The sequence below is a fragment of the Vibrio sp. YYF0003 genome (assembly GCF_036350715.1).
In the GTDB taxonomy this organism is placed as follows: Bacteria; Pseudomonadota; Gammaproteobacteria; order Enterobacterales; family Vibrionaceae; genus Vibrio; species Vibrio natriegens.
Genome location: NZ_JAZDWA010000001.1, coordinates 1,301,293 through 1,358,963, shown reverse-complemented (window position 1 = coordinate 1,358,963; position 57,671 = coordinate 1,301,293). Strand labels below are relative to the sequence as shown.

Here is a 57,671-nt window from a genome sequence, read left to right as displayed (position 1 = left end):
CACTTGATAGAGGTTCGAAGCCAGCAATGATATTGAGTAGGGTACTTTTACCGCTACCACTTGCCCCTGTTAGTGCCACGCTTGCGCCGTTTGCCAGAGCGAAGTCGACATCTTCCAGCACACGGTGGTTCTCGTTGCCATCAACAAAGCTTTTGCTGGCACTTTTAAGTGTGACAAGCGGATTTCCCATTTTCTCTCCCTGTAATCCAACAACTTGAGCCGTTTCTTTCGGCGGTTGTATATCTATAAGATTAGGGTCTGTTTATCTTTCGTGGTTAATTTTTGTTCGAGATAAAAGCGTTTTAATCGAGGCGAGAGGCGGACGGCTAGTTGTTTGTAGCTTAGTCATTCTAAGCAAAACACCTCTCAACAAAGAGTAAAACGCTTTTAGCGGGGGCGCCCAGCTCGAACCCTTCGGGCAGCGTTTGTGGGCCCTTTCTACTGTGTTATCGGCTTATCAGGTAGGGTAACTACATTTCAAAGCCTCTGCCTTGTATAAAGAACCCACACACTGCTGCAAAAATCAGCTCGAAAGGTCAACAGACCCTGTACAACAAACTGAAAACGATAGCGATTAACGTCGACTTCCAGACAACTTGTACTCAAAAAAGAAGGGAATGGATGAGTGGTTCGGGGAGATGGTAGTTTGGGTTTACGATCTCAACCACCTACTTGAGTAGGCGGTCGTTATTCAGAGCGTTTCGTTTTTCCTCATTCTTCAGCAGGCTTTAATAGTAGGTGCCTTCACAATTTTGAAGTTGTCCCAAGCTTGGCTAGTTGGCATCACTTCTAAGCTGTTAATGTTGATATGGCTTGGCTGCTCTGCTATCCACAGCATGATGTCTGCGATGTCCTCTGGCTGCAGTGGGTTAGTGCCATCGTATATTTGATTGTACTTGTCCTGATCCCCATTAAAGCGCACTAAACTGAACTCACTTTCAGACAAGCCCGGCTCTAAACTGGTGATACGGAGCCCCGTGCCTGCGAAATCCGAACGTAAATTACGTGAAAATTGAGCCACAAATGCTTTACTGGCACCGTAGACGTGTGCGCCCGGATAACACCAGTTGGAGGCAATACTGGCTAAATTGATAATGGTCGCTTTTGGTTGATCTAGCAGGATTGGCAACAGTGCGTGCGTGACGTTAACCAGGCCAGTGACATTGGTATCGATCATGGTGTGCCAATCATCGAGTGACGCTTCATTTGCTGGGCTTGCTCCTAATGCCAGGCCAGCGTTGTTAATCAAAATTTCGATGTTCTTGAATTGTTCTGGTAATTGTTCAATCACCGCTTTCACATCTTCAGCGTCTCGTACATCTATTGTCGCAATATGGATGTCACAGTCTTGAGATAATTCATCCGCGAGCGCGTTCAAACGTTCTTTACGCCTGCCTGTTAACACCAATTGGTAGCCTTCATGACCAAAACATCTTGCTGCCGCTTGGCCAAAGCCCGATGTTGCGCCAGTGATAAACACAGTTGGTAGATTCATAGCCAATGTCCTTTTTCCGTTAGAGCATCCAAATTGCTCGGAGCAGCGCCAGAGCTGATAGTATTAACATCAGATAGAATGCCGCTTGATGAATGATATTTAAGTTCTTGTATTTAAAAGCCTGTTTTCCTGCCATTAATGCCGTCATTGCAATTAGTGCATAACCTAATGGGTGATCGGGCATGAAGTACCACTGTTTGGTCATCACATAGCTACTGCCGACAACAAAACAGGTAGTAAGAAAGAAGTAGCTGATTAAGCTATTGCGCTGCACGTCAATGGGCATCTTGCTATAGCGCATGTAAATCACAACGGGTGCGCCCCCTGCGGACACAGCACTGGTTGTCCAGCCTGACATAAACCCACATAACAGTGGTGACCGTGATAGCTGTAATGTCAGGGCATGCTTGCTGTGACTGAGTGCAGCAAGGGCAAGTATCGCGCCCGGAACGATCACTTTAAGCAGACTATCTGGCAGGTAGAGCAAGAGTAGGTAACCAAAAGGTACACCAAGACCCGTTGCCCACAGCAGTGGGGTCAGTGTTTTGAAATCGGTTTTGTTCCACGCGGAAGCGACCAAAGGCAAGCAAACTAGCAAGTCTAATAGCAGTACCGCAGGCACCATTTCGGCAACAGGGTACATAGAAGAAAGGACTAGGATAACCAAGGCTGAGAAACCGAAGCCGGTATAGCCTCTGATGAAACCTGCAACAATCAATGTAGAAATAATGATAAATTCTGACACGGCGACCTTCCTTTCTAATCAACCAACCGTAATGCTTAATGTTAATTTACTTGGATTAGGAAGGATTCCTTAGTACCAGTTGAGGTTATTTATGGGTACAGGTAAGGATATGAAAAATAATAAAAAAACCATCACGAGTTAAGTTCGTAATGTATGGTTATTGGTTCGGTAAATCTCTTGCTTTCGGGCGGATTTACAATAGTGAGGCGAGTTTTTGGATCCCGGCGTCTATCTTGCCTTTGTCTATCGCGGAGAAGCCGAGTCTTATGTATCGACGGCTATCTAGATGGAAGCGGGCGAAGTGAATGGTTCCAGGTTCTACCAATACTCCTGCATCTTGAGCTTTTTTGGCGAAAGCTTCACAGTCGATAGGTCGAGGCAATTTCAGCCAGAATGAGCTGCCCCCCATCGTTTCTGTGGTCACACATTGCGGCAGGTGCTTTTCTATTGAAGTTCGCATTTCAGTCCAGCGTTCTTGGTAGCAATTTTTCAGCTTACGCAAGTAGGCGTCGTAATGACCAAGCGAAATAAACAGTGCACAGGTGCGTTGGTTGTTCGCTGGTGGATGGCGGAACATCAAGCGTCGAAGTGAACGTGTTGCTTGAATCAAAGGCCTTTCAGTGACCATATAGCCTAATCTCAGTCCTGGGGATAGTGATTTGGATAAGCTACCGATGTAAATGACTCGGCCATGTGTATCCAAACTTTTGAGTGATGGGCTCGCCTGACTTAGCACATTGACTTCACTCTCATAGTCATCTTCTATGATCACAAAGTCATATTTTTCAGCGGCATCCAGCAGTGCTTGTCGCCTTTGCATCGACATGGTGACATTGGTGGGCACTTGATGGCTCGGAGTGACGTAGACATAGTCACACTGCTTTAACTCGTCGCTGATTTCAATCCCTTGGCAATCTATGCCAATAGGTACGATATGCGCGCCACGAGAAGCAAAAATATTACGCACGTCTGGGTAGCCCGGCTCTTCAATACCAATGGCCGTTCCTTGATTTGCCAACAGCTCTGCCAATAGATACAACGAATTTTGTGTACCTATCGTGATAAGAATTTCTTCCTGATGGGCTTTTATACCGCGCTTGGTGAGCACGTTATTTTGTAGCTGTTTGATAAGTGCCGGGTCATCACTGTCGATTGAGTCTGATATCCAGTCTTTTACTACACCGGAACGCTGTGATAAGCGGCAGCATTCGCGCCAATGGTTTAGAGGGAATATCGAGTGGTCAGGTTGTCCGAACAAAAACGGATAAGGGTAATCTTGCCAGTTTTTGGCCTTGGATATATTGCGTTGATTACGCAGATCTTTCTTAATTCGATTGGTCCAAAAATGGGCAGGTTTTGCACCAAGAATGACTTCATCACGCGATGTTGATGTGTCGTCGATATTTAAATCTTCGTGTAATGCTTCTGTATTTGGGTAGTAGCCACTGCGCTCCTGCGACTTCAAATACCCTTCATCAACCAGTTTGTCATAGACGAGAACAACGGTATTTCGAGAAACTCTGAGCATTGATGCCAGCTTGCGGCACGAAGGTAACGCTTTATCTTCGAAGACGCCATTACGCATTGCGTCGAGTAAGTGTTCCCTAATTTGTTCTTGCAAGCTTCTCTCTGGAGAGAATTGTATGTGCATCAAATATTCACTTTTCATAACTCGCCTATAACGGTGCTGTTTTATTCTACTAACAATCGCTAAGCATCAACCGTACCAACTTCCCTTTTACTTAATAGTTACTGCAATCTGTGTTGACCCCATAAAAAGCTACAACTGGATCTATATGCCAGACAGGGAGCTTGTCTAAGGTGAAAGAAAACCGAAGGAGAGCGTTTATGGATTACGGACAAACACATTTGGCACAGCAGCCAGCCCAGCGCGATGTTGAACAGGTCGAAGCGTGGGATAAAGCGCATGTTTGGCATCACTTAACACAACATGCCGCATTTGAAAGCCAGTCACCGCTTATCATGTCCCATGGTAAAGACGAGTATGTTTGGGATATTAAAGGCAATCGCTATTTGGACGCGAGCTCAGGTGGTGTGTGGTGTGTCAATGTCGGCTATGGACGCGAGCGAATTGCCGAGGTGATAAAAAACCAAGCGTTGCAATTGAACTACTTTGCAGGTTCCGCTGGATCTCCAGTGATGGCGGAGTTTGCCAGTAAACTCATCGAAAAAATGCCGGGGATGAGCCGTGTTTATTTTTCTAACTCGGGTTCTGAAGCGAATGAAAAAGCGTACAAAATCGTACGCCAGATTGCGCACAAAAAGTATGGTGGTAAAAAGCATAAGATCCTTTACCGAGAGCGAGACTATCACGGTACAACCATCACATGCTTGAGTTCCACCGGGCAAGAAGAACGCAGAGCACAGTACGGCCCGTTTACCCCAGGCTTTGTTGAATTTCCACATTGCTGTGAGTATCGCTCTCAGTTTGGCAGTGTCGATGACTACGGCATCAAAGCAGCACAACAATTAGAAGAGGTGATTTTACGTGAAGGGCCAGAAACCGTAGGTGCGATTGTCGTTGAGCCGATCACGGCGGGTGGTGGCGTGATCACCCCGCCGAAAGGCTACTACGAAGAGATCCAACGTATCTGTAAAAAGTACGATATTTTAATTCACGTTGACGAAGTGGTGTGTGGTGTTGGTCGCACTGGCAAATGGTTCGGCTACCAACATTATGGTATCAAGCCAGACATCGTGACGATGGCGAAAGGGGTTGCATCGGCTTACGCTGCTATCTCTTGTACCGTGACAACAGAGGAAGTTTTCCAACAGTTCAAAGACGATCCTTCGGATAAATACAGCTACTTCCGAGACATCAGTACTTTCGGCGGCTGCACTATTGGCCCTGCCGCCGCATTAGAGAACTTAAAAATCATTGAAGAAGAAAACCTGATCAATAACGCCGCTCACGTTGGTGACTATTTGATGGCGCAGCTTCAGCGCTTGAAATCGAAATATGAAATGGTCGGTGATGTGCGAGGCAAAGGGTTATTTCTTGGTATTGAATTGGTAGAAGACAAAACAAGCAAAGAACCTGTCAAGGAAGCCGTTGCTGCCGATATTGTGGCTAAGTGTATGAAGCGAGGTGTGCTTATCGGGCGTACCAATCGATCATTTGAACGACTCAACAACACTTTGTGTCTAAGTCCACCATTGACTCTCACCCTAGAGCAAGCCGATGAAATCGTGAATGTTATTGACGTGGCCATTGCCGAAAAAGTCGCAGAACCTGTGGTTTAACGTCTATTTAAAACCAATAAAAATCAACAGCGCCTTGGTGATCCTTCGTGGATTGCCAAGGCGCTTTTTCTCGTTATTAAACCCGATAATAAATGCACTAAGATGGCGCACTGAATTGGTGCGTAACTGGACCAATAAAGAAATGCTCTGGTACTACCTAACCACAACAGCAACTCGTAATGTGAAGATGTCATACAGCACATAAGGACGTGGATATGAAGACACTGATGAATAAATCACTGAAAAACAAGTTGGCGAGCAAAACGGTATTACTGGGGACTTTGCTTTGTTCAATGAATACCTGGGCAGCGAAAGAAGTGACGATCGGCTACCAGGGAATGTTCAATCCGATGAAGTATGCCATTGATCAGAATCTGGTTGAAAAAGAAACTGGTTACGACATCAAGTGGCGTAAGTTTGATTCTGGCGCAAAAGCAATTACGGCTATGGCGGCTGGTGCTGTCGATATGACCGTTGCTGGATCCAGCCCAATTGCGAGCGCGGCAAGTAATGGCGTTGAGATGGAACTGGTATGGGTGATGGAAAACATCGCAGACGCAGAAGCCTTGGTAGTCAAAAACGGCAGTGGTATTAACTCGCCAGCCGATCTCAAAGGTAAACGTATTGCGGTTCCATTTGTTTCTACTACCCACTTTCACATGCTATTTGCTCTAGAACAATTTGGATTGAGCGAGAAAGACGTCAAGCTCATCAACATGCAGCCGAATGCGATCATGGCGGCTTGGCAGCGTGGTGATATTGACGGCGCGTTTATCTGGGATCCTGCTTTGGGCAAGATCAAGCAAGACGGCAGCGTACTTATTAGCTCAAAACAACTTAGCGCGTGGGGCAAGCCGACATTCGATGGAATGATTGCGAACAAGCAGTTTGCGGCTGAAAACGGTGACTTCGTTTCGAAATTTATCACTGTAGTTGCGAGTGTTGATCAGCAATACCGCGCTGGAAAAGAAACCTTCAGCGCTAAAGACCCAATGGCGGTTTCAGTCGCGAAACTGGCTGGTGGTGAACCAGAAGGCGCAGTTGACGCGATGAGCCTGTATGAATTTCTGGATGTGGATACTCAGTTGTCATGTCAATGGCTGGGTTGTGGTAAAGAGGGAGGCGCGAGCAAGGCGCTCGAAGCAACGTCTGCTTTTCTGTTGAAAGAGAAGAAGATATCGGCACTGATGCCAGATTACAGCGTATTTGTTAACCCAAGTTACGCCGAAGCAGCGAAAGCTCAGTAATCACATCTACAAATACAAGGAAGTATCGTATGTCTACAGAGAAAACACTGAAAATAGAAGACGTGTCGGTCGTGTATGAAGATCGTCAGGGAGGAGAACCCGTCCTTGCTCTATCGGGGGTTAATTTGGAGATAGAACAAGGGGATCTGGTCGTTGCACTCGGAGCTTCGGGTTGTGGCAAAACGACGCTATTGAATTTGATGGCTGGCTTTATCACTCCAACAGAAGGGTATTTAACCTTGGGCAACTCATCGGTGGAAGGATTACCTCGTGTGGCTTTAGGGCGTGATATTGGCGACCAAATTGTGGGCCCGAGCGCTGACCGAGGCGTGGTGTTTCAAAAACATGCGTTATTTCCTTGGCTTAACGTCATCGAAAACACAGCATTTGGTTTAAAGCTTAGAGGTGTGAGCAAAGAAGAACGCCTGGAACGCGCAGCCAAATACCTGAAATTAGTTGGTTTGGAAGATTTTCATCAGCACAAGGTGTATCAACTTTCTGGCGGTATGCAGCAGCGTGTTGGGATAGCCCGAGCTCTGACGAACGACCCGAGCATTCTGTTACTGGATGAGCCGTTAGGTGCACTTGATGCGCTTACCCGCGAGACCTTACAAGAGCTGCTTCTCGATGCGTGGCAGACCACCAACAAAATGATGTTCTTTATCACTCATAGTGTCGAAGAAGCTCTGTTTATGGCATCTCGCCTCATCGTGATGTCGCCAAGACCGGGGCGTATTACCCATAGCTTTGACCTGGACTTCAACAAACGCTTTTTGGAATGTCGGGATGCACGAGCCGTTAAGTCGATGCCTGATTTTATCGAGATGCGAGAAAAGATCCTTTCCATCATTCACCAAGATGAAGTACCGGAGGTGGCGTAATGACTCAAGCAGCTATGGTTACAGGAACAGGTGCGGTTACAGAAACATCCGCAGAAACGGAAATGAAACAAGATCGCGTACAGGACCAAACCAAACAAGTGACGGTTGAAGAACGCAAGCAAGATAGTGTGATTCACAAGACGCCCCCTTTTTATGCGCTTATCAAAGCAATAAAGAAGAAGACTTTAGTACCGGGCAACTATTATGGCGAGCCGGGGCAGGGCGACTCTCGATTAGTGTCGGTTATTGCGAGTATTTTCTTTATCGCACTATGGGCACTGGTCACCGAAATGGGCTGGGTAAAACCGCTATTTTTGCCCGCTCCGAGTGCAGTGATAGAGCGTTTTGGTGACTTGGTGGTCAATGGTTTTTCTGGCGTGTCACTCACGGAGCATCTGGCCGCAAGTTTAGGGCGCGTATTTGGTGCGTTTATCCTCGCCGTTGTTACCGCTGTGCCAATTGGTATTCTTATCGGCTCTAATGTGTGGATTCGCGGCATCTTCGATCCCTTGATTGAGTTTTACCGCCCTTTACCTCCACTTGCTTACCTGCCTTTGGTGATCATCTGGCTTGGTATCGATGAAACCAGTAAAGTGACGTTGATTTATCTGGCGATGTTCGCGCCAATCGCATTGAGTGCCCGAGCGGGTGTGAATTCAGCGCGTAGTGAACAGATTCAGGCGGCGTATTCCATGGGGGCTTCCAAAGCTCAGGTGCTTTATCACGTCATCATCAAAAGTGCGATGCCTGAAATTCTGACGGGTCTGCGTATCGGTATTGGCTTTGGCTGGACCACGCTGGTGGCGAGTGAAATGGTGGCAGCAGAAGCGGGGATTGGCTTTATGGTGCTCAATGCCGCAGAATTCCTTGTCACAGACGTTGTGATCGCAGGCATTATTATTATCGGTGTGATTGCTTACGCGTTTGATTTGTTTATGCGTTATCTGGAGAAAAAGCTGGTGCCTTGGAAGGGTTATTAAGCGCCGCTTAGTGGATGAGTTTTATCGAAGAGGTCAGCTATCAAAGCTGGCCTTTTTTATGTCCTAAACTTTTCTATTTGCCAAATAACATAGAAACACAGATGCGTGGTTCTAGAAACAATAAAGCCTGGATAAACCAGGCTTTATGAGCAGAAAGGAAGGCTTACACGTAGTACGCTTCAACTTCGCCTTTCAGTTTGATCAGCATTGGGTTACCGAAACGGTCTTTTGCTTTTGGAGACGCGATTTTTACCCAGCCTTCGCTCACGCAGTATTCTTCAACGTCAGTACGTTCTTTGCCGTTGAAACGAATACCGATTTGGTGGTCGAAGCACTCTTTCACGAAGAATGGGCTACGAGGGTTACCTGCAAGGCGATCTGGTAGAGCTGGTTTAGTAGTGTCGTTCATTTTATGACCTGGATTCCGTAAAGAAAGTGCGTCATTGTAGTCAGTGTCTGCGTCGTGTTCAAGATAACCTTACTCCAACCTGTGACTGATTGTCTTATATAAGGTTGTGCTGCCGTAGTTATCGTAATTTATTCGTCCTGACATCTTGATTCGCATCCTGTCACATAAACAGATTGGCTGAAGGCATGCACAAAACCGCTATCACCATGTATCTATGAGATTCCTAACAGCCAGACCTCTGATTCCTAAGTAGTATCCCTGTCATCGTGAAAACAATGGATTCGTCCCTATGTATAAATATAAATTACCTGTCCTTGAAAAAATCGGTTTCGGAGCCGGTGACATGGCGGTCAACGTGGTGATTTCATCAATGATGTTAATCATTACCTTCTTCTATACGGATATTTTTGGTATTAAACCCGAAGACTTAGCGATGCTATTTATCGTGGTTCGATTAATCGACGCAGTGACCGACCCGGTGATGGGTATGATTACTGATAAGTTTACCTCTCGTTGGGGACGTTACCGCCAGTATCTGCTGTTTCTAGCCATTCCTTTCGGAATCTCGGTGTACCTCGCTTTCAGCACGCCAGATGGCGATTACAACACCAAGCTGGTTTACGCTTACGCGACGTACATCTTTGTCACAGTCATGTTTACCGCGGTGACCATTCCTTACATTTCCCTCATCAGTGTGATGACCGATGACCCGAAAGAGCGATTGTCTGCGAACGGCTATCGCTTATTCTTCGCTAAAATCGCGGCGTTTCTGGTCACCATTATCGTACCGCAGCTATCAGCGGCTTGGGGTCAAGACAACATTCAATTGGGTTACCAATACTCGATGGGGCTTATGGGACTGATGGGCACACTGCTGTTCTTGTTCTGTTTCGCGACCACCAAAGAACGTATTGAACACGTGGTCGACAAAAAATCATTTAAAGACCAAGTTAAGTTGTTGATGCAAAACGACCAATGGCTGGTGCTTTGCGCGGTATGTGTCACGGGCACTATCGGCTACGTAATTCGTGGTTCAGTGGCTGCGTATTACGCTAAGTACTACCTCGGTGGTGACGCAGGCACAATTTCAGCCTTCCTTGCGACGGGTGTCGGCGCGGCGATTCTGGCGATGGTGGCATCAACTTGGATTACTAAAAAGTACTGTAAAATTAAACTGTTCCGTTACAGCCAGGTCGCGGTACTGTTACTGAGTGCGATGCTTTACGTGTTCGTTGGTCGTGACGATTTGGCGTTGGCTTTCGTGTTGTATTTCTTAGTTTCGTTCGTGGTGGATTTACACGCGCCAGTGTTCTGGTCAGCCATTGCGGAAGCGGTCGACTACGGCGCTTACAAAACTGGTCAACGTGTGTCTGGTCTTGCGTTTGGCGGCATCTCATTTAGCCAAAAACTAGGTATGGGTATCGGCGGCGCAGTGGTAGGTTGGCTACTGACATTCTTCAACTACGTACCAAATGAAGCGCAATCGGATTACGCACTGACTGGTATCGCACTGATGCTGACGGTGATCCCTGGTTTCTTCCACTTCTTAATGGGTTCGCTGATGTTCAAATACAAAGTGACCGATAAGTACTACCAGTCGATGACGGCAACGAACATCCTGGAAGAAGAGAAAAACCTAAGCGACGTTCAATCTTCAAAACCACAATCAAATTACGCAAATTAAGGTAAGCAGTATGACTGATTTCGTAAACCCTATTATCGAGCAGCGTGCCGATCCGCACATCTACAAACACACGGATGGCTACTACTATTTCACCGCTTCGGTACCGGAATACGATCGCATTGAGATTCGTCGAGCAAAGACCATCGCGGAGCTCGACACGACCAGCGAACTGATCAACGCATGGTACAAGCCTGATACAGGCCCATACAGTGATTTAATCTGGGCGCCAGAGCTGCACTTTATCGATAACGCTTGGTATGTCTACTTTGCTGCCGCACCGTCTAGAGAAATCATCGATGGCTTGTTCCAGCACCGTATGTACGCGATATCGAATTCGAACCCGAATCCGATCACACCGGAATGGACGTTCGAAGGGCAAATCGACACTGGTATGGATACCTTCTGCTTAGACGCGACCTCGTTCAGTCACAATGGCGTTAACTACTACGTGTGGGCGCAAAAGGACAACAACATCGGCGGCAACTCAAACTTGTACATTGCTGAGTTGGAAACGCCAACTAAGCTGCGTACCGCGCCACAGTGCCTGACAATTCCAGAGTTTGAGTGGGAGCAAATCGGCTTTTGGGTTAATGAAGGGCCATCGGTAATTCACCGCCATGGTAAATTCTGGATGACGTATTCCGCCAGTGCGACCGACGAAAACTATTGCATGGGGTTGCTCTATGCAGATGAAAGTAGTGACCTGCTAGACCCGAAAAGCTGGGTGAAATCCAAACAACCCGTGTTTAAAACCAACTGGGAGAAAAAGATTTACGGGCCAGGTCACAACAGCTTTACCGTTGATGAAGAAGGCCACGACCTATTGGTTTATCATGCGCGTGATTACACCGAAATTGAAGGCGACCCACTCTGGGACCCTAACCGCCATACGCGTATCAAACGCCTCATTTGGAAAGATGGTTTCCCACTCTTCGGCGAAGCGATTTAATCCTGTTATATCAGTACCTGCGATTTGCAGGTACTGTGTTTTTGAAAGGAGCCTCTATGCCCAACAGCATTATCCCACCCGACTCGATCAAGGCTGCGATTGAGCACGATCTTTTCACCGATGGTAAGCCTGCGACGGTTCATATACTACGTAATCATCACGGCATGACAGCCACCTTTATGGACATTGGTGCCACATGGCTAAGTTGTCAGCTTCCGACTTCCTCTGGGCCAAGAGAAGTTCTGCTCGGCATGACCTCGCTGCACGATTATCAGTCTCATTCTGCTTTTTTAGGTGCGACTATTGGCCGGTTCGCCAACCGCATTGCTAAGGGGCAGTTCAACTTAAACGGACAAACCTATTCAATTACTCGCAACAATAATGGCAATAGCCTACATGGCGGTATTGAAGGTTTTGATAAACGCCGCTGGCTAGTGAAAGACAAAAGCGATTCACACATTACTTACTGTTTGATGTCTCCCGACGGTGACCAGGGTTTCCCGGGGAATCTTACTGCTGAAGTGGCTTATACGCTGACGGAAAACAATCAGCTGTGCATCGAATACTCGGCGATTTGTGACCAGGACTGTCCAATAAACCTGACCAACCACGCCTACTTTAATTTAGACGGCGCGGAATCTGGCAAAACCATTCTCGATCATGAGCTGCAATTGCTGGCCAACGAATACCTGCCGACTGATGAAGATCTCATACCAACTGGCGAGCTGAAAGCAGTACAAGGGAGCAGTTTTGACTTTGGTCGCTCTCAGGTAATCAGAGATCGATTGTTAGAGGATGAAGACCAGAAGCTAGCCAAAGGCTATGACCACGCTTTTACCTTACCCGAAGAGTTAACGGATGGCGTCAGCACTATCGCTCGCCTGACTAGCTCAGATAAGCTGGTGGAGATGTCAGTGTTTACCGATAAACCTGCGATTCAGTTTTACAGCGGTAACTTCTTGGCAGGTACGCCTTCTCGCAATGGGGAGTATCGCGATTATCAAGGCCTAGCGCTTGAAACTCAGTTCTTACCGGATTGCCCAAACCACCCAGAATGGCCAGAGGCGAACAAACGCTTTATTACTCAAAAGTCGTTCTATCAGCATCAAACCAGTTACCAGTTCAACTTTCAATAATCATAAATAATTCGGGCAGGAGAGATTCCTGCCCGACATGTATACTCAGCGTCTTAAGGTTACTTACATCACTTTCTCACGATAGAGTTTCGGGCTTAGCCCGGCTTTGTTCTTAAACACGCGCGAAAAATAGAGTGGGTCCGAATAGCCAATCAAGCGAGAAATTTGGTTGATGGAATAGTTCGATGTCACCAGTAACTGTTTCGCACGGCTGATTCGTTGGTCATCACGCCACTGGATAATCGTCATCCCAACCTCGTCGCGGAATAAATGCCCCAATCTGGAGGGCGACAAACACACAAGATCGGCTAATTTTTCGTTGCTGAAATCTTCATTGAGGTGTTTGGCCATGTAATTCAACACGTTGGTGATTCTTGGATCAACGAGTTTCTTGATCAGGTTCGGCTGGTTCATTTTACAGCGTATCAATAGCTGCTCTAGCAAGTTGAGCGTCAACTCATCGCTGTAGGGCTCGTCCTTTTTACTCAGGTCTTCAATCTGCTTAAACAGCTGCTCGAGCTTTTCCTGAGCGTCAATGTGCACACCTTTAGTGATAAACACACCGTTGATGCAGCTTTCCCACTTGAGACGGTTTATCCAGTAGGCGCGCGGGCGAAAATAGATCCAGCGATGATGCCAGTCTTCAGCCTCTTCTGAGCGGTGGTAGTAGTGCGGTACACCCGTTGGAAAGAGTAGTAAATCGCCTTCATTAACCGTAAAGGATTCGTCACCGTGAAATACGGTGCCCTGACCTTTTACCGTCAAATTGATGATAAAGCCCTTCATCCCATGAGGACGGTCAATAACAAAGTCTAGATCGTTGCCTTTTGAGATTGGCGTTAAACCCGCAACTAAATGAGCATTGAAGTCATATCCAGGTTTCAAGGGATCGTTTTGCATTCTATTTTCCGTATAACAGCATTAAAACTTGCCGCAAAATCGCGCGGCAAAAAAGTAAACCAGAGTGGGAGGCGTTGTTTAAGTCGTTGTTTTAACGCTTCACCATAATTATCGGTTGCAGCCATTATGTTGTTGCGATGGCAGGCACCTAGTTCGCATATCACATCGCTACGCCACAACCTGTCATGCTAAGCATGGATTTATCAGTATAGTTGTCACAGACCGCACTGCTATCCTTGTTCCTTTGGCATACGCATAACCCACAAATTCTACTCGATTACTTTGCGCAGTAAAAAAATAGGTAACGAAAACGAGAGGTAGGGAATTGTTCAAGCTAATAGGGAGGGTGGCATGATGTGCGGGAAGTTGGATGTTCAAAATATAGCGAAACACCTACTCGACTGACCCCCTCAGCCGAATAGGTGCATGCGTGTTTTTAGATACCGCTGCTAAAACGGTAGAACAGACTGTTGTGTTTCAGCTCTGTTTTGAAGTCACGGATGGTGGTGTTCTTGTCAATCACAACCAGCTCGATACCCGCAAACTCAGCGAAGTCTTCTAGCATATCTAAAGTGACGTTTTGCGTGTATACGCTGTGGTGCGCGCCACCCGCATGAATCCATGAAGCCGCAGATACTTCCAGGTTAGGCTGAGGTTCCCAAAGCGCGTGTGCCACAGGCAAGTTCGGTAGATCTGATGGTGGTGTTACGGTATCAATTTCATTCACCAACAAGCGGAAGCGGTTACCCAAATCAATCAGGGTTGCCACTAATGCAGGGCCAGATTTCGCGCTGAAGATCGCACGTGCGACATCGTCAGTTTTACCGATAGTATGGCGATGAATCTCAATTGATGGCTTGTCAGCGGCGATCGTCGGGCACACTTCCAACATGTGAGCGCCCAGAACCTGGCCTTCACCAGTTAGGTTGTAGGTGTAGTCTTCCATGAACGACGTACCGCCTGGTAGACCTTGACCCATGGTTTTGATGATGCGTGTCAGCGCGGCCGTTTTCCAGTCGCCTTCGCCGCCGTAACCATAGCCTTTTTCCATTAGGCGTTGTGTTGCCAAACCAGGTAGGTTAGTCAAACCAGTCAGGTTTTCAAACGTGTTCACAAACGCCATACAGCCGCGCTCTTGCAGGAAGGTTTCCATGCCTAGTTCAAGGCGCGCTTCATTCTTAAGAATTTCCAACTGTTCTGGCGTTTCAAAAATCTCCGGAGCGATTCGGTACGTTGAGCGGTACTCTTCCAGCAGGGCATTGATTGCGCTGTCTTCGACTTTGTTCACGACTTCAGTCAGTTCACCCAAACCGTAGGCGTGTACTTCAAAGCCAAATTCGATTTGTGCGCTAACCTTGTTACCTTCAGTTACCGCTACCTGGCGCATGTTATCGCCAAAACGAGCGACACGCAGAGTATGGCTTTCGTGCCAACCAATTGCCGCGCGACACCAGTGGTCGAGCTGCTTACGTACAGAAGGTTTCTGCCAGTGACCAACGATAACGCGGCGGTCCAAGCCAAGACGCGTACCGATAAAGCCAAATTCACGGTCACCGTGCGCACTTTGGTTCAGGTTCATGTAGTTCATGTCGATGCTTTCCCAAGGCAGCGCTTCGCTGAACTGGGTGTGGAGATGAACAAACGGTTTATTCAGTTGCTTAAGACCTGAAATCCACATTTTTGCTGGAGAGAAAGTGTGCATCCATAGCACTACACCCAGACAGTTTTCATCGTTGTTTGCTTGCTGGCATACGTTAAGGATTTCTTCTGGCGACTTCACTGTTTCTTTACATACAACAGGCACGCACACATCGTTGCTCTGGTTGAAACCAGCCACGATCTCTTCGCTGTTCTTTGCCACTTGCTCCAATACTTTAGGACCGTATAGGTGCTGTGAACCGGTGATAAACCATACAGATTTGTTTGTTAAATCTTTCATAAGTGCCTCTGTTATTCTGTGTCACATTAGTCGCCTCGCTACTTGCCAGGCGACAATTGTTGATTATTTTTGTCCGTAGTACGCGTCTTTACCGTGCTTGCGTAAGTAGTGCTTATCCAGCAAGGTCTGTGGAATCGGTAACGTGCTCGGGTTGATAGAGAGTGTTCGGAACGCCATTTTTGCCACTTCTTCCACCACCACGGCGTTATGTACTGCGTTATGTGGGTCGGTTCCCCAGGTAAATGGCGCGTGCTCGCGAACCAAAATTCCGGGAATCGCCATTGGATCAGTTGCGCCAATCGTTTCAACGATGACTTTGCCGGTGTTCAGCTCGTAGTCGCTTTCAATCTCTTGTTGAGTCAAAGCGCGGGCACAAGGAATATGACCGTAGAAGTAGTCCGCGTGCGTGGTGCCAAAGGCTGGAATCGCTGCGCCCGCTTGCGCCCATGACGTCGCATAAGACGAGTGGGTATGCACGATGCCGCCGATTGACGGGAACTGGCGGTATAGCTCTAGATGCGTCGCGGTATCAGAAGAAGGCTTAAGATTGCCTTCAATGATTTCGCCTTGCAGATCCACAACCACCATGTTTTCCGCACTGAGTTCGCTGTATTCGACGCCACTTGGCTTAATCACCACTAAACCTGATTCGCGATCGATGCCTGAAACATTGCCCCAGGTGAAGGTCACGAGGTTATGTCGCTGAAGATCCATGTTCGCCTGCCACACCTGATGACGAAGCGTTTTCATGCGTTCAGCGAAGGAGTCCACGTCATTCCATGTTGTTTGTTCAGACATCTTCACGCTCCTGAGATTGATGGAACTCTGCCATTTGTTCCATGTGTTGACCGAGTTGACGATACGTCGCGTAACGCTCTGCTCGCAAAACTTGTACTTGCGGGTTTGGTGAGTATGTTTGACGAACAGGGCTTGCCATTACGTCTTGCGCTGCTTTGGTGTCTGGGTAAACACCTGCTGCGACTGCCGCAAATATTGCTGCCCCTAATGCACAGCATTGATCCGACTCAACCACGATGATTTCTCGACCAATCACATCCGCACACATCTGCATCACGAACGGGGATTTCTGCGCAATACCACCGATGGCAATCACGCGTTCAACCTTGACGTCTTGCTCGATGAAGCAATCCACAATCGCTTTGGCACCGTGAGCCGTTGATTCAACCAACGCTGAGAAGATAGCTGGTGAAGCACTGCCTAGGTTCAAATCACTGATAGCACCTTTTAGTCGTTGGTTGGCGTATGGTGTGCGTCGGCCATTGAGCCAGTCCATCGCGACAGGTGTGTATTTGTCGATACCCTGTTGCTCCGCGGCTTGCGAAAGCATTGGCAATAAGTCAGACGCAATTTCGTCAGCGGTTTTTGCAAAGTCTGGATTGCGCTCAGCGTAAGCCTGCAGTGGCCACATCAGAACGTTCTTAAACCAAGCGTACATATCACCAAATGCAGATTGTCCTGCTTCTAGCGCCAGTAGCTCTGGCATCGCACTACCTTCAACCTGGCCACAAATGCCGTGAATGGTGCGATCGCCAACCTGATCGGCTTCAACCATCAAGATGTCACACGTAGAGGTACCAATCACTTTAACCAAATCATTGGCACCGGCACCTGCACCCACCGCGCCCATGTGACAGTCAAACTCGCCAATTGCAATCGCAATGCCTTCTGGCAAGCCCAGTTTTTCTGCCCATGCTTTTGACAGGAAACCAGCGGCTTGGTCCGAAGTGAATACTTCTGTGAACATACGATCGCGTATGCCATCCAGTGTTGGAGAAATCGCGCTCAAAAACGCTTGGTCAGGCAGGCCACCCCAGCTGTCGTGCCACATGGCTTTATGTCCGGCAGCACAAATACCGCGACGCAGTTTTTGCGGATGCTGAGCGTCAGCGAGAATCGCTGGAATCCAGTCACAAAGTTCTACCCAGCTGTACGCGCTTTTAGCGACTTGTTCGTCTTGTTCGCTGACCCAAGCGGCTTTAGCCCAGAACCATTCCGATGAATAAATACCACCGATGTAACGGGTGTAATCGGTGAAATCACCTGAGTGGGCAAGCTCGTTAATCAGATCCGCCTTAGTTACCGACGTGTGATCTTTCCAAAGGACAAACATCGCATTTGGGTTGTTCTCGAACTCTGGTAGTAATGCCAGGATGTTGCCGTTTTCATCAATTGGGGCTGGTGTTGATCCTGTGGTATCGACACCGATACCAACGATGGAAGAGGCCAGCTCAGGTGATACCGTGGTCAATACTTCTTGGATCGCACTGGTCATTGCATCCAGATAGTCTTGAGGGTGATGTCTGAATTGAGATTGAGCAGGCTGACAATATAGCCCTTTCATCCATCGCGGGTAATAGACGACAGACGAAGATACTTCACTGCCTGTTTGTGCATTTACGATAAGGGCACGTACGGAGTCTGAACCGAAGTCCAAACCAATGACATGCTGTTGTTGTGTGTTTAATGTGTCCATGACTGCTCCAGCTTTTGGTCAGCAAACTAAATCTACTTGTTGTTATAGCTAGAGGAGGGACGTTATCCCATAAAGAGGTCTGCTAACTTTATGGACAAAAACGTCATGGACGATTTTTTGTGTTCTTTTTAACACCTTCTTCTGTCAGGTCGGAAAAGCAAGAAACCAGCGAATTCAACGTTTGCATTAGGCTGGTATCGGGTTGCTTACTGAGAATTTGGATCATTGGTCGCATAATTGAGATCTGTGTCATAGCCACACTGGCTAAATGAATGGACAAATTCGCTACATTTTTCCGCTGTGATTTTTGTCACTAACAAATGTCCCTAAATCCACAAATATGTATAGCGAACACTCACCTCTACCAGTGGATGGATAACAATGAAACTAAAAAAACTACTCACAATCGCTGCCCTATCTGGCGTAACTATGCTTAGTGCTTCGGCCAACGCATTTTTCGGTTCAAATGATGACACCCGACTAGGCTACCTAGTTAAGCAACCTGAAGAGCCATGGTTCCAAACGGAATGGTCATTTGCTGAAAAAGCCGGTAAAGATTTAGGCTTTGAAGTAGTAAAAATGGCGGTGCCAGATGGCGAAAAAACCCTGAATGCTATCGACACTCTAGCGGCGCAAGGCGCGAAAGGCTTCGTTATCTGTACTCCTGACCCTAAATTAGGTCCTGCAATCATGGCGAAAGCGAAAAGCTATGATCTAAAAGTGGTCACTGTTGATGACCAGTTCCTAAACGCGAAAGGCGAGCCAATGACAGACGTACCATTGGTTATGATGGCAGCGACTGCTATCGGTGAACGTCAAGGTACAGAGCTGTACAAAGAAATGCAGAAGCGTAGCTGGGATGCTTCGACAACTGGCGTTATGGCAATCACTGCGGACGAACTTGATACGGCACGTCGCCGCGTAGACGGTGCTATCTCGGCTCTGGAGCAATCTGGATTCCCAGCTGATCAAATTTACCGCGTACCAACCAAAACCAATGATATTCCAGGAGCACTGGACGCTGCGAACTCTCTACTAGTTCAATACCCAACTGTTAAGCAATGGCTAATTGTTGGTATGAACGACAACACAGTATTAGGCGGCGTACGAGCAACGGAAGGTCAGGGCTTCGGTTCAGACAACGTAATTGGCATTGGTATCAACGGTGTGGATGCGGTTAACGAACTTGCGAAATCTCAACCGACCGGTTTTTACGGTTCACTACTACCTAGCCCGGACGTACACGGCTACAAGAGTATCGAGTCTCTATACAAGTGGGTAAAAGAAGACGTTCAACCTGAGAAGTTTGTTGAAGTTACGGACGTTGTTCTTATCACTCGTGACAACTTCAAAGACGAACTGGCGAAAAAAGGGCTGTAAGCTCACTTTCGGTGACGGCCGGATTGGTCGTCACCAACTGATTTAACGGAGAGAATGTCATGGCGAAGTCCCCCTCTTACATAGAGTTTCGAAACATCTCGAAGCACTTCCCAGGTGTTAAGGCATTGAACAACGTGAGCTTCCGCGCCGATGCGGGCAGTGTTCATGCTTTGATGGGTGAAAATGGTGCTGGTAAATCAACTTTACTCAAAACCTTAAGTGGTTTTCATAAGCCTACGGAAGGTCACATCGCTATTGATGGTAAAGAAGTAGCGCTGAATTCAACCAATGATGCGCTTGAGCACGGTATTGCCATTATTTATCAAGAGCTCAACTTGGTTCCTGAGTTGACGGTTGCAGAAAATATTTATCTTGGTCAACTGCCGACCAAGGCTGGCCGAGTGGATACAGAAACCCTCAACAAGAACGCACGAGTTCAGTTGGAGCGTTTAGGTGAAACATTCGACCCATCTTGCCAGCTAAAAGAGTTGTCTATTGGCCAATGGCAGATGGTTGAAATCGCCAAAGCACTGAGCCGAAACGCACAAATTATCGCATTTGATGAGCCAACCAGTAGTTTGTCACAGCGCGAAATTCAAAACTTATTCAAGGTTATCCGTGAACTGCGTGATGCGGGCAAAATCATTATGTACGTATCGCACCGTATGGAAGAGATTTTCGATCTTTGTGATGCATTAACTATCTTCAAAGATGGCCAGCACGTGCAGTCATTTACTGACCTTTCTCAGCTGACTAACGATCGTCTAGTTGAACTGATGGTTGGCCGTGAAATTAGTGACATCTTCAACTACCGCCCGCGTGAACATGGTAAGAGTGGTTTACGCATTGAAAACTTCGAAGGCCCAGGGTTGACCGCACCGGTGTCACTGGATGTCAAACAAGGTGAAGTTCTTGGTTTGTTTGGATTGGTTGGCGCAGGTCGTACTGAGCTTACTCGTCTTATTTTCGGTGCAGATAAAAAAACAGGCGGCGATCTTTACTTACACGATGTCAAAATTGGCGTCAAAAACCCGCAAGATGCGATTCGTTACGGCATTACGCTTTGTTCGGAAGACCGCAAAGCAGACGGCATCGTTCCTATCATGTCGGTACAAGAGAACACCAACATCAGTGCTCGCCCTTGGCATTTAAAATTCAAGAGCTTGATTGATTTCGACTGGGAAAAGAAGAATGCCTCGAAGCAAAAAGAAGCGCTGAATGTCAAAGCTTCTTCTCTGGAGCAGCCAATTGGCAAGCTTTCAGGCGGTAACCAGCAGAAAGTGATTCTTGGTCGTTGGTTGTCAACGGCAATGAGCGTCATCTTACTGGATGAACCTACTCGTGGTATCGATGTGGGCGCCAAATCTGAAATTTACGAACTCATTTTTAAGCTGGCAGAAAACGGAGTAACGGTACTCGTTGTTTCCAGCGATTTACCAGAAGTGTTGGGTATCTCTGACCGTGTACTTGTTATGAAAGACGGCGCGGTAACCGGTGAACTACAACGCGACGAATTTAATGAACAAACCGCGCTTCGTCTGGCCATGCTAGATAAAGAAGAGTCGGCAGCCGCTTAAAATTAAGGAATATCATTATGTCTACTTCTAACCCTACAAAAGCGATAGAGTCAGCTCCAAAAACTGGCAGCTTTAGCTTCGGTAAAATCTGGGATAAATTCGGAATGCTAATGGTGTTTGCAGGCCTGTTTATACTCTGCTGCCTTTTCGTTCCCTACTTTGCAACCTTCATCAACATGAAAGGCTTAGGCCTGGCAATCTCGATGAGTGGTATGGTGGCATGTGCCATGCTGTTCTGTCTTGCTTGTGGTGACCTTGACCTTTCTGTTGCCTCAGTAATCGCATGTTCAGGTGTTGTCACCGCTGTGGCTATCAACGCGACCAGCAGCGTCGTTCTGGGTGTGGGTGCTGGCCTACTTTCTGGTGTGGCATTTGGTCTGTTAAACGGCTTTGTTATCGCCAAACTGCAAATCAACGCACTGATCACGACGCTCGCAACCATGCAGATCGCTCGTGGTCTAGGCTACATCATATCTGACGGTAAAGCGGTAGGTATCACAGAAGAGAGCTTCTTCGCGTTAGGTAATTCTTCTTTCATCGGTATTCCAACACCAATTTGGCTAACACTGATTACATTCGCTGTCTTCACATTCTTACTGAACCGTACCGTTTATGGCCGTAATACACTGGCGATTGGTGGCAACGAAGAAGCTGCACGTCTGGCAGGTGTAAACGTGGTTAAGACCAAGATGATGATTTACACCATCTCTGGTTTCATGGCTGCACTAGCGGGTGTTATTCTGGCTGCTCGTATGACTTCTGGTCAGCCAATGACTTCGGTTGGTTTTGAACTGGTGGTTATCTCTGCTTGTGTTCTGGGTGGTGTTTCGCTTAAAGGTGGTATCGGTAAAGTCTCTTACGTTATCGCTGGTGTATTAATTCTGGGTACTGTAGAAAACGCGATGAACCTCCTGAACATGTCTCCGTTTTCTCAATACGTTGTTCGTGGTTTAATTCTACTAGCAGCGGTTATCTTTGACCGCTACAAACAGACAGCAAAAGCCTAAATGAATTGCTGACCTAAGAACGCTACAAATCACTAGAAAGAGTCCCTTCAGAAATGAGGGGACTTTTTATTTTGTCTATCTTAAAACCCATTGATCTACTGAGTCTTGCTGGTTGGTTGAATCTGCAAAGCTTACGAACTCATCATAACATCCCACCCCTCAGAAACCTGGAACACAGCATTTATACGCGCAAGCACTCGAGCATCATGCTGGATTTAGGGCTCTTGTCTGCTGTTTAGCCAGCGTCTCATTCATGTGAAAATCATAATCCTCAAAGATGCGAAATCAATTATCTTCAATGTTCAGAGATATATTTATATATCCAATCCCGCCCTTAGCATTTTTAAAATAATAAAGAATATATCTATAAATAGAATTGCGATTCATATCTAATTTTTATTTTTATTATTTCACAATTTTATCATCACTGTATTGTTTGTTTTTAAAACATATTTATATATCAAACCCCGCCACCTCAATAATGATTGATCTTGTGTTTGATCTTAATCAATAAAATACGCCGTAAACTAGCAATTTAAATGCATGAAACTGCATATCGTTACTTTGCAAATATGGGTTTAATTATGATCTTGATCTTGTTTATTAAAATTAAAATAATATTTCAATATTAAATTTAATTTATTTCGATAATATTATCCCAGAAGCACATTCAGCATAAGAATGTAATCTCTTAGCCTATAAATACTTTTAATACAATTAGTTGCGATGAAAATTATGCAACACATGGAGTACGATATGAACATCAAACCTTTAGCTATTGCAATTTCTGTTCTATTTACTGGTGCAGCAGCAGCTGGCGAAATTTACAAATCAGACGAAAATACAGTTGAAATGTCAGGTTGGGCAAAAGGTATCGCAATCTACGTTAATGCTGATGATAAAAAGAAAGAACCACACGTATTTACCGATGCACACCTAAAAGTTAAAGGTACGCATCAATTGAATGAAGATGCGAAACTAATCGGTTCTTTCGCAATTAATGCTGGCGACAGTGTGACAAAAGAAAACCGTAATGCAGAATTCGCTGATATTAAATTAGAATTTGACCACACTACTTACGGTAACTTCTCTTTCGGTGATACAGGTAACTCATTCGGTGCAGTTGAAAAAGCGAAACAAGGAGAAGGTTCTAACCTATACATCATCGGTCAAGGTGGTGTAGATGGCCAAGGTATCCGTTACAAGAAAACAATCAACGATCTTGAGTTTTCAGCAAACTACGAAACGGACAGTGACTCAGACAACGAAGCAAACTTTGCTACATCTCTAAACTACAAAGTAGACGATTTTTCTGCAGCGGTAGCTTATGGTTCTGACGGTGACAAAGCTAACTCTGTCGGTTTAGCAGGTGACGTAACGCTGGGTGATTTCAAATTTGGCGCGGCATTCATTTCTTTCGAAAACGCAGCGAGCTTGAAAGCAAGCGACAGTGTTGAGCTTACTCTTGAATCTCCAAACGACGGTGAAACTTACTCTGTAGCAGCAGCGTACACATTTGACTGTTTCAAAGTTTACGGTTCACTTCAATACGCAGACGGTGACCTACAAGGTACGGCTGTAGAAGCGCAAACTGCATACCTAGGTCTTGGCTACGATGTAACAGATTCATTCAAAACAGACTTTGTCGTTCAAACTGGTTCTGTAGAACAGGAAGGCGAAGAGAAGAAAGACGGTTACGGCCTTAAGTTTGTAGCGAAATACTCGTTCTAATTTCCAGTTCTATTAATAATCCACTGCTTTACCTTACTTAAAGCCACCCGCATTCCGGTTTGAATGCGGGTTTTTTGTTTTTGAAGAGAGGATGTTGCGTTAGTTTTTTGTTGTCGTCTGTGTTTTTAAGGTAAATAAAAAATGTTTTCCAAGTTAATGTTGAAAACATAATTAATATTTGTTCTCATTCGTATTTGTATGTCATATATAATGAAACGGAATGAACGAATGAACAAAATGTTGACCATGCATCCTTTGGCTATTGCGATAGTGTCCTCGCTAGCTTCAACAACGATGGTATCTCAGGCAAGTGCTTCACCTTCTGAAGTCAATACGACAGCAATGGAAACCGTTGTCGTTACGGGTAGCGTGATAGGTAATTCTGAAATTGAAGACGTTAAAGAGTATCCAGGCGCACGAACCATCATCACCAGTGATCAAATCAAAAAAACGGCGGCAAGTTCGATTGATGGCGCGCTGCAAAGTGTTCCTGGTATCAAAGTTCAGGATGAAACCGGAACGGGAGTCCTACCCAACATTTCAGTGCGTGGTTTAAATGCGAGTCGCAGTGGTCATGCTCAAATGCTCATGGATGGTGTTCCCCTAACTCTCGCACCATATGGCCATACTGGTCAGTCTATTTTCCCAGCGACGTTGTCCATGATTGAACGAATTGACATTGTTCGCGGCGGAGCGGCGGTTCAGTACGGACCAAACAACGTAGGTGGCGTGATCAACTTAGTCACCAAACCGATTCCCCACACTTGGCAGACGGAGATCAGTAATCGTCTGACAGTATTTGAAGGCGGAGATACACCGCTCAACGATTTCTACCTGAGAACTGGGGGGTGGTTAAGTGATACTTTCGCTTTGCAATTGGAAGGTAACTTTTTAAAAGGTGAGAGCTTCCGTGAACATTCAGATACGGATGTGAAAAATTTCCAAGCCAAAGTTCAGTGGTTACTTAGTGATACGCAAGAGCTTCAGGCATTTATTCAACGTTATGAAGCAGACACTCAAATGCCGGGTGCACTTTCTCCTGAAGATTATCAGCAAGATCGTGAGCAGTCGAAACGCCAATACGATGAGTATCAGGGTGAATCGACGCGTTGGAGCGTAAAATACATTCACGATTTAGCCTTTGCAGACAGTGCTGAACTTGAGTTACTAACTTTTGGTCATCAATCCGAGCGTTTTTTCCAGTGGGGCTTTAATAGTGCTGGTGGGCACTGGGCTGATCCCGCTTTGCCGTCCACGGATATCCGTACCTCACCTCGCGAATTTACTGTGTATGGTATCGAGCCGAAATTAGCAATGTATTTTGGTGAAGGTCAGTCCGTTACTCAAAACTGGATTATTGGTGCTCGTTACGTAAACGAAGATATCGATTACAAACTTACGCAAACGCCTCTCTCTGGAGGTACCACCAATGTACCGCGTGACTGGCACTTAGATACCGATGCGTTTGCGGGTTACATCAGCAATGAAATTGGTCTATTCAACGATACACTCAAAATCACGCCTGGATTGCGTTTTGAATCGGTTGATATGAGCTTTGACGATCTTGGAAAAGAACAAAGCGCAGATAATAAAGTGACGGAGTGGTTACCCGGTTTGACGCTGGCTTATAGTCTAAATGAACAGTGGGTCACGTACGCAAATGCGCAAAAATCTCTGCGTGCACCTCAGATTGCTTACATTCGAGGCTTGGGTGAAGAGGGCAGTGAGTTGGCGTGGAACTACGAAGTGGGCGCGCGTTTTACTCAGAACGAGACAAGTTTCAACGCAGCGATTTACCGCGTTGATTTCGAGGATCAACTGCAATGGCAGAGTGCGACGCAAACTTTTGACAACATTGGTAAAACACTGCATCAGGGTATTGAACTGTCAGCTCGATATGTTCCCGAGTCATTACCGTTACTCAGCCTGGGGGCAAGCTACAACTATTTAGATGCCACACTCGAAGAAGACGGTGACAACAAAGGCAATCAGCTACCGTTTTCTTCCAAGCACCAACTTGGCTGGGATGCGACTTATGTCTTCTCTGGCGTAGATACCACTTTATCTGGTTTCTATTTCAGCGATGCGTATACCGATAACGCCAACACTAGCTCTGAGGATAGTACGGGAGCAACTGGTAAAGTACCGTCTTATATGGTCTGGAACTTTAACTTAGGTACGGACTTATACAAGGATGAAAAAGGTAAGCTGCGCATGAATGTCGCCGTGAACAATCTGTTTGATGAAGATTATTACTTCCGCGGAATCGATACTAGCCCTGTTGGTCGCTACCCAGCGCCTGGACGCTCTTACACGCTTGATCTGAACTACCAGTTTTAGCGCCTTGAACTTGATTTACTGATCTAGAAAAAAGTCGTCAGCTTAAGTTGGCGACTTTGCCGATCATAGTATTGGAGAATATTGTTATGGAAAATAAAGCTCGATTGGCGACTGACCGTTTTTTGGTGTGTTCACTAATGTTGCTTATGCTTGTCATTGCTTCATCTTCAGCCATGGCTCAGATGCGCACCGTTCAAGATGAGCAGGGCACATTCGAGATAGAAACGATTCCAGAACGTGTCGTTGTTTTAGAGTTTTCTTTTGTGGATGCCTTAGCCGCAGTAGATGTGTCGCCAGTTGGTGTTGCCGATGATAAAGACCCAACACGCGTCATTGCCGCCGTTAGAGAGAAAGTAGAACCTTGGCAGTCTGTTGGTGCTAGGTCACAGCCTAGCCTAGAAGTGATTGCACAACTCAAGCCGGATCTCATCATTGCTGACGCGGAACGTCATCGTACTATCTATGAGGATTTGCAGCGAATAGCGCCAACATTGTTGCTAAAAAGTCGTGGTGAGACGTACCAAGAGAATCTGGAGTCTGCATTAAAAATTGGTGTCGCGATTGGAAAGATAGATCAAATGATGCATCGAGTCGAGCAGCATCATCAAACGATGGCGCAGTTTAAACAGCACTTTGCTACTCAAGAGACTATACAGTTTGGTGTCGTCTCGGATAAGGGGATGTGGCTACATAGTCCGGTGTCTTACGCTGGTGGAGTGTTAACGACTCTGGGGCTAAACAGTCCTCTGGACGACAAAACGCAAACGGCTTATTTGCCGACAAGTTTTGAGTTTCTTCTCAAAACTAACCCAGATTGGTTACTGATTGGGCTGTATTCCACCCCCAATGTTGTCGATGAATGGCGCAAAAATCCATTGTTCAAATTGCTGACTTCAGTCAAAAAGCAACAAGTTATCGAGGTTTCACCGCAACTGTGGTCACTCAACCGCGGAATGCTGGCGGCTGAAGAAATCGCCCGAAACCTTAATGCGCTTTTGGAACGCTCTTAATTCGTCACCGGTCAAAAACCTGCAATAAAGGAAAAACGAAAAAGCCAACCTCACAGGGAGGTTGGCAAATCTTACCCAGATGGGCGGAGGTAAGATCAGGAGGTCGCAAGTACGCTGTGCACTTCTGACTTAATTGAGTCAGACTGCGTACCAAAAATCGCTTGTAAACTGTCTCCAATAACCAGCACATCTAAGAGAAGCAATTAACGAGTGCCTGGTGCTTTAATACTCTTTTCAAGCAGAGCAGCTAACTCTTCTACTTTTTCGGGATACTGCTCGGCGAGGTTAACAACCTGGCCAATATCATCCTGTAAATCAAATAACTGAGCGCTAGAGAGGTTGCCTTTTTCATTCCCCGTATATTGGCAGATAAAATCGTCATCGTGCGGCGGAATATAAGCGTAACGCTGGTCTCTGAATACCTTTTTGTATTGCATCCCTTCAAGCACCATATTGTCTCGGCCTTGAGGTTCCTTACCCAGTAACGTGTCTAGCAGTGGTTGGCTATCTGGCGCTTCTTCCTCTTGCAGTTCACTGCCGGTTAGCTGAGCAAAACAGTGATAAAGGTCGACTTGGTTGAACAAGGCTTCTGTTTCTCCTCGGGTAGCGCCGTTTGGCCAGCGGACAATAAATGGCACTCGGGTACCACCTTCAAAGAGGCTGTACTTTCCGCCGCGCAGTGGGCCAGCCATTCGATGTTCGCCGTTGAACTCAACTGCTTGATCTTTATAGCCATCGTTTAATACCGGACCGTTGTCGCTGGAGAAGATCACGATCGTATTGTTTGCCAGTTGCAGCTCTTCCAATTTATCGAGGACCTGCCCAATACACCAATCCATTTCGACGATTACATCGCCGCGAACACCGTGAGGTGTCACGCCTCTAAAGCGAGGGTTCGGAATACGCGGTACGTGCGGTTGATGCAAGGCGTAGTAAAGGAAAAACGGCTGATCTTGGTTTTGCTCGATAAACTCAATGGCTTTGTCGGCAAAGACTTCGCCCATGGTTTCATCATCCCAGATTGCGGATTGACCGCCGCGCATGTGACCGATACGGCTAACGCCATTGATGATCGTGCCGTCGTGGCCATGATCGTACATGACATCCAGAAGCTCTGGGTTGTGGCGGCCTGTAGGTACGTCATCAAAGGCTTGATCCCAATCGTAGGTCACTTCAATCGGGTCTGAAGGATCGAGGTTATCAACATGGCGATTGTCGATGTAGACACATGGAACACGGTCATTGGTCGCAGCCATAATGTAGGAATCGTCAAAACCGACATCGTTTGGTGTTCCCTGAATTTCTTGATTGAAATCGAGTTCACCATTGCCGAGCCCTAAATGCCATTTACCGACGATGCCGGTGCGATAGCCGACCTTTTGGAACATTTTTGGCATCGTGAAATCAGAGATGGTGATGATCTGCGGGGCATCGCCAGGTAAAACAGCTGCGTTAGGGTTACGCCAAGGATAAGAGCCTGTCAGTAAACTATAGCGCGAAGGCGTACACGTCGCCGCCGTGGCATAACCTTGATGGAATTTAAGCCCTTCTTCAGCCAGTTTATCCAGGTTAGGCGTTGGAATGTCGTTGGCACCGTAACAGCTCAAATCGCCGAAACCGAGATCATCGGCATACATAATAATTACATTAGGGAGTGTATCGTTACTCATGAGAATTCCTTATCGGTTCCACTGTGAATGAACAAGTCATATGGAAGCAGGTGATCAAGCACTCGGCCGTCAGCCCATGGATCGTCGGTTCGAACCAATTCTTCTGCCATGGCGCGTAATAGGCGACGAAGGTCCGCTTGTTCAGGGTCGAAAGCTAGGTTATTGGTTTGGTAGGGATCTTTGATGTTGTCGAAAAATTGGGTTTTTTCGACTTGGCCGAAATCATCAATATGTAGTGCTAAGGAGTAGCGCTCAGTCTTAATGCCTCGAACTGAAGCGAAATAGCCACGGATTTTACCGTCTGCACCTGGCGCGGTATTCATGTTCTTCAGATAGAGAGCGTAAGTTGGGCTGGTATCCATCGAACCTGAGCGGAAAATCTCATCGAGATTGCGACCATGAATATTGGTTGGGCAAGATGATGAAAGCCCCATCAATCCCAATACGGTTGGCATAATATCAGCACTGCTCAAAAAGGCTGGGTGTTGATTTGCCTGACTCTGATCGGCAGCTTTTACGATGAAAGGTACTGAAAATGCCTCGTTATAGATGCAGTTTTTGGCATCATTTACGCTTTGGCTGCACAAGGTTTCTCCGTGGTCGCTGGTAAATACCACGATGGTATTGTCCCATTCACCCATCGCTTTCAGTGTCTCAACCAGACGGCCGAACTCACTGTCGGTGCCTGTAACATTGGCAAAGTAATAAGGCGCGCTATTGGCTTTTTCGAGGCTCGTATCAGCGTTTTCGCGCAATAAAAGCTCATCAACAGGCGTGTCTTTGTAACGTAACCAATCTTCTATACGGCAATCGTCAAGGCTGTCGTATGGGCTGTGTGGCGGGTTCATCGACATAAACAGCGCAAAAGGTTTGTTTGCGTCGCGCTGGCCTTGTTCGTTCTTCAGATACTCAATCGCCTTGTCGGTTTCATGTTCTGCCGACCATACCTTTGGTTCGTGACGGCGGCCATCGGTGTCGTAGTAGTGGGGATTGTTGTGTTCATCAAACGTGCCGTAACCATACCAATAATCGATTCCATGGCGGCGCTGTGGTTCGGTGTACGAGTCCCAGGCAGGTACATTCGGGTCAACGTAATGACCGGGCTGCACTGGATCATTTGGTGTTGGTACATCCAAATGCCATTTGCCGATATATCCGACGTGATAGCCTGACATTGACAGGACATCAGTGAAACAAATCGCGGTTTCTGGCAACTCGGAATCTACGCGGTCTGAGTTACAGTTCAGTGGTACACCACTGCGTGATGGGAATTGCCCGGTCATCAAGCTACCGCGGTGTGGGCTACAAACTGGGCAGTTACTTACGGCGTTGTTCAGCAACGTTGATTGTTGGATAAACGCATCAAGGTGGGGTGTATGGACAGGGTCCCCCACACCGGGAATTAAGTCACGATAGTCAGGATTTTGCCAGATACCTAACGACATCAGGCGAAATTGATCGGGGAATACATAGAGTAAATTGGGTTTTTTCATGATTCACAATAGTAGAGGGTTTGAAATATTATATTGAAACATTGTTTTATAAATGTTGTTTGCGATCACGGATTGATGATAAATTAAAATGGCGTTTTAAAATAATTCGTCAACTAATAACAAGGTGTAGTTACGGTGTCACTTATTATTCCCATCAGTAAAGCGAAAGCAAAGCGTCCGTTTCATATTTTGTCCAAACCGATTGGACCTTTGTGCAATTTAGATTGCGACTATTGCTTCTATCTCGACAAAACCGACTATTACCCGCAAACCAAGCAATTTGATATGGGTGACACGACACTTGAGGCACACGTAAAAAGCTACATAGAGAGCCAGCCTGCTGGTTGTCCGGAAGTGACGTTTGGTTGGCAGGGTGGGGAACCGACATTAAGAGGGTTGGCATTTTTTCGCCAGGCAGTGGCGCTGCAAAAAAAATATGCCCGCCCGGGAATGAAGATCATCAATACGCTGCAAACCAATGGTGTGCTGATTAACGACAGTTGGGCCGAGTTTCTTAAACAGCATGAGTTTTTGGTTGGGATCAGTATTGATGGTGATGAAGAATTGCATGACTACTACCGCAAAACACGCAGTGGGAAGGGCTCTTATCGTCAGGTGATCCAAGGTTTGCAGACGCTACAAAGGTATCAGGTCGATACCAATGTGCTGACTGTGATTCAAAACCACAACGGCAATCATGGTAAACGAGTATATCGGCACCTGACACAACTTGGGGTGACATTTATTCAGTTCATTCCAATTGTTGAACCGGAAAAAGGTAAAGGTGTTTCGGAGAGAAGTGTATCTCCAGAGCAGTTTGGTCAGTTTATGGTGGATGTGTTTGAAGAGTGGCGCAAAGGTGACATTGGTAAGGTGTACGTCAGCCATTTTGATAATGCGCTCGGCATGCATTTGGGTATGCCGTCTTCTATTTGTGTACACGCCCCTCAGTGTGGGGAGAATCTTGTGATTGAGCACAATGGTGATGCCTATAGCTGTGACCATTTTGTTTATCCAGAATTTAAAGTGGGGAATATCAACCAGCGAGATTACCCTGACTTGATAGAAACGCCGATCCAGCAACAATTTGCTACCCGCAAGCCAACTGGTAGCCAAATCCATTGCCAGCGATGTGACCAACGTTCGCTATGTCATGGCGCTTGCCCTGCGCAGCGGATCGATGTAAACGGGGAGTTATCTATATCGGCAAAGCATTATCTGTGTGACGGGTATTATCAGTTTTTCTCTCATCTTCGCCCTTACCTTGATGCGATGGGGCGATGCTTGCAACGTGGCTTGCCACCTCTCTATTACGCTCGATTTATGCGCCATCCCTAGGCTGGTGTGCGCATCCATCCTTTGAGCAATTCTGCTGGCATTGTTAAAGAGCACGCTGTCATAGGCTAATTTTTCTATTTCAGCGTGCTTACAATCCCGTAGTCCTATCAGCCCAGCACATCAGAACCCGTTTAATCTATGCTAAGAAAGCAAATTATTGATAAATGAAACATCGTTTTAATTTTATTGTTTTTGGTAGTTCAATTTTGTGAGCTAGGTGGGCATTGAACTAAAAAAATAAAACGTAGTTTTGATCTTTATATCAAAAATATAAAAAAGCGTTTCAATAATTATAGGTTATGAGTTTTAATTCATTCATTGATGATTTTGTTGTTAAGCGAGTAACCCGTGGCAATAAGTTTGAATTGTTTGGCAAATACGGCGCAAGGATGCTCAGGCCGTTCTGAAACGCTGAAAATGCTAAAAGCGATTGTAGAGCGCCAAATGGATGTTGTTCGTGGAACAACACAAGACGTGCCGCACTTTAATAGCGCGGCGCACTATACAGAAAGCGTCGCGGGTATCGAACATGTTTGTCGTTTGATGTGGGGCGCAGTGCCAGCTGGAGAGGCGCTGAAAGATGAGCATGCCGAGTTGCGCCAGTTGATTGCCAACGGTACCAATCCTATGCACCAAGACTTTTGGCAGTTTCCACGCAATTATGACCAACGTGTTGTGGAGATGTCATCGATTGCAGTCGCGTTGATCGATGCTAACGAATTTTACTGGCAGCCGTTAGATCGCGAGCAGCGCACTAACCTTGTGACTTGGTTAAATTCTGTCTCCGATTTAGAGTTGCCGCCTAATAACTGGCGCTGGTTTAGGGTTCTGATCTTAAAAGCACTATCGTTGTTGGGTGTGGAAATTCAGCAACAGGTGCTTGAACAAGACCTCGCTTTTATTGATGAAATGCATTTAACAAACGGATGGTATCAAGATGGTCTCACAGGTGTGGTGGACTATTACAACCCGTTTGCTTTCCAACTTTACGCATTGGTGTACGCCCGCTGGGACAACTATCAGAGTGCTGGCAGTCAGCTTTTGCTTGACCGTGCAATAGAGTTTTCTCATCGCTATCAATATTGGTTTGGCGAAGATGGTCAGCCTCTGTGCTACGGCCGCTCGTTGAATTATCGCTTTGCTGGTGCTGCTTTTTGGGCGGAATTAGCGCGTACTGAACATCCTGATATTGATATCGCAACGGCAAAAAGCTACTGGATGCAAACCATGCGCTGGTGGGCGAATCAGCCAATCTGGGATCAACAGGCACAGTTGTTACCGGGCTTTGCTTACCCTAACTTGCTCGTGAGTGAATTCTATACCAGTTACGCGTCACCGATGCTGGCACTTAAAGCCTTTAACGCACTTTATTTACCTGAACAGCATCCATTTTGGACGGTAGAAGAACAACCATTATCGAGCAATATGCCCGCCACGTGGATTGGTGATCGCCACCTGATTACCCGCCGTCAGGGCAGTTATCTGTTGACCAATAGCGCACCTGCAAACGAGCTGCGTAATTGTAATGACAAATACAGCAAGTTTGCCTACAGCTCCGCGCACGGGCTGTGTGTTGAATCAACTAATTGGTTGGAGCAGGGTTGGGCGGGAGACAATATCTTCGCTTTTGCTCATCCGCAAACTCGTCAATGGTTTAGCCGCACCCGAAATATCAATAGCTATCGTGAAGGCGATGCATTGGTCTCTTTATGGCAGCCGTTTGAAGGTTGTGTGGTGAAAACGCGCCAACAATTTACTGAGCAGGGTGAACTTCGCAGCCATGAAATCACCACAGACTTTGCTTTGGAATTTGTGATGACAGGGTATGCCGTAGATGGCTGGTCAGCTTGGTTTAGCCATCAGGTGATTCAGCCTGCACGAGTGGAGTCTGAGCGGCTCTTTAGTGAACTGATTTTATTGCAAGGTGAGGGGAAAACCCGAGTCTACCCATGCGCACCCAACACCAATTTACTTTATCCCCAAGCTAGTGTTCCGGCCATTACTGGCCGTATCGAACCCGGTACACACCAGTATATTGTCGCCGTGAACGCTGGCAATGTGCCTCGCTGAGTTAAATGGCTACGCGAAGTACGAAAGAATTAATCTTTACATTTGTATACAAATCAGGGAGTTACTGATGAGTTATAAGAATAGCTTACCTCTACTTGGCAAAGTCGCTATCGCGGTTGCAGCCTCTGTCTCTTTTTCTGCTTTGGCGGATACGTACAACGAAGCCCCACAGCTAAAAGAGTTGGTGGCAGCTGGGCAACTAGCCCCTGTTGCTGAGCGTTTGCCTGAAAACCCACTTGTTGTTGAGCCGATTGAATCTATCGGTCAATACGGTGGTGAATTGCGTCTGCTTGGTTTAAAAGCGGACCGTGGTCACCGTATGCGTATGCTTAAGTACGACAACTTATTTAACTTTAACCGTCACTACACGGGTATTGAGCCAAATCTAGCGACTAGCTACACAGTAAACCCAGAGCTTACAGAGTACACGATCAGCTTGCGCAAAGGCGTTAAATGGTCTGACGGAACAGAGTTTACAGCGGAAGACATCAAGTTCTACCTAGATTTAATTAACCGTGAAGACTGGTCTGGCAACAAACCACTCTATGCTCGTCAATCAGGTGATGCAGTCGGTACCGTTGTAGACAAACACACAATCAAAATCACGCTAAAAAATGCCGATGGTATGTTCATTCGTAAATTGGCGAACACGGATGGTTCTAACATCGTTCAGTTCCCGAAACATTACTGTGAGCAATTTTTGCCTGAAGTAAACGCTAAAGTGACTGAAGAAGCAAAAGCTGCTGGCTTTGATAGCTGGCAGCAATACTTCCAAACTAAGTGTCGTGCGATTTACTTCCAGGAAAGTTACCAAAACCCAGACCGCCCTACAGTAAACGCCTGGAAAGTAAAAGTCGCTCCAGGTCCGCAAACGCAATATGCAATTTGGGAACGCAATCCATACTATTGGCAAGTCGATACGGCGGGTAACCAATTACCTTACCTAGATACGGTTTACTTCTCTTACTCTGAGAATAAAGAAGAGATGGTTCTTCGCGCTGCCGCTGGTGAGACAGACTTCCAAACTCGCCATATTGGCGTAGCTAAGTACCGTCCAATGCTCATCGAAAACGAGAAGAAGGGTGACTACACTTACGCGACTCGTCCAAGTACTAGCATGAACGCGCAGATCCTTGGCTTAAACCAAACACACAAAGATCCAGTTAAGCGTGAACTATTTTCTAACAAAGATTTCCGTGTAGCACTTTCTCACGCAATTGATCGTGAAGGTATTAGTGAGACTATTTTCTCTGGTGTCGTTGCGCCATACCAAGCAGCGCCTTCAGAAGGTAGTGCATTCTACGATGAGGAATTTGCAACTCAATACACAGAGTTCAACCCAGAACTTGCCAACCAGCTGTTAGACAAAGTCGGTCTGAATAAGAAAGACGACGATGGCTACCGCCTGGATAAAAATGGCAACCGCCTGCGTATTGAAGCGTTGGTTAACCAACAGCACGTTGGTGAAACTACAGACATTCTTGAGCTTGTGAAAAACGATTGGAAAGACGTGGGCGTATTCCTGGATATCCGTATCGTTGAAGGTTCTTACCTGCAAACTCAACGTTTGGCGAATGAATATGATTTAGCGCCAGCGAAAGGTGATGGTGGTATCGGTGTGTTGGATACTTTCCGCAGCTATGCACCTCAAAACCCAGAGTCTACCTGGGGCTTAGGCTACTACTACTGGATGACAGATACTTCACACGCTAATGCTGTTGAGCCACCTGCACATGTTAAGAAGCAAATTGAGCTTTACCAAGCTATGGGGAAAACGTCTTCTCATGAAGAACAGTCTAAGCTGATGCAACAAATTATTGATATTGCGAAAGAAAATTTCTATGTAATTGGTACGGTTCAGCCTCTGGATGAAGGTGTGATCATTCGTAAAGGCGTTCGCAATGCTGATACTGAGGTTCCAAACTCATACAGTATCGCTTCGCCAGGTCCCATGCGTACCGCTCAACTTTGGAAGGAATCAAAGTAATTTCGTTGAACTAGGTATGGTTAAACCAGACCTGTTAGCCGCAGTCACTAGCAGCTGCGGCTAACGAACCTTTTGTTTTAACTGTTTGCGAAGTTGCAAATGTAGGAATAATTATGAGCAGTTTTTTTCTGTATATAGGACAAAGATTAGCGGCGGTATTTACCACTTTGCTGGTCGTGTCTATTTTAGTTTTTGTCGTTATTGATTTACCACCAGGTGATTTTGCTTCTGCAAAAATCGCAGAAATGGCCGCTATGGGTCAAGATGTCGACCCAGAGCAGATACTTGTTTTGCGTGAAATGTTTGGTTTGGATAAACCGTTGCATGAGCGTTACATAAGTTGGATGGGAGGTCTACTTACAGGTGATCTCGGGCTTTCTCTGGTTAACAATAAACCAGTTTGGGATAACATTCAGCCTACACTGTTACCTACCATTCTTTTAGCCTGTGCCGTACTGGTTTTCAAATTTACGTTGGCTATTCCAATCGGTGTTTACTCTGCTCTGCGTCAATACTCATTTGGCGATTACATCGCAACCATATTTGGCTTCATTGGTATGGCAACGCCTAACTTTGTTATTGCGATTGTTGCCTTGCTAATTGGTTATCACTCTTTTGACGTGATGCTGTCTGGTCTTTACTCGCCAGAGTATATCTCTCAACCTATGAGTTTCGACAAATTCATGGACGGTGTTAGTCGTAGCTGGTTGTATATTCTCGTTGCGGGTACCGCAGGTATGGCGGGTATCATTCGTATTATGCGTGCCAACTTACTCGATGAATTAACAAAGCCTTATGTAAAAACTGCACGAGCGAAAGGCCAAAAAGAATTTACGCTCTTAGTTAAATACCCTATTCGTGTCGCGTGTCTACCACTTGCTGCGACGATTGGTTGGCAGTTACCACTTCTTATCAGTGCAGACGTGATTGTAAGCCAGGTGTTGAACATCCCGACAATGGGACCAACCATGCTTAGCGCATTGCGTAACCAAGATATGTACCTGGCTGGCGACATTCTATTGCTGATGTCTACCTTAACCATTATCGGCACCATCATTTCTGACCTCATCATGTATTGGGTAGACCCTCGCGTACGCGCTGGTCTTTAACCGAGGAGTAATCATCATGACAGCTAATATTCAAACTGCTCCTGCCAATAGCATATTTGCTCGAGTATGGAAGCGAAAGAAAAAACAGATTGACCTAACGGAAGCAACCGCCTGGCAATTGATTGGTCTTAAATTAAGACGTCACAAACTGGCTTGGTACAGTATGTGGTTCTTAGCTCTAATCTATTTTGTCGCTGCATTCGCGGAGTTTTTTGCACCGTTTAACTCAAGTGACAACTGGCGTCGATACACTTACGCGCCGCCGCAACAGGTAAATCTGTTTGAGAAAACCAGCGAAGGTTGGGATTGGGCGCCACATTTAATCGGCTACACAGTGAAAACCGACCCTCGTTCGCTAAAACGTCATTACACCGAGAATCCAGAGAAGAAAGTTTACTTTGAATTTTTTGGTGAGGTAGAACCGTACACGCTAGCGGGCTTCATTCCGATGAAGTACAAGTTACTTGTACCTAAGAATAAACGTGATCCTTTCTTCATCCTTGGTTCTGACCGAATGGGACGCGATATGCTGTCGCGACTAATTCATGGTGCGCGTATCTCGCTGTCGGTTGGTCTGATTGGTGTATTTTTTACCTTTTTCATCGGTATTTTGGTGGGTGGTATCTCCGGTTACTTTGGTGGCAGAGTAGATAACTTCATCCAGCGCACCATGGAAATTGTTAAATCGGTACCAACGCTTCCACTTTGGATGGCGCTAGGTGCGTCATTACCTAATGACTGGAGCTCGTTGCAGCGTTACTTCCTGATCACCATTATCTTAGGTTTGGTTGCATGGCCTGATATGGCTCGTGTTGTCCGTAGCCGCTTCATGTCATTGAAGAGCGAAGAGTATGTTGCAGCGGCATGGTTAGATGGTAACTCACCATTTGAAATCATCCGCCGTTACATGGTGCCAAACTTCCTGAGTCATATCATCGCAGTGGTTACGCTAGCCATTCCGAGCATGATTTTGGGCGAAACGGCGCTTAGCTTCTTAGGTCTAGGCCTTCAACCACCTATGGTGAGTTGGGGTGTATTGTTACAAGAAGCCCAAAACATCCGTGCACTAGCGGATGCAATCTGGCTGTTAATTCCAGCAGCAAGTGTGGTTATTGCCATTCTAGCGATGAACTTTGTAGGTGACGGTTTACGTGACGCCTGCGACCCTTACCATGAACAAGGTGCAAAATAAGGTATTTAAAATGGCGGATAAAATTCTTGAAGTTAAAGATCTGAACGTCAGCTTCCCGACAACGATGGAAACCTTCCACGCTGTTAAAAACGTATCGTTTCATTTAAATCGTGGGGAAACCTTGTCAGTCATCGGTGAATCGGGTTCTGGTAAGTCTGTGACAACCAGCGCGATTCTTCAACTGCTGGACAAACCAGGACGCATTGATTCAGGGGAAATTCTTTATTATACCGATGGATCCAAGGTGGATATCACCACGTTGCATCCGCGTAGTGAAGAAATGCGTAATTTGCGTCGCTTTAACTTCTCATTGGTATCGCAAGAGCCAATGGCAGCACTGAGCCCTGTTCATACGGTTGGCGATCAAATTAAAGAAGTGCTTTGTCTTGTTGACCCAGGCATCACGAAACAAGTGGCTCATGAACGTGCAATTGAACTTTTGACTCAGGTACAAATGCCTGAGCCGGAAAGTTTGATTAACAAGTACTCGTTCCAGTTATCTGGTGGTCAGCGTCAACGAGTTGTCATCGCGATGGCGATTGCCAGTCGTCCGGATGTATTAATTGCCGACGAGCCAACAACGGCGTTAGATGTGACCACTCAGGCTGAAATTTTGGAGTTGTTTGCCAAACTGCAGCAAGAGATAGGCATGGCTATTTTGTTCATTACTCATGATTTAGGGGTAGTGGCACAAATCTCGGACCGTGTCGTCGTTATGGAAAAAGGTGTAGTTGTCGAGCAAGGTGATGTCCGCCAAATCTTCGAGCGACCTGAGCACCCATATACGATTAAGCTGATGAATGCGACGCGTGCGCTTGAGCTACCTTCTGAGGTGAAAAAACCGTTTGTTTACACAGGGCAAACGCCACTTTTAGATGTAAACAACGTCACTAAAGTGTTTGAAAAACCGGGCAAGATGTTCGAGAAAAAACAATTTATGACGGCGGTTAACAACGCGACGTTGACGCTGCACCCAGGCGAATCTTTGGGAATTGTTGGTGAGTCCGGTTCTGGCAAGAGTACCTTAGGTCGAGCGATTTTAGGTATGCAGCCGGCAACGTCAGGTAACATTCGTTACGTAGACGAAAGTAGTGACGTCGAGCTTGAGCTTGCTGACTACAAGCGTGTGAAACGCGATCCTTTGTTTGCCGATCTACGTTTGATTTTCCAGGACCCATGGTCCTCTTTAAATCCACGTATGACGGTTGCGGATATCATTGAAGAGCCGCTGAAACTGCTTCGCACAGAGATGAGCGCGCAAGAACGTAAAGATCGCGTACGTAATATGATGCGTCGAGTTGGTTTGCCAGCGGAGTTCTCAAGTCGCTATCCACACGCATTCTCTGGCGGGCAGCGCCAGCGAATTGTTATTGCTCGCGCACTGGTGACGATCCCTAAACTCATCATTGCAGATGAGGCGACGGCAGCATTGGACGTATCATTGCGTGCACAGGTTTTGGACCTATTGATTGAATTCCAAAACGAATTTGGCACATCGTTCATCTTAATCACCCATGACATTGCAACCGTGAAGTACTTCTGTGATCGAGTGATCGTACTGCAACACGGCACGATAATGGAGCAGGGTACCATCGAGCAGGTAATTCATAACCCACAAGAACCATACACTCAAAAATTGATTGCAGCGGTTCCTGTTGCCGAACTACCTAAAGAAGTGGCGTAAAGTTCACTGGTTACTCTAACTCAGGGTGACTTTAAGTTGTCTTTAAAAGGCCGCGTTATGCGGCCTTTTTTATTTTCACAATTCGTAAATTATAAAAATATTAAAAGGTTCCTATGAAGTTTTGGCAAGATCTGTCCATTGTTAGACGTATCTACATTGGCTTTACCTTGTTGCTGCTGGCGATGATTTCGATTGCGGGCGTGAGTTTGCTCCAGGGTAACTTGCAGTCTGAGCGTACCCATATCGTGACTGAAGTGATTTCTCCTTATATGGTTGAGTTGAATCGAGTGACAGTGCATCTGCTCACTAGCCAAGCCTTGGCTAACTCTTATTTCACGCCGTTGGATGCCGACATATATACAAGAATCGAATCTCAGTTTTTAAAAAACCATGAGCGCTATGATGAAAAATTGTTGGAGTTGGATGCGTTGTTCACCCAACTCAACGAACACCAAATTGATTTGTTAAAAACTCCACATGACATCGCCCTATTTTCTCGAACACACGATTTGTTCAAACGGTATCAACAAGTTGTCGACACAGAGCAATGGGTAGAGGATCGGACTAGGCAGTTTGTTTTAGACAGCACCAAAATGAAACGTGCCGCTTATGGCTTGTCTGGCTCGGTTGATGATATGAATGCCAGCTTTATGGCAAACAATCTAGCAGCCACTATTGATTCACTTATTTTTAATACCAACCAAGGCTTAAATTCGAATTCGGCAGACGTTATCGATGGACTGATTAAAAAGAATCGCGCCGTCGCCGAGCGGATTATTAAAACCAGTCAGTCTCTCGCGGAAAAAACACGCAGTTATACAACGCGCGATCAAAAACTCCTGAAGACTGTGATCGATCATGCGACGGACGAGCAAGGCGTGTTGGTCAAACATTATCGCGCCATGTTGCAACAGGCCGAAGTTTTCGATCTCCTCGCTGGGGTTCAGTCAGATACGGCACAGTTAATCGATCTGTTTGTCCATCAGTCTGAACAGCTTCGACAACTGTCTGAACAGCAAGTTACTGAAGTCAATGTGATGCAAGCGAGGGGAGAAAAACTTATCATTTTGGTTACGTTATTCTCTTTCTTAATCGTGTCAATGGTTGCTGTGACACTAAGCCGGACGATTCGTAACGCGTTATACATGCTTAAAGCGTCGTTAAATCGTATAGAAAATGGCGATCTGACGTTAACTACCGGCATTAAAAGCAAGAATGAGTTTGGCGAATTGTCTAACTCGATAGATCAAATGATCAATACACTCAAGCACTTGGTGGCATTGGTACAGTCGGTATCCCATCAGCAAAACCAGCTTGCTAATCACAATCAAGTCACTGCCTCTAAAAGTCAAAAATCGCTGGAGTCACAGCGCATCGAAACCGAAAGTGTTGCAGCGGCGATGAGCGAAATGGAAAGCTCGGTCGCGGAGGTCTCCCAAGCCACACGTACCAGCCAAACTCAGTTAAACGATATTGAGCGTTCGGTCGTGAAAGGACAACAACAAACCACTGACAACCTTGAGGCTCAACATCAGCTTTCACAAGCTCTCAAAGAGTCCGCAGATGCCATATCGCGAGTGAGTGATGTAAGCACAGAGATAGGCCGGGTACTCGAAGTGATTCAAGCCATAGCGGATCAAACCAATTTACTCGCGCTTAATGCCGCCATCGAGGCCGCAAGAGCTGGAAGCATGGGGCGCGGCTTTGCTGTGGTTGCGGACGAAGTTAGGGAACTCGCTGGTCGTACAGGTCGTTCAACCCAAGAGATCCATACAATGACTCAATTGTTGCATAAATCGGTTGAGCAGGCGGTCCAGCAAGTGGAACAATGCCATTTTTATATGCAGCACTCGCGCGAATCATCCAATCAAACCAGCATGGTAATGCAAGGTATTCAAGCTTCAATTTCTGAACTTGCTCAGTTGGGAGCACATATCGCTTCGGCGACAGAACAGCAACAAAACACCGCGATAGACATAGCAAAAAACATCAGTCGAATATCAGACATCGCGTCCTCGAATTCAAAAGGTGCTGTGGAAGTGGCAGCAAACGGACAGAAGTTACAAGAGCTGTCGATAGAGCAACTTAAATTGATTGAGCACTATAAGCTGGGGTGAGTGATGGAGATGCGTCAAGGATTAGGTTTATCCAATAGAGCGATTCGAGTTCACAATAAGCGTTCCATCTTAACGCATTTGGCGAAAAGTGGTCCCTTGAGTAAATCAGAGTTGGCGTCCCGCACTCAGCTTTCGATACCTGCTGTGAGCAAGATACTGTCGGAATTGGATGCTGAATCAAAAATCATGCTTTTCCCCGGACCTGTTCAACGCCGTGGTAACAGTGCGGGGATCTATGCACTTAGTAATAAACTCAGCCCCATTCTTTGTTTAAATGTATCACCAAACAAAATCGCGGCACTCGTTGTTACTGCAGACCTGGAGTTGCTACTCGAAGCCTCAGAGACCGAGATCAATGTCGAAACACCAGAAGCGTTAATTGACGCGGTCTGTGACGTATATGATAACGCACGAAACACCAGTAAACAGCGCAAACTACGTGTCGCTATCGGCTTGCACGGTCAAGTATCCAGGCACAGTGGGGCATCTTTACATATGCCTCTTGCCAAGTGGAAAGGCGGCTTTGAATGTCGATATTTGTTAGCGCAACGGCTTGATACAGAGGTCATTGTTGAAAACGATTGTGTCGGATTGGCATTGGCAGAAAAGTGGCAAAGTGAACGCCCTGAGCACTTTTGTGTAGTGAATTTAGACTATGGAATTGGCTCGGCTTTTATCATCGATGAGCAAGTCTTTTTTAGTCGTTCTCATGCGAATGGCGAAATTGGACACACTTTGGTGGATATTCATGGCAAGCAGTGTGGCTGTGGCCAGAGAGGATGCCTGGAGACGGTTGCCTCGTTAACGGCATTACAAAGTGAGTGGGACAAGGTTTTACAGAAAGGGTGTATAGGGAATGCACATTTTATTGATGCGGTATTAGCGAATCATCCAAGTGCCATACGTTTGAGTGAAAATGCAGTCAATGTGATTGGCCGAACGTTAAGTAATTGCTTAAATTTAGTCGGCATTGAGCAAATTTTACTGTATGGCCCTTTATGTGAGTTGGGTGACGCTTGGTTAAGCAGTATTCGCGAAGCAATTGCCTCACACCCATTCAATGACAACGACGAGCTGACTCAGCATCAAACTCAAGTTATTTTTGGTGAATTATCGACTTCTCAACAACTTAAGGGGTTAGCGTATCTATTTATTGAGAAAAGCTTAAATTAGCCTGAGCATTATTGATTAACACCTAGGTATTTAGAGTCGGGGTAAGTTTAGTACCCAAGATTTTTGGCTGAGAAAAATGCGCCAACTGAGTTGGCGCGTTAGATTAGAAATGAAATTCGCCACAATCTGATTGTTGCAGTTCAACACCTCGATGCTTGGCTCTTATATAGGCGTTGCGAGCGATTCTATTATCAACTTCCTCAACAAAAGAGTGTTTAATTTCGGCTAATCGCGCAATGCTATCGGATGATTGAGTTGGTAGCTCCGATTGCAGAATAGGAAGCGTATTAGGCTTGGTATCTAATTCCAAAATAGCGGGTACAAGCGTATTCATCCCTTCATTTACCGGACGGGCAATCACCAGTATCTTGCCGGCCGTTTGCGTGGTACGAATCAACGCTGGTGCGCTCCCCCATTCCGTCGCCCTTGGGTTCGCAAAAATGTTGTCGGCTTCGATTAGGCTCGCTTCACCATAAACCTCAAACTTTATGTGATGTCGGGCCAAGCGTTTTACATTTCCATCTTCATCAGTGACTTCAGCAACGATGGTACCAATATCAGAACCATTGGCGATGAGCGATGAGTTGTCGATACTAAGGCGCAGACGTGTTGGTCGTTTTGCCGGATACTTGATTTCGGTGATCACACATTCGTCACCCACAAAGCCTTTGGCAATAATGCAGGCTTCGGTGAACCTTTCTTCGCGGTGCAGATTCTTAAAGTCCATAAAATCAAAAGCGCCTTTGAATATAGCAGGCAAAAACGGAATGCCTTTTCTCGGATTTTTGACAACTTGTGTACCGAAATATTGACCCGCGACGCTCAGTTCAACTCTGTCCACATTGCTCACCACCACGATATCTGAACCAGAAATAGGCGTAGCTTCGTGGAGTATTTTTAAATGGTAACCCGATTGGCAAATAGGATGGGTTTTGTTTGGGTTACGCTGCGCCATGAATACATGGTAGCTGTATTTATCTTGGCGAAACGCATCCATAATACCACCCCAAAACTGCTCAGGATGATAACCACGTTGGTGATCAAAACCATGCCATAAAGTGCCGCCAATATGCTGCCGTGGTGTTTGATGTAATACGTTGAGATTGGTGGCATATTCATGGCCGGAACTATCGGAGCCTGTAGCGTAGTGCAGCGCTTGAATGATTTGTGCTTGTTCACCCCAGCTACGATGAACTCGGCTGTTAGAGTTGTGAGAATTCCAGTCGTCGACGTTATCTCCCCATTCGCGCGTAAATACGGGAACGTCAAATTCCGCAGGATAAGTCAATTGCCCTTCATCCGCTTCACCTTCTTTGACTTGGTTAGGGTGTGCATACATCACTTCTCTTGCTTCAGGACAATCAATATAGCTGTCGAGTGGAACCCAAGTCGTTTCATCCATTTCTTGATGAACAATTTGGTGTAACTCTTTTAAAAACCAGTTCGGCTGATGGGTTTCATTTAGAGCGGGTTCAAACATCCAAATGCATGCGTGGTTGCGATCGCGACGAATTTTTTCGCGTACGTTTTGCTTGGCTTGTTCAACAAACTGAGTCTCTTCATTCCAGAATTGCCAACCAATAGAAGGCTGAATAATTAATACTCCCAATTGATCAGCGGCATCAAAAAAGGCTGGGTCTTGCGGGTAATGAGCAGTGCGGATCACCGATAAGCCTGCATCTTTGAGTTTCTTTACATCATTCCAATGCTGACTATTGCTCAATGCAGTGCCGATGTGTGCGTAGTACTGATGGCGGTTAACACCGATTAACTTTTCTTCGTAGGCTTTGCCGTTAATGTAAAGGCCATCTTTTGCTTTAAGTTCGAGAGTGCGAATGCCAATTCTCAATCGTACGCTATCAATCTGTTCGCCAGAATTGTCGAAGAGTCGGCAGTCTATCCAGTACAAATTAGGTGAGTCGGGGTGCCAAAGTTCTGGCTGCTCTACTTGCATTTTACAGCTGACATACTGATCACTAGATTCTATCGAAACATTCAACGACTGCTTGGTAGTAACGTGTCCAGTTTGGCAAGAGCTCAGTTGGCACTCAATAGTGACTGGCTGCGTATTATTCGTTTGATTAATGATCTGCATGCCAAGATCAATGGTGGCACTTTGTTCTGAAACGTTGCGATAGCGAACTCTTAATCCAGAATGTTTGGTATTAGGGGTTGGAGTGTTAGCGATTCCTTCATGGCCAAAATGCATCATCTTTTGTGTGGAAAAAAGCCACACATCGCGATAAATACCGCCAACGTAAGTAAAATCAAGCTCGTATTGATTTTTTCCTGCAGGGAAGCTTGAGTCATCGCTATTATCTGCTTTGACCGCAATAATATTGGTTGAATCAAAGTTCAGGAATGACGTTATATCAATAACAAGCGGTAGAAATCCTTCTTTACGCGAGGCAAGCAGCTCTCCGTTAATCCACACTTCTGATTTACCTTGAATCGCTTCAAAATCAATGACGATTCGTTGATCTTTTAAATTCTCCGGGATAAGAAAGTGCTTCCGGTACCAAACGACGCCTTGGTAGTTAATGGTGCCACTGGCATCTTCAGGTAACAATTCCACACAATGTGGGAGAGAAACTGATACCCAGTTTTTATCATCGCAAATAAGTTGATTGGCGTTTAGAGGATCACCCTTGTAGAACAGCCAGCCCCCATTGAAATCAAAAACGTGACGTGACGGATCCGGCATAGAGAAAAATCCAGAATGAGAAAAATCACGCTGACAATTAAGTGAGTGAATTGGCTTGTGGTGAATGAGTTGTGACAGGCAACGAGTCTTTTCTATCTGTGATGCCATGTGTTGTTCCTAATGCTGTTACTTAGACCGTGGTATTATATCAACGCCTTAAAATTCAATTTAGAACAGTTTTGAATCCAAAATCACGCTACAAAGTTAACCAAGTTTACTATTGTTCCATTTAATCGCGTGATTGTTGGTATTTACGATTGTGTAAACTCAATTGTCGATTTATTTATTAATAAACAAGGTCGATAAAATAAAGGAATATTGTTTTTTCTTATATTTTCCTTGGGACGGAATGGGTTGTTAATAGAAAGTGTAAGTGGTGATAAATAAGTTAATTGTTTGATTTTGTTTATTTAAAAAGAAAGAGCCCATAAGGGCTCTTTTAGTATGCAAACAATATCTTAGGAAATATAAAGCTATATCTTATTTCAACCAGTAACTACTTTCGTAGGGCCAATACCAGTTAAAACTTACTTTGAGCTATCAAAGACTTTAAGTTTCAAATGCTGCTAACTTAACCTCATTAAAACCATCGCATTTTAAATGACTCATATTCAATATCGTTGGATTAAAATATTAATCTGATAGTGAAGAAATATTTCATAAAATAAGAACAGCTAATAGCTAACTAGCGTTCACAGCTAAATAGTATCACTATGGAGTGATAAATCAATTTTGAAACGATGTTTTATAATCTGTGTCACATAATTGAAATTGATAAAAATTAAAAATGAAATAACGTTTCATTTAATGTTGATTGCATCGGGGCGATTGTTTATAGTTTTTGTGCTCATTTTGCTTCTGTATGAATTTTTAGTTTCTGGGTGAGTACAGGAAAGCGAGGTGATCATCTTCCCGTCATAAATCGACTGTTGTTAGAGGAATCGTGATGCGCGCTGTTGAACATCGCAAGTTGTCCCTTCTGTTTCCGTTTTTAAGCTGGTCTTCCAAGGTAAACTCTCAAACTCTTAAAGCGGATATCTTAGCCGGACTTACAGGAGCAATTATCGTGCTCCCCCAAGGTATTGCTTATGCCATGATTGCAGGTTTGCCACCTGAGTTTGGTCTGTATACAGCAATTATTCCCGCTATTTTGGCATCACTGTTTGGCTCATCACATCATTTGATTTCGGGCCCGACAGCGGCTCTTTCGGTGATTGTCTTTACCACCATAAGTCAATTCGCTGATCCGGGAACGCCTCTTTACATCCAACTGTGTTTTACGTTGACCCTGTGTGCCGGGATTATTCAACTGCTTTTCGGATTGTTGCGTTTTGGCGTTGTGGTCAATTTTGTGTCTCACTCTGTGGTGCTTGGGTTCACTTTAGGTGCGGCGATTGTTATCGGGGTCAGCCAGCTAAAGCATGTATTGGGTTTGCAATACGACTCAGGCGAAACGGCGGTTGAAAATATCATACTGCTAGTCAGTAATATCAATGCATTAAATAGTAAAGAGCTATTAGTGGGCATGGTTACCATCGCTGTTTGTGTTTTGTGTAAACGCATTTGGCCAAAACTACCCCACATGTTATTCGCGACCTTGGTGGCGATGGGGTTTGCGACTTGGATGAATCATGCCGGTAACGAGGTTTTGATGGTGAGCCAAGTAAGCAGTAACTATTTAAGCCTGTCTTCTCCTTTTGTTGGTTTTAGCCATATATCTACCATGCTTGACGGTATTTTCGCGGTTGCGATGTTGGGTCTGGTTGAAGCGATTTCAATTAGCCGCTCAGTTGCGATGAAATCTCGCCAACAGCTTGATAGTAATCAAGAGTTTATCGGCCAGGGAATTTCAAACATGGTTGGCTCGTTCTTCTCTTGTTATGTCTCCTCGGGCTCTTTCACCCGCAGCGGCGTGAATTACAGTAGCGGCGCACAAACCCCACTAGCTGCCGTGTTTGCTGGCTTATTCTTATTGATCATCATGGTGCTGTTTGCTCCGTACGCAGCCTATATACCGATTGCAGGTATGGGAGGCTTGTTGCTGGTTGTTGCCTGGAATCTGGTGGATGTTCATCACATTAAAGTGATTGCAAAACATGATGGTAAAGAAATCTTTATTTTGGCAGTGACCAGCCTAGCCGCGATTTTTCTTCACCTTGAACTTTCTATCTATGTTGGCGTTGCAGCTTCTCTCTTCTTTTACCTGCGCAGAACGTCGCGTCCTACCATTGAATTATTAAATTGCGACGAGCTGAATATTGATGAACAGCAAGATATCGCGGTTATTCGCATCAATGGTTCGATTTTCTTTGGTTGCGTTCAATACCTCCACCAAGAGTTGCAGAAGATCAGTTCTAAGCAACTGATTATTTTGGGAAGAGGGATCAACTTTATTGACCACCTTGGCGTACAGATGCTTGATGACTATGTGTCAACCAGCGGGCGGAGCGTCTATTTCTGTCGCTTTAAAGCGAACGCCAAAGCATCACTATTAAATGGTGCAACATCGGTACGAGAAGAACATTTTTCCGATCGATTGACGCCATTGTTAAAGCTCATTTGTAAGAGGTAATTCATGAAAGTATTAGTGACGGGTGGCTGCGGCTATATCGGTAGTCACGCCTGTGTTGCATTGGCTGCTGCAGGACATGAACCGATTGTGCTGGATAACTTCAGCAACAGTAACCCTAAGGCCGTGGGTCGTATTGAGAAGTTGATTGGGCGTTCATTGGTTGTATATCAGGGGGACATTCGCGACCGACTCGTGCTTGATTGCATTTTCGAACAGCACAGAATCGGTGCCGTGATGCATTTCGCCGGGTTAAAAGCAGTAGGCGAATCAGTGGCCAAACCCCTCGAATACTACGATAACAACCTCTCAGGCACGCTGAATTTACTGGCAGCGATGAGAGCCGCACATGTTTACCGTTTTATCTTCAGTTCATCGGCGACGGTCTATGGCGATCCTCTAACAGTTCCTATTTCTGAAACTGCCCAAACCGGCGCAACGACCAACCCATATGGTACGAGTAAACATATGGTCGAAAGTTGTTTGAGAGATTTCTCTGCTGCCAATCCAGACTGGAGCATCACGCTGTTACGTTATTTCAACCCGATCGGGGCTCATCCTAGCGGTTTAATTGGTGAAGACCCAACCGGTATTCCCAATAACCTGATGCCGTTTATTACTCAAGTGGCGATTGGACGACGCGACACGCTCTCTATTTTCGGTAACGACTACCCAACGCATGATGGCACTGGCGTGCGTGACTACATTCATGTTCAAGATCTCGTCGAAGGCCATGTGGCGGCACTGGAAGAGCGAGGCAATGTCAGTGGGCTGCATGTCTACAACCTTGGGACGGGTAATGGCGTCAGCGTATTAGATATGGTTGCGGCGATGAATAAGGTACTCGGCCGAGAGTTACCGGTGCGCATCGAGCCACGAAGAGCCGGTGATATTGCGCAGTGTTTTGCCGAAGTGGATAAGGCTGAGAAAGAGCTTGGCTGGAGCGCAAATCACGATTTAATGGATATGGTTGAGCACAGTTGGAACTGGCAGCAGCGCAATCCGAATGGTTACCAATCTTAATTCTTTAAGGAAACATAATGTCTCAATCATTTGATGTTGCAGAGCATCCTCACCGTCGTTTTAATCCTCTTACGGGTGAGTGGGTGCTGGTGTCGCCTCATCGCGCGAAAAGACCGTGGCAAGGGCAACAAGAAACCCTCAATATTGAAAACCTGCCAAGCTATGATGATAACTGCTTTTTGTGCCCAACGAATAAGCGGATCAGCGGTGATGTGAATCCGAATTATCAAGGTACGTTCGTGTTTAAGAACGACTTTGCCGCCCTCACAGAGCAAACCCCTGATTCACCAGTGAGCGATGATCCTCTTTTTCAACTTCATAGTGCCAAAGGGGAAAGCCGTGTTATCTGCTTCTCGCCTGATCACAGCCGCACTTTGCCAGAGTTGAGCCTGGAAGAAATTGGACATGTGATTACTACTTGGATAGAACAAACGGAAGAACTGAGCCAGCGTTATCCTTGGGTGCAGGTGTTTGAAAACAAGGGTGAAAGCATGGGCTGCTCTCAACCTCACCCGCATGGTCAAATTTGGGCAAACAGTTTTTTGCCTACCTTGGTAGCCAAAAAAGACCAACAGCAGCAGCGCTATTTTGCGCAGTACCATAGTCCTCTGTTACTGGATTATGTTCAGCGTGAAGTGGCGTCTGGCGAGCGTATTGTTGTCGAAAGTGATTATTGGGTGGCCTTGGTTCCTTACTGGGCAGCTTGGCCATTCGAAACTTTGGTATTGCCAAAAATTAAGCTAAGTCGACTGACGGAAATGACTCAAGAGCTTCAGGCTGATCTCGCCAAGACAATTAAGTTGTTAACCACTAAGTACGATAACCTTTTTCAGTGCTCTTTCCCTTACTCAATGGGCTGGCATGGAGCACCGTTTATAGGTGGAAATCCCGACGCTTATTGGCAAGTACATGCGAGCTTTTTACCACCATTACTGCGCAGTGCCACAGTACGTAAGTTCATGGTTGGGTATGAAATGCTAGCAGAGAGCCAGCGTGACCTAACGCCTGAGCAAGCGGCAGAGCGTCTACGCAACGCTTCAGAGACGCACTACAAGCAGCAAGACTAGTTTTGCGACGTTCGGAGAAGAAACGCTTCTCCGAACCGCTGAATCATAAAGGTAGTTGGCGGTTGGCGAGTTTGACCATTCGCTGTAATAGAAAGCTGAAGATCAGCTTTTTTTTGAAATTAATATTTAAAATGAAATGATGTTTTAAAAATGTGAGCGAGTTATGCGTTTATAGAAAAGTATCACTGTAAACTATAGATATATCATCGAGCATAACCCTGAGTTTGCATTACAAAGGTTTTAAGAGAATTTCGGTATGAGTGAAACGATTACTTTGCGTCCGTTGCCAGGCACACTGGACGAAACAAAAGTGGTGAACCATCTAACCACGGTAGTAGAAGCGATTAAGCGTAATATTCCTAAAATTGGTGAGCGTAATCCAAAAATTGGTACGTCGGAGCATCAATGGGATTACTGTGACCAGTTTGATTGGGTTTCGTCGTTTTGGACAGGCGAGTTATGGCTCTGCTACCAAATGACGGCTGATCAGCAGTTTAAAAACAGTGCCAAGTTGCGCAAACAATATTTTGCCGACATGCTGCTTGACCCATTCTGGTTAGATCACGACTTAGGTTTCCAATACAGCTTAAGCTGCGTGGCCGATTACAAATTGACCGGCGATGAAGAGTCAAAAATGATGGCAATTCGCGCCGCTGATCACCTTATCCATCGTTTCAGAAAGATTGGTGGTTATATCGTTGCGTGGAATGACACGCATCCTCTTGGCCCTGAAATTACGCAAGGCAAATCGATCATCGATTCTCTGCAAAATACTGCGTTACTATTTTGGGCGTCAAAAGTGACGGGTTCTCCTGTTTATGCGCAAGCCGCAACTCGACACAGCGAGACGCTAGCGAAGTATATTGTGCGTGAGGATTACTCAACGTATCACTCATTTAACTTCCATCCGGTCACTCAGGAGCCGATCAAAGGTGAGACGTTCCAAGGTTACGCGGATGATTCCTGTTGGGCTCGCGGACAGTCATGGGCAATCCACGGTTTCGCTCAAACTTATCTGTACACCCAGGACGAGAAATTCCTAACGCTGGCGAAGAAGCTAGCTCGCTACGCTGTAGAGCAAATCACAGACGATGGCGTTCCTGTTTGGGATTACTCGCTACCAAGTGACGAAATTCAGTACAAAGACAGTTCAGCAGGCGCGATTACTGCAGCGGGCTTACTGTTGATTTCGCAATGTATTCAAGATCCAGAAGAAGCGAAGCAGTACCGAGATTGGGGTAACTTCCTGTTGCAAGGTCTGATGAACAGCTGTGACTTAACGGGCGATGAATCTGCGCTTGGCTTGCTTGCGCACGGTGCTTCGTTTGTCAAAGTTGGTCTGTGCGACAACATGTTGCCGTACGGTGATTACTACTATCTAGAAGCTTTGATGCGCGCAAACGGTTATCAGAAGTTCTTCTGGTAAGCACACTCGAATATCCATTCAGGGGGATAAAAGCCCCCTGTCTCTCCCAACTTTTTGGAGCCTATCATGACCCAATTTGCCTCTCGTAAAGGTCATATGACCCTGCCTGTCGAAGAAGGGCAGGAAGAAGTAGTACTGGATTTATATCAGCGTTGGCAAGCGGATGCACTTCGCGACAGCGATGGTACAACCATGCCAGATTCATTAGCTGAGCAAGACAGCGACATCTATTCAGTGATGTGCCTTGTTCGTGCCGATCAGGAATACGCGAACCAACATCCGGAGTACTTACATCGTAAATATCTGATGTCGTTCCCTGTGACGGCGATGAGTGATCGCGTTGAGATTTACCCACTCAATGGTTACAGCAAAGACAAGTATGAACTGGATGATGACAGTGAGCCGAAGCTTTGGTGGGAAGTTAGAAACCGTACCTTGAACGAAGTGATTCCGGCTGACAAGTGGGAATTTGATGCAGATCATCAACGTATTGAACTCTTTGATGCGATCCCTTATCACGAGTACACCATTACCTTTATGGCGCGCCAGGTTTGGGACAGCGTTTCTATGTACAACGCGCTGACTAACGATTGGAAAGGCCCTCGTATTAAGAGTCTTGACCCTTACCATCCGGAATGTCGTGCACATTTGTTAAACCATTTTGCACACTGGTTAGAAACGCATCCAAATACCACAGTAGTTCGATTCACCACCTTTGCGTTTTTGTTTGTTATCGATACGGGTGAAAAGAACCAAGACATCTATCGAGATTGGACGGGCTATGGCGAAACCGTGAGCCCACGAGCGCTAGAAGATTTTGAAAAGCGTTTTGGCTACAAGTTGTCTCCAGAAGATTTTGTTGATGCCGGTTACTACAACGGTACCTATAAAGTGCCTTCTAAGCAGTACCAAGATTGGATGACCTTTGTCCAGGAATTCGTTGTGGAGTTTGCCGCAGAGCTGGTCAACATGGCTCATCAAGCCGGCAAAAAGACCGCAATGTTCCAGGGAGACCACTGGATCGGGACGGAACCGTTCCTTGAGAGCTACCAAAAGATTGGCATCGATATTAATGTCGGCGCGGTAGAAGATGGCGTAGCTCTGCGTCGTTTAACAGATTCAGGTGGTGATCAGATTCGCGAAGCGCGTTTTTATCCTTACTTCTTCCCGGATGTATTCCGCGAGGGGAATGATCCTGTGGTTGAATCTATGTCTAACTGGACCAAGATTCGCCGTGCGATGTTGCAAAAACCGTTGGACCGTATTGGCTATGGCGGCTACTTGTCACTTGCGAACCAGTTCCCGCACTTTATTGACCATGTGACTGAAATCTCAAGTCAGTTCGGTGACTACCTTGAGTTCACACAACGCAGTGAATCGAAGAAAGTAGCAGGAAAAGTCGCCGTGTTAAGCGCATGGGGTGCGGCACGTAGCTGGCTGCAAAACCAGGCTCGAGACCAGCGTTTCTATGTTCCACCTCGCCCTGATGTGATGGAACTGGTAGGTAACAACATCCTTGAGTGTCTGTCTGGTTTGCCGTTTGACGTTGAATTCATCAGCTTTGATGACATTGCAGAAAAAGGCATCGATCCGGAGATCAAAGTCATCATCAACACGGGTGATGCGAACTCTGCATGGAGTGGTGGTGAGTGTTGGAACGATCCAAAAGTCATCGTTGCACTGCGTCAGTTTGTTGCTGAAGGCGGTGGCTTACTGGGTGTGTCTGAGCCTTCTGCATGGCAGAAAAATGGCCGTTACTTCCAGCTTGGCGATGTATTTGGTTTAGAGAAAGAAACCTCCCTGACGATGGGACGCGTCGCGATGCCACTGCAAATCGCGGAAAACCATTACTTAAGTCAGTTCATTAAGGGTGACGAGGACTTCGGTAACCCAAGCTATGTGTATCCACAAGCGGATGACTTGACGGTATTGGCAGCTCAGGGACAACATTTGGCGTTAACCGCGCGCGGATACGGTGCTGGTCGAGCTGTGTATCTGGGTAACTTGCCATTCAGTATGGAAAACGCGCGTTTGCTACAACACATTCTGTTGTGGCTGACCCAGCAGGAAGCGGTTTCTCACGCATGGTTGTCTAACAACCCGTACGTCGATGTTGCTTTTTATCCTGAGACCAACAAAGCCACGGCCGTGAACTTCACGGATCAAGCTCAGCAGGTCACGGTATTCAATACACAAGGTGAACCACAACAATTGGCATTACAGCCATATGAGTGGAGTTGGTTCGATAACTAATCAAGTCAAAGAAGGTGTGAGAGCACCTTCTTTTTTTATTTTCTGACAGTGAACAAGGTTGACTGTTGCATCCCCCTTTCTGGCTGAATTAAGGAGTTATTCGCATCGTGTATTCACAACATTTGATGCAGATCCGACATAAGGTGTCACAAACAATTGTTGATCAGCAATTGTCTCTTCAAACACAACAAGTCTGGCAACGGCAAGTAGCGCAGTGGCAAGCCACTTTTTCTCCTCATTCTGGTTGGCCCGATCTCCAGTTGGCAGACGCCGAGCAGGATGGACAAATCATCCATGCTTATTTACAGCGTGTGCTGGTTCTCGCTTGCCAATTTAAACGTCAGCGCTGTTTAAACGCGCATACTATTGCTGAACAGGCCTTGGCGTATTGGTATCAAATAAATCCAACTAACTGGAACTGGTGGTGGAACCAAATCGGTAAGCAACGACTGATGGGGCCAATCGCTCTGTTGCTCAGTGAAGAGCTTAGTGAAACGTTAATCAAGCAGTTGATACAAGATCTGCCCAATAACGCGTCAATGACAGGCGCCAATCGAGTCGATCTTGCCAATGGAATAGCCTATCGTGGGTTGTTAGAAAGCGATGAATCACTTTTTGCAAAGGCGATGGAAGCGATAGCAGAAACGATTACCATCACTCAGGAAGAGGGCATACAGGCTGATTTCTCCTATCAACAGCACGGTCCGCAATTACAAAATGGTGGCTATGGTGAATCGTTTATCAATGTTGCGCTTCCCTGGGCTTATGTTTGCGCGCAGACTCGATTCCGTTTTTCATCACAGCAACAACGTTTGTTATTGACTTACTATCTCCAAGGCTCGGTGTGGATGACTCGGACCGGGCGCTGGGATTACAACGTTTGTGGCCGGGCTATCGCCAAACCTGATTTGGAAAAACCGCATTGTCGAACCATGCTGACAACTCAAGCGAAGATGTTGTTGGCTTTGTTCCCTGATTATCGCCTTCAGTTGCAAAGATATCTCGAACACCTTCAGGGGCATGACTACCCTTTTTCTGGGTTTAAACACTTCTGGCGTTCTGATTACGCGGTTATGGCTAATAATAAATACGCTGTGTCTGTGAAAGCCAATTCTTGTCGAATCACGCCGATTGAAACTGGTAATCAGGAAAATCTGACGGGTTTTTGGTTGGGCTTTGGCAGTATGAATATTGGGGTGACGGGTAACGAGTACCACGATATTTATCCTTATTGGGATTGGGCTAAGATTCCGGGTGTGACGTGTCCACAAATTGTAATGCCAGCCCACGAATGGGGAAGAATAGAACAACAAACCGACTGGACGGGCGGCGTCAGCAATCGCCGTTGGGGCATGACCAGTTTCGAGCTGGATGTGATGCAAACCCAGGGGCTAAAATCTTGGTTCTTTTGTGAGGGGGTTATTATCGCTCTTGGTGCGGGGATAAGTTCGACACACCCTGAACCGGTAATGACTACGATTAACCAGTGCCACTATGATTTCCCAGCGTGTGTAAATGATGCATACCATAATGGGGAGTCGACGTTGGTTAAAGCCAAAAGTTGGTTGCATCATGCAAATGTGGGTTACGTTCTAGGTAATGTGAATGCTCACTTACATAGTCACATACAACAAGGCAGTTGGCAGCGAATTAATGCCCACTTGAGTACAGACAAAGTGAGTGGCAGGGTGTTTAAATTGTCAATTGACCATGGTGTTCAACCTAAAAATACCTGTTATGAATACACGCTGTTACCTGGGTCTTCATTAGCAGAGACGAAACGTTATGCCGCTCAACCTTATGTTAAGGTATTGGAGAATACGCCTGCGCTTCAGGCGGTGGTTTATCAAGGCCATATTGGCTGTGTTTTTCGTCACCCGGGTCGTATTGAAATACCTGAGTCTGATACGCAAGAAGGTGTCACTTTAGAGGTCGATAAGCCGTGTTTATTGCTTTGTGAGAAAACACAGACAGGCTTTCAATTTGCCATATCAACACCCGGAAGAGGTGATAGAGTCAACTTAGATCTTCACTCTAAAGGGGAGAGTCATCGATTTTTTGTCGAGACTTCCGACAAGCTTGATCGACTCGGAGAGAGTGTTCGTTTTGACCTACACTTGCATTAGTTTTCTTTAACTTGAGCTGGTGGCTATGCTTTGAGTTTTGCACCTGGACTTCAATTGGATATAAGCCACCGCTAAAGCGGGGTCTGGAGCATGGAGTTAAGCCGAAGGCCCCATCACGTATATTAAGGCTATGCGACTAGAAAGAGTTTGTATTGCATGGTCATCATCTCGGATCATTGCTATGCGCTATAGTTTGTTAGCCTCGACCTTAATATTGTCGGGCTGTGTTGTTACCCCTAACTCGACAAAGATTCAGGCTGACACCAACTGGTACGTTAATCAGTTACCGAATGGTTTGAAATATCATATCTACCCGACACAAGACCAAGAGGTCTCTGTGCGAATGGTGATGAACATTGGTTCGTTTCAAGAGCAAACAAGCCAAAAAGGTTATGCACATTTTGTTGAGCACATGGCATTTAATGGCAGTACGCACTTTTCTGGTAATGAGGCGATAAGATTATTCGAGCAGTCCGGAGGGAGTTTTGGCGTATCAGCAGACAGGATACAAACTGGAGCTCGCGGACCCAAGTCAATTGCAAGACGCACTAATCTGGATGCGCGATATTGGCGACGGGCTGACCTTTTCACCAACCCAAGTGGAAAAAGAAAAAGGCGTGATCTTAGGTGAGTGGCGTCGTGCGAACCCGGATGATAAGCCTTTTGCTTTAAATGCGTATCAAGCTTCGGTAGAAGGTACACTTTATGGCGAGCATGATCCTATTGGTACTCGAGTTTCGATAGAAAAGGCGACGCCAGTTACGCTGAAAAGCTTTTATCAACAGTGGTATCAGCCGCAGTACGCCGAGCTTATCGTGACCGGCAATGTTAATGTCGACGCTCTTGCGGAAGACATTAACAAGACCTTTTCCAGCTGGAAAAGCACGTCAGATGTGGTGATTAAAAAACGCCGCGATATTCGCGTGAACATCAATAATGAAATCCTGCCAAGTAATTCCATTGAGTCACCCAGCCTGCATCTTGTTGTTGAACGAGGCGCGATAGGACGCCAAACCGTCGAACAACAGCATCAAGAGTGGTTGGATGAAGTCGCTGGACAATTGATCCAGCAGAGACTGATCACAGACCTCAATGATGCTGCCGTTCCTTTCCAGTATGCGTACGCTCAACCTTACTATTCTAACTACCACCGGATGATGTCTGCCGGTATTGCGTTTGCGCCAGAGCGCCGCGAAAAAATGCACCGCCTGTTTATCAGCACGTTAACTTCGCTTCGGAGTTATGGCGTCACCCAAGCAGAATTAGACAGTGTTATGGCTAACTGGCAAGGTGAACTCACCAATCTGGATTCGGACTGGAGCAAGCGTAAACCCAATAGCTACGCTGATGCGCGTGTATTCCAGTTAGAGCAAAACAGCGTCAGCCAGTCAAAATCAAGTTACGCTCATAGCCTGACAACGTTTCTCGACAACGCCACGTTAGCCAGTGTGAATGCTCACATTACAGAGCTGTTGTCTTTGCCGCCAAGCTTTTCTATCGGG

The 57,671-nt window shown here is 46.1% G+C and carries 39 protein-coding genes and 2 pseudogenes (2 of these 41 only partly in view); 28 read left to right on the top strand and 13 right to left on the bottom strand.

What is annotated here, in order from left to right; genetic code table 11:
• The 4 genes from V1U08_RS05880 to pdxR all read right to left on the bottom strand — a co-directional run.
• Positions 1 to 190, bottom strand: partial view of an ABC transporter ATP-binding protein gene (locus V1U08_RS05880; protein ID WP_330470163.1) — the start only. It extends 506 nt beyond the left edge of the window; only the first 190 of its 696 coding nucleotides appear in the window; the start codon lies at positions 188 to 190; its stop codon lies off the left edge, out of view.
• Positions 191 to 718: 528 nt separating this feature from the next.
• Positions 719 to 1,495: an SDR family NAD(P)-dependent oxidoreductase gene (locus tag V1U08_RS05875; protein WP_330470162.1), complete on the bottom strand. Its 777-nt coding sequence runs from the start codon at positions 1,493 to 1,495 to the stop codon at positions 719 to 721.
• Positions 1,496 to 1,514: 19 nt separating this feature from the next.
• Positions 1,515 to 2,240 (bottom strand): TSUP family transporter, encoded by a 726-nt coding sequence (locus tag V1U08_RS05870; protein ID WP_330470161.1) that lies wholly within the window; start codon positions 2,238 to 2,240, stop codon positions 1,515 to 1,517.
• Positions 2,241 to 2,433: 193 nt separating this feature from the next.
• Positions 2,434 to 3,909, bottom strand: a complete 1,476-nt coding sequence (gene pdxR, locus V1U08_RS05865; protein WP_024372629.1) for a MocR-like pyridoxine biosynthesis transcription factor PdxR — start codon at positions 3,907 to 3,909, stop codon at positions 2,434 to 2,436.
• Positions 3,910 to 4,088: 179 nt separating this feature from the next.
• On the opposite strand from pdxR, the gene V1U08_RS05860 reads away from it, so the two are divergent.
• The 4 genes from V1U08_RS05860 (at position 4,089) to V1U08_RS05845 (ending at position 8,612) form a co-directional block, all read left to right on the top strand.
• The gene (locus tag V1U08_RS05860; RefSeq protein ID WP_020335007.1) at positions 4,089 to 5,504 is read left to right on the top strand and encodes an aminotransferase family protein; all 1,416 of its coding nucleotides are present in this window, start codon (positions 4,089 to 4,091) and stop codon (positions 5,502 to 5,504) included.
• Between the two features lie 215 nt (positions 5,505 to 5,719).
• On the top strand, positions 5,720 to 6,751 hold the full coding sequence (tauA, locus tag V1U08_RS05855; protein ID WP_330470160.1) for a taurine ABC transporter substrate-binding protein: 1,032 nt from the start codon (positions 5,720 to 5,722) through the stop codon (positions 6,749 to 6,751).
• A gap of 29 nt (positions 6,752 to 6,780) precedes the next feature.
• Positions 6,781 to 7,632, top strand: coding sequence for a taurine ABC transporter ATP-binding protein (locus V1U08_RS05850; RefSeq protein WP_014235081.1), 852 nt, complete (start codon positions 6,781 to 6,783; stop codon positions 7,630 to 7,632).
• On the top strand, positions 7,632 to 8,612 hold the full coding sequence (locus tag V1U08_RS05845; RefSeq protein ID WP_263838981.1) for an ABC transporter permease subunit: 981 nt from the start codon (positions 7,632 to 7,634) through the stop codon (positions 8,610 to 8,612). The genes V1U08_RS05850 and V1U08_RS05845 overlap by 1 nt, the downstream gene beginning before the upstream one ends.
• A 163-nt stretch (positions 8,613 to 8,775) precedes the next feature.
• Here V1U08_RS05845 and V1U08_RS05840 read toward each other — a convergent pair whose 3' ends face one another.
• Positions 8,776 to 9,021: a DUF3297 family protein gene (locus tag V1U08_RS05840; protein WP_014235079.1), complete on the bottom strand. Its 246-nt coding sequence runs from the start codon at positions 9,019 to 9,021 to the stop codon at positions 8,776 to 8,778.
• Between the two features lie 289 nt (positions 9,022 to 9,310).
• On the opposite strand from V1U08_RS05840, the gene V1U08_RS05835 reads away from it, so the two are divergent.
• Genes V1U08_RS05835 through galM form a run of 3 tightly spaced genes read left to right on the top strand, consistent with a single transcriptional unit; the run spans position 9,311 to position 12,790 of the window.
• Complete coding sequence (locus V1U08_RS05835; RefSeq protein ID WP_020335004.1) at positions 9,311 to 10,705, top strand: MFS transporter; 1,395 nt, start codon at positions 9,311 to 9,313, stop codon at positions 10,703 to 10,705.
• 10 nt (positions 10,706 to 10,715) lie between these two features.
• Complete coding sequence (locus tag V1U08_RS05830) at positions 10,716 to 11,654, top strand: glycoside hydrolase family 43 protein (RefSeq protein WP_330470159.1); 939 nt, start codon at positions 10,716 to 10,718, stop codon at positions 11,652 to 11,654.
• Positions 11,655 to 11,710: 56 nt separating this feature from the next.
• Entirely contained in the window at positions 11,711 to 12,790 is a 1,080-nt protein-coding gene (gene galM, locus V1U08_RS05825) for a galactose-1-epimerase (protein WP_330470158.1), read from the top strand.
• Positions 12,791 to 12,853: 63 nt separating this feature from the next.
• On the opposite strand, the gene araC is transcribed toward galM, so the two are convergent.
• From araC to V1U08_RS05805, 4 genes are all read right to left on the bottom strand, one after another.
• Entirely contained in the window at positions 12,854 to 13,690 is an 837-nt protein-coding gene (gene araC / locus V1U08_RS05820; RefSeq protein ID WP_014235075.1) for an arabinose operon transcriptional regulator AraC, read from the bottom strand.
• 436 nt (positions 13,691 to 14,126) lie between these two features.
• Positions 14,127 to 15,629, bottom strand: a complete 1,503-nt coding sequence (gene araA / locus V1U08_RS05815; RefSeq protein WP_065300589.1) for an L-arabinose isomerase — start codon at positions 15,627 to 15,629, stop codon at positions 14,127 to 14,129.
• Positions 15,630 to 15,692: 63 nt separating this feature from the next.
• On the bottom strand, positions 15,693 to 16,427 hold the full coding sequence (locus tag V1U08_RS05810; protein WP_020335000.1) for an L-ribulose-5-phosphate 4-epimerase: 735 nt from the start codon (positions 16,425 to 16,427) through the stop codon (positions 15,693 to 15,695).
• Positions 16,420 to 18,123 (bottom strand): ribulokinase, encoded by a 1,704-nt coding sequence (locus V1U08_RS05805; protein WP_330470157.1) that lies wholly within the window; start codon positions 18,121 to 18,123, stop codon positions 16,420 to 16,422. The genes V1U08_RS05810 and V1U08_RS05805 overlap by 8 nt, the downstream gene beginning before the upstream one ends.
• 381 nt (positions 18,124 to 18,504) lie before the next feature.
• Between V1U08_RS05805 and V1U08_RS05800 the strand changes: the two genes are divergently transcribed.
• From V1U08_RS05800 to V1U08_RS05775, 6 genes are all read left to right on the top strand, one after another.
• Positions 18,505 to 19,503 carry an arabinose ABC transporter substrate-binding protein gene (locus tag V1U08_RS05800; protein WP_081280787.1) on the top strand — a complete coding sequence of 333 codons (999 nt, stop codon included), beginning with the start codon at positions 18,505 to 18,507 and terminating at the stop codon, positions 19,501 to 19,503.
• 59 nt (positions 19,504 to 19,562) lie between these two features.
• Complete coding sequence (araG, locus tag V1U08_RS05795; RefSeq protein WP_330470156.1) at positions 19,563 to 21,080, top strand: L-arabinose ABC transporter ATP-binding protein AraG; 1,518 nt, start codon at positions 19,563 to 19,565, stop codon at positions 21,078 to 21,080.
• A gap of 17 nt (positions 21,081 to 21,097) precedes the next feature.
• Positions 21,098 to 22,087 carry an L-arabinose ABC transporter permease AraH gene (araH, locus tag V1U08_RS05790; protein ID WP_014235069.1) on the top strand — a complete coding sequence of 330 codons (990 nt, stop codon included), beginning with the start codon at positions 21,098 to 21,100 and terminating at the stop codon, positions 22,085 to 22,087.
• A 756-nt stretch (positions 22,088 to 22,843) separates the two neighbouring features.
• On the top strand, positions 22,844 to 23,818 hold the full coding sequence (locus tag V1U08_RS05785; protein WP_020334996.1) for a porin: 975 nt from the start codon (positions 22,844 to 22,846) through the stop codon (positions 23,816 to 23,818).
• Positions 23,819 to 24,046: 228 nt separating this feature from the next.
• Positions 24,047 to 26,158 (top strand): TonB-dependent receptor family protein, encoded by a 2,112-nt coding sequence (locus V1U08_RS05780; protein ID WP_443089731.1) that lies wholly within the window; start codon positions 24,047 to 24,049, stop codon positions 26,156 to 26,158.
• Positions 26,159 to 26,244: 86 nt separating this feature from the next.
• On the top strand, positions 26,245 to 27,168 hold the full coding sequence (locus V1U08_RS05775) for a Fe(3+) dicitrate ABC transporter substrate-binding protein (RefSeq protein WP_330470155.1): 924 nt from the start codon (positions 26,245 to 26,247) through the stop codon (positions 27,166 to 27,168).
• A gap of 95 nt (positions 27,169 to 27,263) precedes the next feature.
• On the opposite strand, the pseudogene V1U08_RS22905 reads toward V1U08_RS05775, so the two are convergent.
• From V1U08_RS22905 to V1U08_RS05765, 3 genes and pseudogenes are all read right to left on the bottom strand, one after another.
• Positions 27,264 to 27,359, bottom strand: a pseudogene (locus tag V1U08_RS22905) (glucose PTS transporter subunit EIIB); the annotation flags it as partial.
• A 12-nt stretch (positions 27,360 to 27,371) separates the two neighbouring features.
• Positions 27,372 to 28,838 carry a sulfatase family protein gene (locus tag V1U08_RS05770; RefSeq protein WP_330470154.1) on the bottom strand — a complete coding sequence of 489 codons (1,467 nt, stop codon included), beginning with the start codon at positions 28,836 to 28,838 and terminating at the stop codon, positions 27,372 to 27,374.
• Positions 28,835 to 30,331, bottom strand: coding sequence for a sulfatase family protein (locus V1U08_RS05765; RefSeq protein WP_330470153.1), 1,497 nt, complete (start codon positions 30,329 to 30,331; stop codon positions 28,835 to 28,837). The genes V1U08_RS05770 and V1U08_RS05765 overlap by 4 nt, the downstream gene beginning before the upstream one ends.
• Positions 30,332 to 30,466: 135 nt before the next feature.
• Here V1U08_RS05765 and V1U08_RS05760 point away from each other — a divergent pair, with 135 nt between their 5' ends.
• The 8 genes from V1U08_RS05760 (at position 30,467) to V1U08_RS05725 (ending at position 43,001) form a co-directional block, all read left to right on the top strand.
• Positions 30,467 to 31,669 (top strand): anaerobic sulfatase maturase, encoded by a 1,203-nt coding sequence (locus V1U08_RS05760; RefSeq protein WP_065303155.1) that lies wholly within the window; start codon positions 30,467 to 30,469, stop codon positions 31,667 to 31,669.
• Positions 31,670 to 32,017: 348 nt separating this feature from the next.
• The gene (locus V1U08_RS05755) at positions 32,018 to 33,739 is read left to right on the top strand and encodes a DUF2264 domain-containing protein (RefSeq protein ID WP_330470152.1); all 1,722 of its coding nucleotides are present in this window, start codon (positions 32,018 to 32,020) and stop codon (positions 33,737 to 33,739) included.
• 67 nt (positions 33,740 to 33,806) lie between these two features.
• Positions 33,807 to 35,726, top strand: a complete 1,920-nt coding sequence (locus V1U08_RS05750; protein ID WP_330470151.1) for an ABC transporter substrate-binding protein — start codon at positions 33,807 to 33,809, stop codon at positions 35,724 to 35,726.
• A 113-nt stretch (positions 35,727 to 35,839) separates the two neighbouring features.
• Positions 35,840 to 36,835, top strand: coding sequence for an ABC transporter permease (locus V1U08_RS05745; protein WP_014235060.1), 996 nt, complete (start codon positions 35,840 to 35,842; stop codon positions 36,833 to 36,835).
• Between the two features lie 16 nt (positions 36,836 to 36,851).
• Positions 36,852 to 38,027 carry an ABC transporter permease gene (locus tag V1U08_RS05740; protein WP_020334988.1) on the top strand — a complete coding sequence of 392 codons (1,176 nt, stop codon included), beginning with the start codon at positions 36,852 to 36,854 and terminating at the stop codon, positions 38,025 to 38,027.
• Between the two features lie 10 nt (positions 38,028 to 38,037).
• The gene (locus V1U08_RS05735) at positions 38,038 to 39,711 is read left to right on the top strand and encodes a dipeptide ABC transporter ATP-binding protein (RefSeq protein WP_014235058.1); all 1,674 of its coding nucleotides are present in this window, start codon (positions 38,038 to 38,040) and stop codon (positions 39,709 to 39,711) included.
• 113 nt (positions 39,712 to 39,824) lie between these two features.
• Positions 39,825 to 41,828: a methyl-accepting chemotaxis protein gene (locus V1U08_RS05730; RefSeq protein ID WP_330470150.1), complete on the top strand. Its 2,004-nt coding sequence runs from the start codon at positions 39,825 to 39,827 to the stop codon at positions 41,826 to 41,828.
• Positions 41,829 to 41,837: 9 nt separating this feature from the next.
• On the top strand, positions 41,838 to 43,001 hold the full coding sequence (locus V1U08_RS05725; RefSeq protein WP_330470149.1) for an ROK family transcriptional regulator: 1,164 nt from the start codon (positions 41,838 to 41,840) through the stop codon (positions 42,999 to 43,001).
• 103 nt (positions 43,002 to 43,104) lie between these two features.
• Here V1U08_RS05725 and V1U08_RS05720 read toward each other — a convergent pair whose 3' ends face one another.
• A complete protein-coding gene (locus tag V1U08_RS05720; RefSeq protein WP_330470148.1) occupies positions 43,105 to 45,813 on the bottom strand; it encodes a glycoside hydrolase family 2 protein in 2,709 nt (902 codons plus the stop codon).
• An 838-nt stretch (positions 45,814 to 46,651) separates the two neighbouring features.
• Between V1U08_RS05720 and V1U08_RS05715 the strand changes: the two genes are divergently transcribed.
• The 7 genes and pseudogenes from V1U08_RS05715 to V1U08_RS05685 all read left to right on the top strand — a co-directional run.
• Positions 46,652 to 48,277, top strand: coding sequence for a SulP family inorganic anion transporter (locus V1U08_RS05715; protein ID WP_330470147.1), 1,626 nt, complete (start codon positions 46,652 to 46,654; stop codon positions 48,275 to 48,277).
• 3 nt (positions 48,278 to 48,280) lie between these two features.
• On the top strand, positions 48,281 to 49,297 hold the full coding sequence (gene galE, locus V1U08_RS05710) for a UDP-glucose 4-epimerase GalE (RefSeq protein ID WP_065303151.1): 1,017 nt from the start codon (positions 48,281 to 48,283) through the stop codon (positions 49,295 to 49,297).
• A gap of 14 nt (positions 49,298 to 49,311) precedes the next feature.
• Positions 49,312 to 50,364 (top strand): UDP-glucose--hexose-1-phosphate uridylyltransferase, encoded by a 1,053-nt coding sequence (locus tag V1U08_RS05705; RefSeq protein ID WP_330470237.1) that lies wholly within the window; start codon positions 49,312 to 49,314, stop codon positions 50,362 to 50,364.
• Positions 50,365 to 50,620: 256 nt separating this feature from the next.
• Positions 50,621 to 51,790, top strand: coding sequence for a glycoside hydrolase family 88 protein (locus tag V1U08_RS05700; protein WP_065298036.1), 1,170 nt, complete (start codon positions 50,621 to 50,623; stop codon positions 51,788 to 51,790).
• Positions 51,791 to 51,856: 66 nt separating this feature from the next.
• Entirely contained in the window at positions 51,857 to 54,043 is a 2,187-nt protein-coding gene (gnpA, locus tag V1U08_RS05695) for a 1,3-beta-galactosyl-N-acetylhexosamine phosphorylase (protein WP_330470146.1), read from the top strand.
• A 107-nt stretch (positions 54,044 to 54,150) separates the two neighbouring features.
• Complete coding sequence (locus V1U08_RS05690) at positions 54,151 to 56,169, top strand: polysaccharide lyase 8 family protein (RefSeq protein WP_330470145.1); 2,019 nt, start codon at positions 54,151 to 54,153, stop codon at positions 56,167 to 56,169.
• A 181-nt stretch (positions 56,170 to 56,350) separates the two neighbouring features.
• Positions 56,351 to 57,671: pseudogene (locus tag V1U08_RS05685) on the top strand (M16 family metallopeptidase) (it continues 1,410 nt past the right edge of the window).

Excerpts from the sequence above, each read along its gene's own strand:
- V1U08_RS05720 (WP_330470148.1), bottom strand. The coding sequence starts at position 45,813 with ATGGCATCACAGATAGAAAAGACTCGTTGCCTGTCACAACTCATTCAC.
- V1U08_RS05845 (WP_263838981.1), top strand. The coding sequence starts at position 7,632 with ATGACTCAAGCAGCTATGGTTACAGGAACAGGTGCGGTTACAGAAACA.
- galM (WP_330470158.1), top strand. The coding sequence starts at position 11,711 with ATGCCCAACAGCATTATCCCACCCGACTCGATCAAGGCTGCGATTGAG.
- V1U08_RS05860 (WP_020335007.1), top strand. The coding sequence starts at position 4,089 with ATGGATTACGGACAAACACATTTGGCACAGCAGCCAGCCCAGCGCGAT.
- gnpA (WP_330470146.1), top strand. The coding sequence starts at position 51,857 with ATGACCCAATTTGCCTCTCGTAAAGGTCATATGACCCTGCCTGTCGAA.
- V1U08_RS05850 (WP_014235081.1), top strand. The coding sequence starts at position 6,781 with ATGTCTACAGAGAAAACACTGAAAATAGAAGACGTGTCGGTCGTGTAT.
- araC (WP_014235075.1), bottom strand. The coding sequence starts at position 13,690 with ATGCAAAACGATCCCTTGAAACCTGGATATGACTTCAATGCTCATTTA.
- V1U08_RS05875 (WP_330470162.1), bottom strand. The coding sequence starts at position 1,495 with ATGAATCTACCAACTGTGTTTATCACTGGCGCAACATCGGGCTTTGGC.
- V1U08_RS05830 (WP_330470159.1), top strand. The coding sequence starts at position 10,716 with ATGACTGATTTCGTAAACCCTATTATCGAGCAGCGTGCCGATCCGCAC.
- araA (WP_065300589.1), bottom strand. The coding sequence starts at position 15,629 with ATGAAAGATTTAACAAACAAATCTGTATGGTTTATCACCGGTTCACAG.
- araH (WP_014235069.1), top strand. The coding sequence starts at position 21,098 with ATGTCTACTTCTAACCCTACAAAAGCGATAGAGTCAGCTCCAAAAACT.
- V1U08_RS05735 (WP_014235058.1), top strand. The coding sequence starts at position 38,038 with ATGGCGGATAAAATTCTTGAAGTTAAAGATCTGAACGTCAGCTTCCCG.
- V1U08_RS05770 (WP_330470154.1), bottom strand. The coding sequence starts at position 28,838 with ATGAGTAACGATACACTCCCTAATGTAATTATTATGTATGCCGATGAT.
- V1U08_RS05765 (WP_330470153.1), bottom strand. The coding sequence starts at position 30,331 with ATGAAAAAACCCAATTTACTCTATGTATTCCCCGATCAATTTCGCCTG.
- V1U08_RS05775 (WP_330470155.1), top strand. The coding sequence starts at position 26,245 with ATGGAAAATAAAGCTCGATTGGCGACTGACCGTTTTTTGGTGTGTTCA.
- araG (WP_330470156.1), top strand. The coding sequence starts at position 19,563 with ATGGCGAAGTCCCCCTCTTACATAGAGTTTCGAAACATCTCGAAGCAC.
- V1U08_RS05715 (WP_330470147.1), top strand. The coding sequence starts at position 46,652 with ATGCGCGCTGTTGAACATCGCAAGTTGTCCCTTCTGTTTCCGTTTTTA.
- V1U08_RS05730 (WP_330470150.1), top strand. The coding sequence starts at position 39,825 with ATGAAGTTTTGGCAAGATCTGTCCATTGTTAGACGTATCTACATTGGC.
- tauA (WP_330470160.1), top strand. The coding sequence starts at position 5,720 with ATGAAGACACTGATGAATAAATCACTGAAAAACAAGTTGGCGAGCAAA.
- V1U08_RS05725 (WP_330470149.1), top strand. The coding sequence starts at position 41,838 with ATGCGTCAAGGATTAGGTTTATCCAATAGAGCGATTCGAGTTCACAAT.
- V1U08_RS05840 (WP_014235079.1), bottom strand. The coding sequence starts at position 9,021 with ATGAACGACACTACTAAACCAGCTCTACCAGATCGCCTTGCAGGTAAC.
- V1U08_RS05750 (WP_330470151.1), top strand. The coding sequence starts at position 33,807 with ATGAGTTATAAGAATAGCTTACCTCTACTTGGCAAAGTCGCTATCGCG.
- V1U08_RS05810 (WP_020335000.1), bottom strand. The coding sequence starts at position 16,427 with ATGTCTGAACAAACAACATGGAATGACGTGGACTCCTTCGCTGAACGC.
- V1U08_RS05745 (WP_014235060.1), top strand. The coding sequence starts at position 35,840 with ATGAGCAGTTTTTTTCTGTATATAGGACAAAGATTAGCGGCGGTATTT.
- V1U08_RS05800 (WP_081280787.1), top strand. The coding sequence starts at position 18,505 with ATGAAACTAAAAAAACTACTCACAATCGCTGCCCTATCTGGCGTAACT.
- V1U08_RS05740 (WP_020334988.1), top strand. The coding sequence starts at position 36,852 with ATGACAGCTAATATTCAAACTGCTCCTGCCAATAGCATATTTGCTCGA.
- V1U08_RS05805 (WP_330470157.1), bottom strand. The coding sequence starts at position 18,123 with ATGGACACATTAAACACACAACAACAGCATGTCATTGGTTTGGACTTC.
- V1U08_RS05700 (WP_065298036.1), top strand. The coding sequence starts at position 50,621 with ATGAGTGAAACGATTACTTTGCGTCCGTTGCCAGGCACACTGGACGAA.
- galE (WP_065303151.1), top strand. The coding sequence starts at position 48,281 with ATGAAAGTATTAGTGACGGGTGGCTGCGGCTATATCGGTAGTCACGCC.
- V1U08_RS05780 (WP_443089731.1), top strand. The coding sequence starts at position 24,047 with ATGAACAAAATGTTGACCATGCATCCTTTGGCTATTGCGATAGTGTCC.
- pdxR (WP_024372629.1), bottom strand. The coding sequence starts at position 3,909 with ATGAAAAGTGAATATTTGATGCACATACAATTCTCTCCAGAGAGAAGC.
- V1U08_RS05785 (WP_020334996.1), top strand. The coding sequence starts at position 22,844 with ATGAACATCAAACCTTTAGCTATTGCAATTTCTGTTCTATTTACTGGT.
- V1U08_RS05835 (WP_020335004.1), top strand. The coding sequence starts at position 9,311 with ATGTATAAATATAAATTACCTGTCCTTGAAAAAATCGGTTTCGGAGCC.